This is a genomic window from Flavobacterium sp. GQ95, from assembly GCF_059758655.1.
Genome location: NZ_JCAXEB010000007.1, coordinates 1 through 57,671 on the forward strand (window position 1 = coordinate 1; position 57,671 = coordinate 57,671).

The window sequence follows — 57,671 nt, forward strand, 5'->3', positions numbered from 1 at the left end:
ACAGAGGACTAATGCGCAGCATAGTTCTTAACTACAAATGTCTAAAGTTCACCTCTGCTTTCCTTTGAATAAATTTAAAGTTTTTTATCAAATCCAAAGTAAAGGCAAATGTCTATGGTACACGTTGAAAAGTAAATAGTGAACAAGAGCTTAAAAAACTGCAATTTTCCCTGTTTGCATTTCTCCTAAGCTTGTAATTATTTTATAGATATAAATTCCTGAAGCAGTATTTTTTAGATTGATGTTATTGGTTTTAGAAAGTAACGGGGATGTAATTGTATTTTGCCCGCTAATATCATATAAATAGAAAATAGCGTTTTGCTCTTTTTTGGCTTCAATGTTTAAATCTTCATTTTTGCTTAATAGTGTGGGATGGACAGAAAACAAATCATTGCCTAAATAGTTGGTATCAAGAATTAGAGAACTTATTATGTTATTGTTTTTTAAAATTAGGTTTATTTTATATTTATTAATGCCTTTTATAGGGACAGTGTCCAAAAAAGAGAATGTTTTTGAATTGATATCATTTATTGTACTAATAACACTTTCGGCATTATTAATTATTTTTACTAACTCAATTCTTTTGATGTTGAACAAGCTAAAAAGATTGGCATCAATTTTCACTTTATTCTCTTCAAAAACTTCTGCCACAGTCAACTCGAAATAACAGTTTGAGTTTTGAGCATATTGTAAGGTTGACTCACTTTTTATTCCTTCGCTATTGTTAAGTACAGGAACTACAGTGTAGATTTTTCCGTCAGTATAGGTGTAATTTGTGCTTGTTGTTTGTTCTTTAAATTCTAAATGATCTCCTGTTAGTATATATATATTGAATGAAGCAACATCGGCAGGTTTGTCCCAATTAATTTCTGTTGTGCTATCACAAACTAAGCTCGTACTGATATTTAAATCATAGGAAATCGTAAAGTCATCAGAGAGATAATCGGTATTATCAATGGTCATTTTTAATTTTGCTTTCGAAAACTTTTTTTCTGTAGGGGTATAAGTAAATTGTTCATTATTCAGATTTATATCATTTGAGATAATTTCCCAGGTCTGTCCATAATTGTAACTAATAGACAATTGTCCCGGAATACCAGAAAATGAAGAATCCCATTTGAAAGGCGAAATAGTTTTACCGTCATAAGGGAAATTATCATTATGAGAAGGGTAATTCCATTCAAATCGATTCCCCAATTCATATTCGTAAGCGATGCTGTATTCCTGGGACGTATTGGAGATGTATGAACCGATAATATTGATAGTATAAGGTCCCGATACTGGGTTTTCACTAGTAACTTGCTCTATAGTATTAATTTTATCTTTACCTCTTACAGCTTGTTGTTGTGGAGTATCCGGATTAAGAATCCATGGTAAAAAAGTGGTATTGTCAGTCGAAATTACTTCCATATCTAAATCGTTTACCAAACTTATATTACTATTGATTGCAGCGGGCAAATCATTCCATACTAATGTGATTTTTAAGTTTTTTGCATTTGAAGGAACCGTAATGGTATGTGAATTTGTCTGCCCGGATGTCAAATTACCAGATATGATTCTATTTTCGCTGATGGTTTTTAAACTTTTATTAGCATTGATATTGCCATAACCATAGGTAAAATCAGGGCCTGTGTTGCCTAAATCTTTTGCACTATTAATTAAAATTGCTTTTGTGAGCGCATTCGTCAAAGAGGTATTGTTTATTGTTTTATATTGTTGCTTCATCAATGTAATAATTCCTGTAGCTAATGCTGTAGAATTTGAAGTTCCTTGTGTGCTAAAGGCCACTAACTCTGGTTTCACACGTCCGTCATAGGCTGGACCTTTTGATGAAAACGGCATAATTATTTCATTTTGGTCAATACAACCCAATACAATACTGTTTTTAGATTGCTTGAAATTGCCCGTAATAGATTTATAACCCTGGAGTCCACTATTACCCGAGGAAAAGCAATGCGTCAAATCTGCATTTGAGAATAATTGAAAATCATAGGCATTAGCGAGGGAGCCATAAAAATTCTCAATCAATGTGCCGTAGGAATGATTTTGAGTGGCTGCACCTTCTAAAGTTGCTACTTCATCGGGATAAATATTCAAAAAGTCAGACGATTGTATTTTAGCCTTTTGAATGACTCCTTTTCCTAATGCAGAACTATTTCCTAATCCGGAAACTATAGTCGCCATAGCCGTTGCATGGCTCGTTACATTAGCCGATTGTGTTTGAGAAGAAATGTGTTTATTTAACAGGTCTATATCATTTAGGTCAAAAAAATCATCTTTGATAGAAACAACCTGATTTTCGCCTGTTAAAAGAGGAAAATTAATATTGGCTTTATTTATAGAATTGATACTAAAATTTTGATCTATTATTTTAGATTCAGCTTTCGGCTGTAGGGATTCTTGCGAAATAGAAGATACACTGTTCAACTCTATAATCTCATCAATAATTTTTTTTGAATCACTGTTTATGATCACAAGATGATTGTCGAGTATTTTAATATCAGAAATACGAATTGCTTTCAGGTCAGTAATTAAACCGTCCATTTTATCGGTTGCAATTATATATTGCTTTTTTTCCTCATGATTTGAAAAATTTGAGGGTAATTTCCATAAACTATTAACGGGAAGATTTTTTTTTAAAGAGTGTTCAGGTTGTAAGCTTTCATTTTCAATTATACAAAAAATACTGTCCAGTTTTTTTATAACCTTGTATTTGTTTTGATGTGCATTTTCTAAAGATGTAAAATAGTATTTCTCAAATTTTCTTTCGTTTTCTTTCTTGATGTATCTTTTCCACTTTTCAGCACTTTGCGAGAAACTGATTGTCGTTATCATAAAAAAGAGGAAGGTAATTTGTTTCTTCATTTACTATATAGGTTAGAAATTATAAACATTCTTATCAATTGCAACAAAGATTAACTTTCAAATATATTTATCGCTTTTTAATTAGATAAGGCAAAGATGAAATTTTGTACCTAATGGTTTCTATTTGAATATTTATCCATGTAGGTAAAATCAAAGTTATTAAAAATTATTTGTAAAAATTTTATGATTTTTTATTTCACTGAAAATCTTCAAAATCTGTGAGAGTAAAATTCTTTAGTAATCGTCTTTTATAATTAAATGCTATTCTGAAAGAGGAAAAATAATTTTTTTAACACTGCTCTAAAAAAAATTCGGAAGTAGTATAATGATGCTTAACTAATTGATTTGTATTTAATTACTGATTTTACTGGGCTTGTCATAATAATCAGATAATTATTATTAAAAAATAGTAATAAAAATTAGTAAGAAAAAGTGTTAAAATTGTTAAATTTTAAATTTATAAGTATTTTAAGATTAAAAATTATATAAATTTGATGACAAATATTACAATATTTTGTAAAGACCCCCTTTTTATCAACTGAATTTAACAACCAAAAAAAACTACTTATGAAAAAAATTAAATCAATTTTAGCCGTGTCGCTTATAGTGTTACTAGTGTTGTCTTGTAATAAAGAAGACGAGACAGGTCAAACAAATCAGGAATCTCTTAAAGTAACACCAGAGGTGTTAAGTAAAATTAAATCTCTTTCACTTAATACTACAGATGTTCAGGTTATTCAAAATACTACTTTAGATGGTACAACCGAGGATGCCTTCCTTATAGAAGGTGATATTGTGATCACACAAGATCAATTAGATAAAATGGATCTTCACGGAGGTATTACTACAGAACAATACCGTACTACTAACTTAGTTTCTGCTCCAAGAACTATCAGAGTTGTTGGATTAACAGGAACTGGTACATCAGCCTTGAGTACAAATATGCGGAATGGGCTGCAAGCGGCTATAAATAGATACAATAATTTAGGTTTGTCTATTAATTTTACGCTAACCTTTAGTTCAAGTACTTCAGGTGCAAATATTGTTGTAAGAAGACAAACAGGATCTGCCGGTGGAGTAGCAGGTTTTCCTTCAGGAGGGAATCCTTATAATTCAGTTACATTATATTCTGGATTAGATTCTTATTCGACAAATGTAAATGCACACGTAGCTGCACACGAAATAGGACACTGTATTGGGTTACGTCATACAGACTGGTTTAGCCGTCAAAGCTGTGGACAGAATTCAAACGAAGGAACAGCTGGTGTTGGAGCAATTCTAATTCCGGGAACACCTTCGGGATATGATGCGACCTCGTATATGAGAGCATGTTTCAATTCAAGTGTAACAGGGGCTTTCAATGCTAACGATGTTACAGCTCTGAATTATTTATATTAAAAGTTGAATTAGAGTTGTCTTTACAAAATATAAGAGGCTGTTTCACCCAATTTGTGAAGCAGCCTCTCTTTTATTGGATGTCTGTCCTGAATCGATTGTTACTAATATATAGAATTAATTAAGAATATTTGGGAAGGTTGCTTTTCTTAATATGAGCAAGCATGTTTTTTAATTTAGAACTCCGCTCTCCGTTAAATTAAATTTTAAAAACGTGTGTTGTTTTAATACTAAGACAGGTTTTTTGGTAAATAAATGTAATACTGCAACACATCCTCCAAAATACCCTAAGCCAGGATATTAAGAGTTTGGTATATTTTGAAATTTATTTATTGTCTTCAGCAGGAACAAGTACAGCATCCATAAACTTTCCAGTTATGATTGTTCCCTGTTCGTCTTCCCATTGGGTAATAATATTTTCAATAAGTTCAGGCTCAAAATCGATTACTTTCATTATCGGGCCTCCGAATTCCTGTTTTACTTCCTGTCCTTTCTTAAATTTAGTATTCATTTTACAGTAAATTATTTAAGTTGTTTGTAATTTGTATTTTCAAATTTCGAACATTCTAAAAACTCCTGCTTATATAATATGATTTATAAATTGCAAAATTTACTTCTTAATTATTGCGGTTTTATTTGTTAGCTTTTTCATTAATTGGCAGATTTTAAATTGTCACCATCTTTAAAATGCAGCCTTCTAAAAACCAAACCAGACAAAATGGTTAATGAACCTACAACCAAAAAGGTGTATCGAAATGCATTATGAATTTCGTTGTGAATGAGCTTTATATCTCCCTGAAAAAATTTAAGCACTAATAATCCCAAAGCAATTCCGAAACCAATTGCGAGCTGCTGATTTACAGAAACCAGTGAATTGCCGCTGCTCGTATGATAAACTCTCAAATCGGCAATAGAAATAGAATTCATCGATGTAAACTGTATCGAGTTAAAGAAGCCCAAGACTGCAATAATCGGAATGTACCAATAAATGGAAGTATGAATTGAAGGAATTGCTAAAGCACAAATTAATATCCCAATAATAAAAGTGTTGATCATTAAAGTTTTTCGGTATCCGAAAGTATTTAAAATTTTAATTACAAAGGATTTTCCAAATATTGCCGTAAGCGCCATTGGTGCCACTATCCATCCAGATGTAACTGCCGACTGTCTGTAAGCAATCTGTATCATCATAGGCAATAATAGCGGAATAGAGCTGTAACCCAATCGAGTTGCCAGGTTACCTATTATGCCCACACGAAAAGTTCGTACCTGAAATAAATTCAGAGGAAAAAGAGGATTATTGTCTGTTACAGCATGACGGTAATACCAAAATAACATTAGAAACCCGGACATTAAAATGAGTAAAACCAGCGTTACGCGAACAGTATTTCCAAATAATTCTAAAGAAACAGACAAAAGTAGAGAAGCAACCGCAAAAATTAGGAAGCCTTTTAAATCAAAATCAATTATGGGAGATTTGTAATCAGGCATGTATTTCAAACTTAAAATAACGCCAATGATACCAAAAGGAATATTGATAAGAAAGATCCAGTGCCAGGAGAGATAATCGACCATATAGCCACCAACCAGAGGTCCTAAAACAGGACCGATTAAAGCGGGGATAATAGCAAAATTCATTGCCTTTAATAATTCGTTTTTAGGAAATGTTCTAATCAGGGCAAGTTTGCCCACAGGAGTCATTAAACTACCTCCAATACCCTGAATCACACGGGAAAAAATCAAATGATTTAAACTTTGTGAGAGCGCACAAAACAGAGATCCGATGCTGAATAGTAATAGTGCAAAAATAAATACTTTTCTTGTGCCAAACTTGTCCGATAAAAAACCGCTTACAGGCATGAAAAGTGCCAATGTTAATACATAACTTATAATGGCGTTTTGCATTTCCAGAGGCGACTCATTTAAATCTTTGGCAATCGCTGTTATAGATGTATTTAAAATAGTAGAATCCAGCATCTGCATAAAAATGGAAGTAGCCAGAATAATAGGTAATACTTTTTTAATTGTTTCAGTAGTTTGTGTTCCAGTATTTACGTTCATAGTTTTATTAGCAATAAATATTCTGTTACTATTTTTTTAATGCTCTTTCAAATTATAAGTGTATGCAAATTAAGTAAATTTGCTGAGTTTATAATAATAAAAACCGTGTAATCAGATGGTTTAAGTGTTTTGAAAAACAAATAAGGAATCGCTCCAAATAAAATATTTGGAGTCAATAAAATTTCAAAAATGCAATTAGAATTTCTTAGTTGTAGATAGGAGATATGCTAATGGTTACCACTTTTTCAAACCGGCCATGATGACTTACGGAAACATCCTGAATAGTATTTTGTAAAGGATTGGATAAATACGGAAGGCCATTTTGGTCTTTTGAGATAACTTCTTTTTCAATTTCTATCACTTTATTCAAATCGTCAAAATGACTAACCGCGATAGTATGAATATAATCCTGAGAGAGAATAGTGTTGGTGTGGAAAGTTTTGCCGGAACAAATGACGCTTCCTGTAATACTATTGTGGTTTTGTGATGTTATAGAGCAAGCCAGCTTTTTGGGAATATATTCCCTTATTTTTGTTTGTCTATTATACACTTTATATGCAGCTTCTTTCATGCTCCAAAGTATCCAAACCATGATTTCAGGATCTGCAGCGTTTGCAATAAGCAATTGTTCGTCAAGGGTATATATTTTTTCTATAAAACCCTTGCGTCGCCAATTGCTTTCTTTGCGGGATTGCAGAATGTCAATCACGTCATTTCCAATCATTTTTGGGCTAGTTTGGTTTCAATAATTTCAACAGCCGTTTTAACGTCAAGCATGCGTTCCATATCAGTATTATTAATTACAACATCAAAAGCTTCTTCAATATCAAGAACAATGTCTACAAGGTTGGCCGAATTAATACTTAGATCATTAATAAAATCAGTATCCTCGGTAAGGTTGTCATATGCTTCTGTATTAGTAGTGTAAGGCTTTATGATCAATTTTAATTTGGCGATAAGTTCTTCTTTGTTCATACTATTATTTTTGAAATTTTTTAAAAATTATACAGGCATTTACATCACCAAAACCAAAACTTGCTTTGGCAATAATATTGGGGTTACTATCAATTGTTTTTAAAAGTACTTTAGAAGGATCTATAAGAGCGCTAATTTCAGGATGAAGATCTTCACAATTTGTATTTCCAAATATAAAACCTTCATGAAGCTGCAATACCGCTGCTACGCTTTCGATACTTCCGGCAGCGCTTAAGCAATGTCCGGTCATGTTTTTTAAAGAATTAATTAATGGAAAATCATTTCCTTTTCGATTCAGTGCTTTTGTCCAGTTTTCAATTTCAAGGCTGTCTTTTGTAGTTGCCGTAAGGTGCCCGTTTATGGCATCTATTTCATCAGCTGAAATACCGGAATTAGAAATTGCATTTGTAATACAGCGTTGCACGGCCATGCTGTTTGGTGCTGTCATACTGCCATTGCCGCGTTGCCCGCCCGAGTTTATATTTCCACCTAAAATTTCAGCATAAATCATTGCACCACGTTCTAAAGCGCTTTCTAAATCTTCTACTACCAAAGCTCCGGCACCGCTTCCCGGAACAAATCCTGCAGCTGATGCACTCATAGGTCTTGAACCTTGCTCCGGATTATCGTTGTATTTTGAACTGCAGACACGAAGCGCATCAAATCCTGCCCAAATATAAGGGCCGCTGTCTCCGGTACTTCCTGTTAATATTCGTTTTGCCTGTCCCGCCTGTATGCGATCGTAAGCCATCATAATAGCTTCGGTTCCTGTTGTGCAGGCAGACGAATTGGTCGTAACCTGATTACCGAGGCCTAATTTTCCTCCCAGATAAGCGCTGACACCACTATTCATGGTTTGTGCCACAACAGTACTGCCTAATCTACGAGTTTGTAATTCGTCAATTTTATAAATGCTTTCTCGGAATTTATCAATCCCGGATGTTCCCGATCCAAAAATAGTTCCGCTGTCCCAATCTGGTTCGTCGTTTATTTGGATTGGTAATCCGGCATTTTTCCAGGCTTCTATTCCTGCAATAACACCATACAAAATACCGGTGCTATTAAAACCGCGAAGCTCCAGTTCGGTAAAATATTGTGCTTTAAGTTCTTCAGAAATTTGAGGTTTACCCGCTATCTGACAAGAAAATTGTAATTCCTGTAGTTGCTCATCATGCCGAATTCCGGATATTCCGTTTTTTATGGCGTGACTAAAGGATGCAATACCAACTCCGTTAGGAGCTGCGACGCCTAATCCTGTTATTACAACTCGCTTACTCATAATTTATTGGTCATCATGCCGGCCAAAATACCTTTGCAAACTTCTTGTCCGGCTTCGTTTTTCATAATTACATCACATTTCAATTTTCCAAACCTGAAAAATGTTTTTTGAGAAGTAACCGTTATTTTTTCGTTAGGATAAACGGGTTTTAAAAACTGCATATCAGCAGAGGTAAAAGCGATTACAGTATCTTTAGTAAAAGTATCGCCCAGAAGATAGATACCAAGACAGACCAAGCCAATCTGAGCCATAGTTTCTGTCAGGATTACGCCCGGAGTTACCGGATTATCTTTAAAATGGCCTTTATAAAAATCCAGATCTTCGCTATACGTATAAGTACCGCTAATACTATTTTCGTCTACGTGAAGTAATTCATCTACAAACAAAAAAGGTTTGCTGTAAGGCAGTTTTGCTAAAATATCAGTCAGTTCCATATTTTTTTTCTAAATAATTACCATTGTAATAAAACTCTTTGTGCCGAAAATCCCGGGCCAAAACTCAGCATCAAACCTTTTTCTCCCTGTTTTGGATTTCTATCCATAATTTGTTCTAAAACATACAATACAGTCGCACTCGACATATTGCCGTATTCTTTCAGGACTTCTTTGGTATCATCAATATTTTTTCCTAATCCTGAAAAAAGTGCTTCAACGGTTGTAATGATCTTTTTTCCGCCCGGATGAAAAATCATGTACTCAATGTCTTTGATTTCTAAATTGTTCTTTTGCAGAAACGGATGAATAATATCGCCAAAATGAGAGGCGATAGTGTCCGGAACTTCTATATCCAACACCATTTGCAGTCCGCTATTGGTGAGTTTAAAACCCATCATATGTTCTGCTTCATAAAAATGATACATTTCTTCATTCACTATTTCCGGGCCCTGATCTTCTTCATGGGAAGATAACAAACAACAGGCGGCTCCATCTCCAAAAATAGCGGCGCTTACAATATTGGGCATCGAAAAATCATCAAGCTGAAATGTTGCCGTTGGAGACTCTACAGCGATAACGGCTGCACGTTTTCCTGGATTTGCTTTCAGAAAGTTCTTGGCATATATAATACCGGATATCCCGGCCGCACAACCCATTTCGGTTACCGGAAGACGTACAATATCCTGTCTTAATTTCATTTTATTGATGAGGTAAGCGTCCAGGGACGGAATCATAATCCCGGTACAGCTTACCGTAATGATATAATCCAAAGTCTGCGGATCCCAATCTGCTTTTTCGAGTGCTTTCTGCAGCACCTGTTCACCTAAAATAATGACTTCACGTGTATAAATGTCGTTTTTCTCTTCAAATGATGTTGCGGTAAAAACTTCTTCCGGATCCATTATCGAATACCGTTTATCTACTGCAGCACCTTCAAAAATCTTTTTGACTTTTTTTATAAAACGATCATCTTGTTCATGCAGCCATCCATCCAGCATTGGAAGTATATCAGCCGTTGCACGCGAATATTGTGGAAGTTGCTTGGCAACCGTTACTATTTTTACACTCATTTTTTTGTAATTATCCACTGGTAGCGAAAAGCCCATTTCCAGTTTATGGTATAGTTTTTAAAATTTAGCTTTTTAGAGAATTCCACGAGTTCTTTTTTTCTAAATCCTCTCAGGATAGAGATCAGTCCATCTTCACGTGACATGCTGTTCAGATTAAAAACAACGCAGATCAGTTCAAAAAGCCTGTAGGCAGTTTTACTTCGATGTAAATCGTTAATAATAATGCCAGTTTCAGCATTATTATTAAAGATACTAATTATTTTTAATATTTGTTCGTTGGTGAAATGGTGAAGCGTAAGGGTACATAAAATAATATCGTACTTCATGGTTTTAAAATCTTCGCCAAAAATATCCACACATTTGTATTCAATATTGGCGTATTCTTGTGATAACTTTTTGGCGTAATTGATTGTATACTCATTGGCATCTATACCGGTAAGCTGAAAATTAAGTTTGTTTTTCTGGCCAAATTTGGCCAGCATACGAAGCATATCTCCGTTACCACAGCCTATATCGACAATAGAAATAGTTTTAGCATGGTGGGATTGTTTTAATAATTCTTTTACTCCCTGCAGAATAACTTTATTACCACCAAGCAATTGATTGATATGGGCTATTTGATCCAGTGCCTCCCTGAGTTCTTCTCCCTGCAGAGAGAAATCGTCCATTATTTCGGCTTCCTGTGTTCTGTATTTGGTGTTTACTGCCATTTAATTGATTGGTATAGGTTTACCGTGAGTTTGTTTAATTATCTCAGGTAGTATTTTAGGAAATGATGCCACTAATGAAACGAACATATTGGTTATTGTTTTGTTGGTTAAGATTCGAGCCAGAATTCTGCCCATAAATATTCTTTTTCCAAAATGTTTGTGCCATTCTTTTTTATAATTTCTTTCTAATTGATCTCTGGAAATACTGTTATCAGCATAAAACGCTAAGATTAATTCTGATGCTATTTTCGCACTATGTATTGCCATCGCCATTCCGTTGCCACAAAGCGGGTGGATAAGACCGGCCGTATCGCCAATCATTATCATATGATTTTCTACAGGTTGTTTTTTTTCAAACGAAATCTGACTTATCGTTAAAGGTTTATCAAAAAGAAAGGTGCTGTTTTCAAAAACAGATTTAAGATGTTTGTTTTTATAAAGAACATTCTGCTGATAATCCTCAATATTTTTATATTGCTTAAATGTTGCGTAATCGGCTAGATAACAAATGTTTATAATGTTATTTTCAACCTTGGAAACGCCGCAATAACCTCCGTTAAAATTGTGCAGTGCCACAAGATCATTATCTAAATCACCAGAATAATGGGCTTTAACTGCCAACCAGGGCGATTTTTTATGGAAGAAATTACGATCTAAAAGCTGATCAACATTGGAGCGTTTGCCAAAAGCACCTAATACTATTTTAGCCGTTACGATTTGATTTGCAGTTGTAACACTGAAAATATCATTGTTGAAAGACACATCCGTAACATTTCCTTTAATTATGGTACAGTTGACTGATGATATTGCTTTTTGATATAAAAAATCATCAAGCGCATATCTGCTGATACCAAATCCGCCGAGCGGAAGTTCGGCCTTTGCCGTTTTTCCGCTATTGGAGCTAAATTCAAATTTAGAGATTTTTGTAGGATTGAGTTCAGAAACATCGACGCCAAGCGATCTGAGATAAGGTAAAATCTCATTCGAAATGTATTCACCACAAACTTTATGTCGGGGATAAGCAGATTTTTCGATTAGGGTTACTTTCAAATTCTTTTGTGATAGATGAATAGCCGCTGTCAAACCAGCAAGTCCGCCACCAATAATCAAGACATCTGAATTTGTTTTCATATCACCAATTTAGAGATAAAATTCCAGCATTCCAATAATTACAATTCAATGTGCCATAATTTGTCATAAAAATGAAATGTTATTTAAATAGTCTATTTTACTCATAACTATTAGGTAACCTTTACTTGTGCTCTGTTCTGGATCCCAATGATTCTTGGCAGACTGATTGGCTCTGTTTAAAGCATAATTTACAACACTGAGTCCGTAGTGTTTAAGAGGTTTTCCTTTTCTGAATCCTGGAAACTTTCGATTTGCGATTTTATAAGGTCTTTGTATTTCGCAAGACCTATTCCCACGATAGGTATAGCTAATTTTCCAATTAGAGACGCAGCCTGAGTATTACCTTTTTTATTAAGATAAGAAGATAATAGCAGAGTGCCGATTGCTCCAATAAGTATTGCTTCTCCCGGAATATCAGCAATTTTACTTTCAATTAATTCTCTGATGTCCTCCAAATTTTCCTGATTGATAAAGTTTTCCATAATTACATTATTTTAATTTATTAACTAAAATAAAATTACTCCTTAAACCGTGGCATACTTTATAAAATTGAAAGCCTGAATTATATAATTATAAGTTTTTATAATCCTATAGAAGAGGAATTTTTTAATAAAGGCATTTCGTTAAAATTTGATAGTTAAGGTTTTGAATAGAATTTCCACTATAATTCGTATTTTCGTTTAGAAGAAAATAATCGAATTCATAAATGGACTAACAAAAAAACAAACTCAAGGAAAAATGGAAATAATTTACAAATTTGACGTGAAACCAACAGCAGATCAAATAATTGAACTTTATGACAAAGCAGAGCTTCCGAGACCAACAAATGACAAAGAAAGAATTAGGAAAATATATGAAAATTCAAATGTTATTTTTACTGCCTGGGACAATGAAAAATTAGTTGGCGTTAGTCGTTCTATTACTGATTGGGCCTGGAGTTGTTATCTTGCTGACCTTGCTGTAAATCCAGAATATAAAAAATCAGGAATTGGCAAAAAACTCATTGAACTTACAAAAGAAAAGGTTGGAGAACAGACAATGGTTTTATTACTTAGTGTTCCGACTGCAATGGAATATTATCCGAAAGTAGGCTTTTCAAAAGAAGACAGAAGTTTTATTATTCACAGAACAAAGTAAAATGAGAATAATAAAGGGAAACAGCTCAAGCATTACAAGGTTTTGTAACAGTTAAGTTTTAAACCTTTATTGGTGTTTACCAACCGCAGCACAACAAAAATTTTCTGATATTTGAGTATGAATGAGAACGATACAAAAAGACTTTCACGACTGACTTCAATATTGATACAACTGCAAACAAAGCGACTAATTACAGCCACTACTCTTGCAGACAAATTTAATGTTAGTGTAAGAACAATTTACCGGGATATTAGAGCATTAGAACAATCGGGTGTTCCAATCATCACAGAAGAAGGAAAAGGTTATTCTTTGATGGAGGGCTACAAAATTCCACCTGTAACATTTACAGAAAATGAAGCAAACGCGTTAATTACAGCAGAGCAATTCGTTCTAAAGAACAAAGACGCTTCATTTATTAAAGATTATTCAGATGCTATAAGTAAAGTTAAATCCGTATTGCGACAAACTACAAAAGACAATGCTAATTTGCTTTCTGACCGGATTGCAATTAGCCAAAATAATTCAAATAGTATAACAAGTAATTATTTATCAAGCTTACAATTAGCGCTCACAAATTTTAATTTAACAGCAATAGAATATCAAAAACTTGATACAGAAGAAATAACTAAAAGAACAATTGAACCTTTTGCATTATTAAGTACACAAGAGAATTGGCTTTTAGTGGCCTGGTGTCTTTCACGAAAAGCGTTTAGAATTTTCAGGGTTGACAGAATCAAAAATTTACAAATCCAAAACGAAAAATTTGAACCACATAAACTGACCCTGAAAGAATATTTTGCACTTTCTGAAAAAAAAATTGACCCCTGACATAAGGCTGTCATAACACCATTTTACCTTTGCTGTATAAATAATTAAAAAAATATAGAAATGGAAAAGAAACAAGTTTTAAGAGGTTTAGCAACAGTTAACTTTTATGCAACAGACCATGAAGGTGCTAAAAAATGGTACAGTGAATTTTTAGGTATTGAACCGTACTTTAATGTGCCTGGATACACCGAATTTCGTATTGGCGACTACCAACAAGAATTAGGAATAATTGATAGTAGCTATGCACCGGAAGGTTATTCAACAAAACCATCGGGAGCTATTGCCCATTGGCACGTTGACGATTTAAAAGCTACACTTGACAGATTAATTGAAATGGGGGCATCCCCGTATCAACCCATTACAGATCATAGCCAGGGAAAAGGAACATTTGTAACAGCTTCTGTAGTTGACCCATTTGGTAATATTCTCGGTATAATGACAAATGTTCATTATGTTGATATTTTAAACCAAAAGAACTCTTAAATAGCTATGGAAACAAAAAATGGAAACAAAAAGCCTGCAAAACGAATATTGTGCAGGCTTTTTTGTTTTCTTATGAACTGAAAAGATTCTAACATCAAACTATACTATTTGTGTTAGTTTTATTTGTTTGTTTTGGTCAGGTCAAAATTTAAATTGGTATTCAATATTACTCCATTATTGTTTTGAAAAACATTTTGTCCGTCTATTTGTCTTCCAAACTGTACGGTTTGATTTAGGTAACCCCCTTCAATTCTTAAATTTTTATTAAACCTGTAGCCTACTAAAATTCCAATTCTGTTTTGATCAAAAACGTTCATATTTACATTTTTTCCAAATCCAATAAAAATTTCGTCATAGAAAGCTAAATAGGGTGTTTTGTCTTTTATCTCATTTCCTTTTAAAGGCACCTGAACTCTTATCATATATCGAATTCGGTTTAATAACGGAAATTCGTCTTCTGTGGTCTCATTTATTGAACTGTAACGGCCTACAAATCTTTGTTCTAACATAAATCTATGCGAAAAGTCAACGATTCCTTCTTTATGATTCAGCTGTACCATTTCAAAAATTCTATGTTCTGTGAAATCTCTGCCCATGCCATTTAGGGGTATTTCTCCATAAGGATAGGTTTCAATCCAGCCATAACCAACCCGGAATAATACCCTTGAATTTAAGTTATAGTTTAATCCAACCCTTAATAAACTTTGCTGCCACTCGGTAATCATTTCATTTCTACGCCATTGGTATTCGGTATGTATTCCAAATTTTTCTGAGATTTTGAATGTTCCAAAAAAGTTATACCATCCAATACTGTTGTTTGTATTAATACGGTTATTTTGCCCGATTACTGATTGTAAACCGCCAATTAAAAAAATGAGGGTCAATACATAATTTTTCATGTTCATTATTTTAAAAATTCAAGTGTTCCGTCTGTTAAATTATAAAAGACACCTACAATTTTTATCTCACCTTTATCTTCCATCTCTTTAAGAATAGGACTCTTTTCACGGATTTGACTAATAGCATAGTGTACATTGTTTTCGGAAACGTATTTTACAAAGTCATCATTTTTCGAAAGTTTTTTACCTATAAAATCCTGGCTCATTGCTACAGCAGGTTTTATTTTTGAAAGCATGGCTGTAATATTGCCCAATTTTACATCATCAATTGCACCTTTTATAGCTCCGCAGTGCTGATGTCCCATTACTAAAACCAATTTTGCGCCTGACACCTTACAAGCAAATTCCATACTGCCTAATAAATCTTCGTTTACAAAATTTCCTGCTACTCGTCCCACAAAAATATCTCCAAGACCCTGGTCAAACACATCCTCGACTGGTACACGGCTGTCTACACAACTTAATACAACTGCTTTTGGAAACTGTCCCGGTGCTGATTTTCTGGCTTGTTTACTATGGTCGCGCACTGTAGTGGTACCACTTTGAAAACGTTTGTTTCCTTCTATAAATTCCTGTAAGATAGCATCAGGTGTAAGTCTGGTTTGCTCTTCTTTGGTCATTACATGAGAAACTACAGGCTTTAAATCTTCTCTTGGAGTAGAAATTGAATTTGATTTTTCTGTTTTTGTTCCGTTGTTACAAGAAACCAATAGTATTGCTGTGCACAGCATTACGACTGATTTAAGTTGATTGTCCATTTCTTTTATTTAATTAAATCTGCCTACTTTGTAAAACGGTGTTCGGCATTTCCGTTTATTATTCTTTGAATGGTTATATTAAACAAGAAAAGAGGTTGTTTCCCTACCCGGAAACAGCCTCTTGAATTTAAAAATTTATCTTAACTGTATTATTTGCTCCAAAATTCGTCTTCCTTTGTTTGCAACGTTCTTTTTTTGCCAAAAAAGAAGTATTATATAGCGAACAGTAATTGCATCAAAATTACTGGTTTTGTTTTTAGTTTCCTTTAATTTTATAGAAGATTTTCATTTGGTCAACGGTCTGTCTAAAGTGATCCAAAACTCTTCTATACCTTCATGAAACCTATTTAGGACTGACTTCATAATAATGTAGTTTATTTATCCATTCTTTCCATAAATATTGAGCCTTTTGCTGCAGGTATTCTGATGCCATTTCAAATTCCGTTCGTGTATCCGATATATTCGAGTTATAATCTGTATAGAAAGAAACATAAAAAGTACTGCGCTGCACTATTTTTTTTGATAAACCTAAAAATCCACTTTCTACATCTTCCCATTCTACAAGTTCATACCTTATACCCAAGTCTTCAGATTTTAAATGGATGTAAAAAAACGAATCGTAAATTTCCTCTGTTTCAGTTCGTTTTTCTCTAAACTCAAAACCAATATACATATCTTTCTCCACCCATGCAGACGACGAAGGCATTTCATGGTTGGTTACTAAATTTAAAATCTGCTTTAAATATTTAGCGTTTTCTTCTTTTGCTTTTAAAGGATAATCAAAAAGTCTCGCAGGTTCAGTTCTATAGAGCGAAACAATTATTTCATCGAAGTTTTGTCCTGCATTTATAATATTCAAATTACTTTTAGCATCGTTAACTACATCGCGTATATAACTTAACTGCGTGTTTGCAAATTTCCCGGTAATTAGTTTAAAATACTTTTGAGCTTCATTTTTATCATTTAGACCCAAGTGAGCATGAGCCATAAAATAGTAATTAAAAATCTCTGCTTTTTCGCTTTGTATTTTTTGATAAGTCGGATTACTAAATAAATTACTTACATAGCTTATGCTTTGATCGTGCAGACCTATAGCCATCAAAAAATTGAAGTATACAATAGCTGTATCCAGAACTATACTTACTATTGTTTTATGTTCATCTCTGCTTTCTTCAAATTTTTGGATGGTGCGCTCATAAATTTCTTTTGCCTGTTCATACTTTTCCAATTGACGATAAGCAGTTATAAGGTAAAACATCACCTGATACCATTTTTCAGCTTCCAGTATATTTTTGTAATAATCGAAATTGGAAAGTACTTCCAGAGAGAATTTCTCAAGATCCAGGGCATTTTCGTTTCTCCATGAAATTTCCATTCCATTTTCTAAGTTTTCCCAAAAAGGAGAAATCTGGTAACCTTGCCAATGTATTTCTGAAGCAAATTTGCACTCCTCATTAAGATAGCTTTTATGCTGATACCATGATACTTGTTTAATTACAATACCCAAATTATTGCAAAGCATTGCAAAAGTGTGTGGATCATTGTTAATCGATAACCCCTTATCACTATTAAAGTAAGTATCAAATGCCTGATAGCCGGCTAAGCCATATTTTTTTGCTGTTTCATAATACATCTGGGCCGAAAAATGATCGTTTATACCCTGTGCCTCATTGCCTTTTTCCAGATAAGTAGTTAGTATATGATAGCAAATTGCACCATCGGGATAAATTGGAAAATCGATACTTCGTAAATCAATATTTAAGTTTTCAGCAGTATCATAATATCTTTCAATCGCTGAATCTTTTACCTGCTGAACTATTTCATAATATTTGGTCAAGTTATCGAAACCTTTTTTTGCATTCTTATCATTAAAGTAATAGTTATTACTTAACATCCTCCAGGCTATAGCATTTGTTGGATTTTTTTCAGTTTCCTTAATAATAAAGGGCAAATATTTCTCCACAAATTCATTACGGTTTTTATATCCAAATTCTGTCGGCATATCAAATGCTGTGGGATAAAATAAATTAAACAAATTCCAATGTTTATTTAATTTTCCTTCGTTAAATAATATCTCTATCTTTTCTGCATAGTCTTTACATTCAATAGGTTCCGCTAATTCAAAATGCTCTGACAATAATTGTTCTGCCTCGTCAAATCTTTCTAATTCAAGCAAAAGCAACCCACCATCAAAATTTCTGGATGTCATTTTTGGTGCATGTTTAAACGATTTGAGATAATAATCTATCGCTTCGGTTTCATCTCCTTTTTCCTGATAGAGACAAGCCAATTGGTAATAAGTATCGCCAAAGGCATGGTCTTGTAAAGAGCAGTTATCTTTTATGCAGCCTATATCAATTAGTTTATCCTGCAGGGTTTCAATAGCAAGATCATTTAGCGATAATTTTTCCAGGTAAATAAAAATCAACCAATCATATGCCTGAAGTCTGCCGGTTATATCGCTACTCGTATTTAGTATAAGACTGCAATCATCTTGTATGGCAGATATATTATCAAAAACGGGGTTATTATTTATTCTGATACGCCATAATAATGCTTCAGAATGATTTGGCTCTTTATTTAATATTGATTGAATTATTGCCAGAATATTTTCGCAGGTGTTTTTGTTTTCAATAGAGGGCAACAAATCATCTTCATTTGAAAAATCAAGGGTGTTGTATAATTCTATGATATGGTTAAGTTCGTTTGAAAACTTTTTCATTGATATGTATTTTATTAGGTAGAAAAAATACAAATAAATAAGTAAAAAGGCAAAAACAAAATCTGGATTAAAATAAAATTAACGGATAGGTAAATAGATTCCTTAATTAGGCTCGATTAGTTTTGCGAGGTTTACACAGGAAATGATAATCACTTTCTATGCAAAGATTGTAGACTTACTCAATAATGATGCGTAAATTTGGAATTATAACTAATAATAATGCTATCTATGAAGAAAATAGGATTTTTATCGTTTGGGCATTGGGCCAATCATCCTTCCTATCAAACTCGTACGGCTGGCGATACACTACTTCAGTCCATCGATCTGGCTGTTGCTGCAGAGGAAATTGGTTTGGATGGCGCTTATTTCCGTGTCCATCATTTTGCAACACAGCTTGCATCACCTTTTCCTTTACTTTCTGCCATTGGTGCTAAAACGAGCAAAATAGAGATTGGGACAGGGGTAATCGATATGAGATATGAGAACCCTCTGTATATGGTAGAAGATGCCGGTGCTGCGGACTTAATTTCAGGAGGACGTTTACAGTTAGGAATCAGCAGGGGATCGCCGGAACAGGTCATCGACGGCTGGCGCGATTTCGGTTATGAACCTATGGAAGGTGAAACAGATGCCGATATGGGACGCAAAAAAGCTTTGGAATTTTTGGATAAGCTAAAAGGTGAGGGATTTGCGGAGCCAAACCCATATCCCATGTTTCCAAATCCGCCGGGCTTGTTGCGTCTGGAGCCACATTCAGAAGGATTGCGAGAAAGGATTTGGTGGGGTGCGGCATCAAATGCTACTGCTGTTTGGGCAGCTGAAAATGGAATGCATCTGCAAAGTTCTACCCTGAAGTATGACGAAAATGGTAAACCTTTCCATATCCAGCAAGCTGAACAGATAAGGTTATATAAGGAAGCCTGGAAAAAAGCTGGACATAAACACGAAGCACGGGTTTCAGTTAGCCGTTCTATTTTTGCACTGGTCAATGATCAGGACAAATACTACTTTGGAGATCAAGGTAGGGGAGCAGATAGTTTTGGTAATATAGAAAGAGATAAAAGGGCAATATTCGGAAAAAGTTATGCAGCTGAGCCGGATAAACTCATAAAAGAGCTGGCACAGGATGAAGCTATTCAGGAAGCCGACACACTACTGCTGACTATACCTAACACATTGGGAGTTGACTACAATGTACATATACTGTCAGCTATACTAAAATATATTGCTCCAGAGCTGGGCTGGCGTTAATTTTTTTCACAATAAAATGCAATGAAGCCCCTGTTTTTTTTAAAAAACAGGGGCTTTTTACATACGAAATTAGACTTTAAAAAAGAGTTAGCCCAAAACTCCACCCAACCCATCCAGTTAAGCCTTTGCTGTTATCTTTCATTACATTGTAGCGTTTGGTTCGATCCTGAACAAAAGTTGAGGTGTTATTATCCGGAGTGCTTTTATCTCTTGTTTCAGATGAATAGATATTGAAAGAAGGTCCGGCAGATACTGTAATACCTTTGAAAATGCGAAAGGTAAAAGGAGAATCGAATTTATATAAAAAGTTATAGCGGTCCCAATTTCCTAAATAAAGATATTGCGTACTGATTTCAGGGTTATAAGTAAAACGTTTTCCTAAAAGGATATTCTTGCCTAATCCGACACCAAAAGAAAATAGTTTTTCTTCGTTATTTCGTTCACTTCTTCCTGCCATCAAAATAGTATAGAGTTTATTATCTCCGGTTTTTACAGCAAGATTCAGATCGGAAATTTCATTACTTGTGATACTAATCTTTTGATATCCATTCTTTTTGAAATTTAATAATCCAAAGCTGTATCCAGATGGCGAATCGGTAATATTGATTAATCCAAACTGGATTCCATGTAGTTCTTTGGCATAATTTAAGATTCCTGTTATTTGGGCACCGTGCACGGTTTCGTTTCCTGCATTATAAATAGCTGAAATCTGCAATCCGTTTTGAGAACCCTTTACAGTATTAAGAATACTGGCCATTTGCATGCCTTTAGAATTTTTTTGTACACTGTTATAAATACCAGTGATCTGTAAACCATTTTGCGAGCCCTTCACACTATTATGAATACCGCTCATTTGCAGTCCATTCAGATCGCCAAATACATTGTTATAAATTCCGGCTAACTGAACCCCATTTACAGACCCTCCCACGATGTTGAATATACCGGCCATTTGTAATGCATTGACATTCATACGATTTATATTGTATAGACCAGCCATTTCTAAACCGCTAACTCCGCCGGTATATCCTCCTAATAAGTTTAAAGAGAAACTACTGTTTAGTTGTGAATTCATCATGCCGCGCGTGCTTAAACCCGGAATTAAAGAAGCTTGTACAGGAACTTCAGAAATAAATCCTCCAAGGTTGAGTGATTGTATTTTTTGTTTGGAGGAAATAAAGAAACGGCCAATTCCTGTTCGTTCAACGGCTGAGAAATCACCATCGACATAATCTGAGTTTGATTTTCTGGAACCCATTTGAATTTTAACTTCAGAAAGAAAAATTGTGGTAATGCTTTTGTAGTTTTCTTTTACAACAGTCAGTTCAATGGTTTCGGATACATTTTTAAGCCGAAGTTCAAAAAAACCTTCCTTATCTGTTAAAGTTGACTGCAAGGAATTCTTTTCGTAGACACTCGCGTTTTCAATCCGTTTATTGGTTTGTACATCCATAATGTAACCATTTACAACCTGATGTTCGCTCACAACGCTGTTTTTTTCAAGCACAAGTGCGAGTTCCAAAGGAGCATAACGCAGAATAATGAAACCCTTTGATTCTCTATACTCGTACTTATTGCCTAGTAACTGATCTAAAACATCTTTTATCGTAGATTGCTTAGAATGAATGGTAACGGCACTATCTTTTACGACTAGTTTACTGTAATAAGCAAATCTAAAGTTTCCTTTTTGCTCCATTAAATCTAAAATATGTCCCAATGGTTTTTTATCTGCATCTATTGATATTTCGGTATCTAAGACAGATTGGGCATGAGCGCTAAAAAAAGTACTTGAAATAAATAAAAATAAAACTTGAACAAAAGTAAATTTTGAATGGATGGGCATATAAAAAAGGGATTATTCTAATAGAATTTGGTTGTTTTTACGTTCAATTTCAATCCTGAAAGTTTCGTGAATTACTTCTAAAACCTGATCTAATGATTGCTCTTTAAATACAGTTGTTAATGGTTTTTCTTTTAAAGAAGGATTTTTAATGATGATATTGGCATTGTATATTTCGTTGAGTGCCGCAACTAATTCCTGTAACGGTGTCTCATCACAAACTAATTCCTTGTTACGATAATAATTATACAATCTGCCTTTGCTGATGCTTTTTAATAATTCCGATTTTTGATCGGCAATGATTACTTTTTCACCATGTCTTAATTCTACCTGATCTTTATTTTTACTCACTTTTACAATTCCGGTTTCAACATCTACGGTTGTTTTTCCATTTTTATTTTTCACATTAAAAGAAGTTCCTACGACTTGTATCGTAACATCATTAATTGTAATGATAAAAGGTTTTGTTTTGTCTGGAGAAACACTAAAAAAAGCTTCACCTTTTAAAGTAACTGGCCTGGTGCTGCCCTTAAACGTGCTGGTATAAGATAAAGATGATTTTTTATTTAAAGTAACTGTGGTACCATCTGGTAAAGTATCATTTAGTGTAGTGTTTGATGCGTATATATGAATTAATGTGTTAGCCGATTTGTTTTCGAAATAAGAATAACTAAGCCATCCTAAAGTGCTAATTAAGAGAATCGAGGCCGCAATACGCAGCCAATAGCCGGAAGATTTTTTAGGAGTTATTACCCGAACCTCTTTTTCATGAATGCGATTTTGCAGCCGTTTCCAGGCCGCATCTTCATTTATGGTTTTATTTTTGGCCACAATTAAAAGGCTGTCTTCCCATATTTTTTTAAAATCATTGTAGTAGTTTAGATTTTTTTCATCGGCTTTAAGCCAATTCTCTACTGCTGCATTTTCGTCTGCATCAGTTTCGCCAACCAGGTATTTCACTAGTAAATCATCGTTCATATTCATATTGTTTTGGCTCATGATCTTCGGATTAAATATAATAACTGCAATAGGAAAGGAAGATACTCAACCAGTCTTAATCGTAATACTTTAAGGGCTTTGCCCATTTGGTTTTCGACTGTTTTTATAGAAATATTCAATTGATCGGCAATTTGCTGATATTTGAGCTGTTCAAAACGACTCATCTGAAAAATGGTACGGCATTGCGGCGGCAATTCGCTGATTGCTTTTTGAATATCGTTTTCGAGTTCAGTTGCAATCATTTGGTTTGATGCATCTTGATTTGAGGATTCCATATTACCTGAATACTGCAGTTGAAAAGAGTTTTTTATTTTTAGGTGTTTGAGGTGATTGAGACTTTCATTATGAACCGACCTGTAGAGATAAGCTTTTAATGAATCATCAATTTGCAGCTGCTCTTTTTTTTCCCAGATCCTAAAAAATACATTTTGTACAATCTCTTCGGCAATGACATCATCTTTCATAAAAGTATAGGCAAAAGCATGAAGGTTTCTAAAATACGTTTTAAAAACCTTTTCAAAAGCAGCTTCGTTTCCGTTCTTTATAGAACTGACAGGGTCTATATTACTATACTCCACTAATACGTTTTGACATTCAATCAAAGATATATACTTTTTATATTCAATATTATTTTTTTGAGTAATTGTAAGAAGGACTTTGCTGATCGTGTACGATATTATGATTGGCCAATAACTGAATAAAAGGATCAATCGTAGTGTCGATATCGAGGTCAGTGTTCAGGCTAAATTCATAACAATGAATAATACAGCTCTGATCTGAGAGATAAGTAAAAGACAATCCTTTATCTGTTCCTTCGGTAATAATAATTTTATTTTCTATGGTTTTTACACAATTATCTTTTCGGGTAAAGTATTTGAAAAGCTGCTGTTGAAATTGTTGCTGTTTTTCTTGACTTGTTGGCATAATACAGGATATTTAATAGATTGAACAGTTTCTTTTTTTAATTTATTTTTATCAATAACATCCGGACTGGCAAAAATGTAATACATCTTTTTTCGAAAACCTTTTGCTTTTTTTACATCCTTAATAATATCCTGAAATTCATGTATGTTGAGGTATAGCGGATTGAGTTTGCTTTTAAGTGAATTGGTAATTCCATAACGCGGTTTTTCTTCTTCGTATTGGAAGGAACCAAATAAGTGGTCCCAAATCATGAAGGCCGCACCAAAATTTTTATCCAGGTATTTTTCCTGACTTCCGTGATGTACACGATGATTTGAAGGGGTTCCAAAATATTTTTCAATAAGGGGATGCAGTTTTCCAATAGCTTCGGTATGTACCCAAAATTGATACAAAACACTCAGCTGGTTTGCAATAAAAAATATCGCGGGATGAAAACCGGCAAAAATTAACGGAATAAAAAAGACAATTTTAGCATACTGAAACCAGCTTTGCCTAAAACTTACGGTAAGATTGTAATGTTCAGCAGAATGATGCACGACATGAGTTGCCCAGAAAAAACGGCAATAGTGAGAAATTCGGTGTGTCCAGTAAGAACTAAAATCATACAATATAAAACACGGAATTAAGCTCCACCAATTAAATTCCATGCGATAGGGCAGTATATTATAAATTTCGACTACGGCATAAAGTAATCCTGTTTTCATTACTAAGTTAACGGTTAAATTCCCTAAACCAATTAGTACAGATCCCAGAGTTTCTTTTCTATCATATTCTTTTCGTTCTAAGAAATGAAAAATCACAAATTCTAATACGGTAAAAAGTAATACAATGGGCAGTGCATAAACAATTAAGTTTGGAGCACTTTTCTCGACTTCATGAATTCTTTCGAGTGCAATGGGCTGTGCACCAAAGAGGGTCAGCTTAATAAATAAGTAATTGATGATTTTGATCATGATGATTTTTTTTGATTGAATTATGTAATTTGAATGTTGATTGTAAAGAAGGAATGATGTAATTCCACTTTGTTGTTTATAGTACTAATACAATTGAATTACATTTTACCCCTATGCCCTTTTACGATTTATTTGATAAATAGACTGAGTCTAAAAATGGCTTGGTGAGCTTGCGAATTTTTAGTAACATCATATTTACGTTTCGCAGGAAATTTTTATCTTTAATAGAAAATAATCGATTCTGAAGTTGAAAAGTCACCCAGCGCCGAAATGTTGACGCCAAATACCTTAAAATTGAAAGTATGGATAGACAGATTAATAATAAAACAGTAAAAGTCGATGGAGTAAATATTTTTTACAGGGAAGCCGGTAATAGGGAAAATCCAACAATTCTTTTGTTACATGGATTTCCGACCTCTTCAATAATGTTTAAAAACCTAATGACTGCACTTTCCGACAAATTTCATCTTGTCGCACCTGACTATCCAGGTTTTGGTTTCAGTGATTTTCCTTCTATTAAAGACTTTGAATATTCGTTTGAAAATATTGCTTTTCATATCGATAAATTCACGAAAGCAATCAATCTTAAATCCTTCACGATCTATCTTCATGATTATGGAAGTTATATCGGTATGCGAATCTGTTTGAAAAACCCTGATAAAATTGATGCAATAATTATTCAAAATGGCAATAACTATTATGAAGGTTTGGGGCCTCAGTGGGACGAAATGAAAGATTATTGGAAAAAGCCTTCCAAGGAAAAGAAAAAGAAGTTGTATGCGTTTTTGAGTGAAGAAGGAACTAAGGCACAATATTTTTTGGGCGTACCTGAAAGATTACACCAAAACATCAGTCCTGAATCCTGGATTATAGACTGGGAACGAATGAGCAGACCAGGAAACCTAAATATGCAGTATAAACTAAACTGCACTTATGAAACAAATTTTGAAATGTTCCCGGGTTTTCAGGAATATTTTCGCAAATATCAACCGCCCGCGCTTATTATTTGGGGTAAATATGATGTCTACTTTGATGTTGCGGAAGCATATTGCTATAAAAAAGATTTATATAAAGCTAAAACTCATATTTTAGAAGGTGGGCACATGGCATTAGAAACAAATTTTGATGAAGTGCTAAATCTTATTAGATCATTTATGACAAATAGATAAATGATACAAAAAAACCTGGCTTTGTACACAATGTAATTGTATTCAGCTGAATCTGTTAAGTTGAAAGGGCTATATTTTTTATTCAATACTTCCCGTTGGAACAAAATCTGATATGTCATCATATTTTGGTTCAATAACTACCTTGCCTTTTAAATTCATAAGCCCTTGTTTTATAGTACGGGAATCTTCGTAATTGCGGCTGAAATTATGAAAGTGGATAAGACCAAATTGATACGATGTGAATTTTCTATTTTTGTTTTGGCTAAAATCAAAAGGTATTTTTTCCTGAGAACCAATAAAAGCTATTGGCTCATCATTTATATTTGTTATGACATACAAATCATTACCCAAGGCGACAATTCCCTTATCTTCAAAAGACATAATCTTTTTTCCCTGAGTATTTATCATTATTGTTTCATATTTGTTTTTAATGCTTGCCAAAAGATAATTATTGTCCAAAAGGGTTAATTGCCACCAATTAAATCCGAGTACAAATACGCCTTTGGTGTTAATCAGAGCATGGTCCAGATTTCCATCTTCTTTGTCATCAAATCTCGCTATTACAGTCTTTCCATAACTAAAAGGCTCTGCCTTGGCATAAACAGGCTTTATGATTTCTTTTCCTGTAATGTCTATAAAACCAAAATTTGGATTATACTCATTGTAAACTTTATCGAGTTTGTAAACCATAACTCTGGCGAGACCGTCGCTAAAGTCTAAAATTTCTCTATAAATTGGCTGTGTCACAATTTGTCCCTTCGTATTTATAAGTCCAAGTATAAAGTTACCTTCATATTTTGTATCAGCTAACGAATAGGTTGCCAAGCCATTCGAAAAAACAAGATCTATGTCGTATTTAGCATCGGTAACAATTTCTCCTTTTAGATTTATGAGCCTGCCAATATTTGTTTTGTTATTGTTTTTGGAAGCATATTTTTCGAAGACCAGTGCATACCCGTTTGTAAAAGTATCAGCTCCGGTGTATTGAACTTTAATTACTTCTTCACCTTTTAAATCGACATAGCCATATAAATTATTTTTTGCTACTATGGCACGACCCTGCGAAAAAGATCCAATAGTATCATATATTGGCTGAACAACTATTTCTCCCTGAGTATTTATAAAACCCCATTTACCATTGATTTCTACCCCGGCCATTCCTTCGTCAAAGAAAGTTGTGTTTGTATATTGAAGTGGAATTACTATTTTACCCGAAATATCGCAATAGCCCCATTTACCTTTTTTATCTTTTATATCTATCAAAACAATCTTAGGTTCGGTAGTATTGTTAATTTCTACTCCGGCAGGACCCGGAGCTACGACAGGTAATCCAACTTCAGGTGTGTATTTTCCAATATTTACAGGTACAAGGTTATTACTCCATGAACCGACTGCATCATAAATAAGCGGAATCACCTCATGTCCTGAGGCATCAATAAACCCATGTTTGCCGTCAAGACTGACATGAGCTAAATATTTTTTCTCTTTTTGCCCAAAAGCGGCGGTATAAAATGCGAGTAATAGAAGTAGTACGGTATATTTCATATAGAGAAGCGTTACTAGAAAATTATCATATATTTCCCATAAATGTAGAAAAAAAATTGATGGTAATATTAGGTAATAGTAAACGGGTTTTTGCTGACACCCAAATCTGCCACGATTTTGCCACAAAACTTTTGAGTGTTTTTACAAATTTTGAAAACTGCTTTAAATGCAAAAAAACCTGCGAATCTTAGGATTTGCAGGTTTTACCACGTTTTTCATGGGTTTTTGAAAAGTTTGATAAATTTACCTTTTTCACTTCTTTTACCCTTTTGTAGGGAGAGCAGGATTCGAACCTTAAGCTTGAAACCCGCATATTTCCTGCATTTTATTTTTTTTCTACCTAGTGCGCCACGATGTTGCCACGAAATTAAAAACATCAATTTATAATTATGACAATTTGTTTTAAATGAGTACTATAGTTCTAGTTTGAAATCAAATTTAAATAATTCTTTTTGATAAAAACATAAAATAAACAGCCTTAACTTTTTGTGGCAAAGGTATCCCTTCCATTTATATTTATTTTGATAAATGCAATTCTGTGACTTCTATACTATTACTGGCTCCATTGATATATTCCGGAAATCTCAGGAATCATTTAGATTAGTTTTGTATAAGAAATAAGTTCCAATAGCTTGTTACAGGGAATAGGCTTGTAATGTTTTTTTTGCCCATTTTCCCCAGTCTTTCAAAGCATCCAAAAGTATTTTGTTTAGTCCTTTATTGTCAGTAGGTTTACCTTTAATTGGTGGAGCTAAATCTTTGTCAGAAACTGGAATTTCTGTAACTTTTGTAGCAAACCATGTCATATTTTCATGTGGCAGGGCCAAGCCTAAAATTGTTCCGGGTAATCCTGTAAAAGATTCAGGGCCACCGGCAAATGGAATTTGAATAGTGTAATAGGCAACAACATAAACAGAATCGAGAACTATAGCATTTGCTCTGCGGCATTCATAGCCGGCAATTTCTCTGGTTTCATCGGTAATTTTCCAGTCAATTTTACGTAAACTGTCTTTAACTAAATATAAATCGTCATAAACGTTTTTTTGGGTAATGCTGGTTTGGGTATCTAGATCTGTGGCGATAACATTTTTTAAATTAGCCATTGCATCGTCAGCAATCCAACTGTTGCTTGCTGATTGATTTGTTTCATCCCATTTGTATATACTCTTGTTTTTTGAAAAACTGAGAATGCTTTTTGTAGTTTTAAATTGTGGATTGGTTTTTTTATAACTTTCAAAAGCAGCTTGATAATAACTATTAGTTTCTCCTTTTATTTTTTTTGTAATCAAAGCATACATATTCGATTTTTTCTCAAATTCGATTACGCCATTTTGTACAAAGTGATCATTTTGTGCAAAAGTATTGCAGCTTGTCAATACAATTATTAAAATTAAGATGCGATTTATTATTGTTTTCATGGTTTTAGTTTTGTTTAATTTCTCCTCCGCCCATTTTGCTGAAATCCCAGCTTACAGAGAACATAAAATATCTTTGGATAGTCGTATAAGTACTTTGGTTGATATTTCCATTGAATGCAGAACGATTAAATCCTACATTTTGGTTCAAAAGATCTCTTCCCGTTATAGAAACTTTTAAATTATCTGATTTTAAGAATTTTTTGGTGATAGATGCATTCCAAATAAAACGTTCAAAAGTTTCCTGAATCACTTGCGTTTTTCCATTATATTGATAATTACCATCTGTGCTAATTTCTAGTTTGAAAGGTAGTTGTATACTGGTCCAGAAATCTCCATTAAAACCCCAACCATTACTATCACTATTTTCATTGATGCTTGCATTAGCAACGTTGTAAGTAGGTCCGAAGCTAGTATTAAAATTATATTTTTTTTCTTTATTCTTTGATAAGTTTAAATTAAAGGAATAAATTGAATTTTTAGTTTGATTCAGTTTTGTATTGATGTAATTATAGTTTAAATTTTTGTTGGCGCTTAAACCAATTCCTGCTCTCATGTCTATGGCTTTGATTGTTTTGCCAAAATTACTATTCAAATAATAACTTGTTGTAACTTTGTTTTTTAGGTTTACAAATTGAGAAATACTTTCCCCTCTATCATTTGTAACCACATTACTTATTATTGGATTTAGCGTAAAATTATACGATCCATTAACCGAAAAATATTGATTGCTAAGTACTTTATACGAATAATAACTTCCTCTAAAATTATTTCTAAAAGAAGGATCTAAATTTGGATTACCCAAAATCGTATTTAATTGGTTTTGATTATTTCGTATCGGTTGTATTTGTTCTAATGTTGGCTGATCGGTGTTTCCGTTATACGACAAACGCAGTGATTCTCTTTGTTTAAAATTATATTGATAGTTTATCTGAGGCATGTAGTTGACAAATTTTTGCTTAAAAGAACTATCTGTATAAACATCATATTGTTTAAAGTTTACACCACTAAATTTAGAACCAAAAGAAAAAACAGTTTTATTTTTTTTGTAATTAAAAATCGCTCCAAGTTGGTTTATCGTTTGGTCTAATTCATAATTATTACTAAAGATGGAATCCAAAACATTATAATCGCCATTTGGAGATTGATTAAAAGACTTACGATCAGCTTTTCCGTTACTTATATTGAAGCCATAATTAAGAATTACAGATAGACTTTTGGATAACGGTTCGGTATAGATTAAATTTGATTTAAAAGCTGTATTGCTAATATTATTGACTTTGTTTTGATCGACTACTTTGGTACTATCTGGACTAATTACGGATGTTGTAAAAAATTCAGCTCTGGAATTTAAATAACCATCACTTTTGCTATCTGTACTTGATTGGCTTAAATTAAGAGATAATGTTCGGCCCGTTTTTTTAAGTCTTTTGGTTAATAAAGTATTTATATTAAATATTTTATCATCAACATCGTTTGTAGTTGTCTGTTTCAAATTATTCAATTGGTTACCTTGTTCGTCAGTACCTTTTCGCATTTCTGCTTCACTTGAATTACTATTTTTAAATAATCCATCTACATTTAATTTTAAAGTTAAAGTAGTATCAATTTTAATTTCATAAGCCAGATCAAGTTTATTTTTAGTCATGTTTTTCTCAAAATTTTTGTCTGAAGTATTATAAATGCTGCTGGAACTTAAATTTTGCTGGTTAATATCATTGCGATTTCCTGAAAGTTTGATATCGCCAATTTTATAATTTACATTGATAGATTCTTTATCGTTGTTCCATTTATTGTCAAAATGTATTCCGCCAGTTTGAGCTACTGGAATTCCTTCACCATTAAATTGTCCATCCCAACTTTCAAATTCATCATTTCCATTGTTTGAAAAATTAATACCGCCGTCATCACTTACTTGATAACCGCTTTGGCCATATTTATCTTTATCTCCCCATCCTAATCCAACTTGTCCTGTGTTGCCTAAAATGCCATAAGCTGCTAATTTTTTCTTATCCCAAAACTTATTAAACATGGCTTGACCTTTGTAAAAATTATCAGTTCCTCCTCCGAGTTCTACTTTCCCGAAATGACCATTTTTTTTGTCTTCTTTAAGTTTAACATTTAGAGTTTTGGTTTTCTGACCATCATCAATTCCTGTAAAAGCGGCTTGATCACTTTTTTTGTCGTACAATTGTACTTTATCAACCATGTCCGCACGTAGATTTTTTGTAACTAAAGTGGGATCATCACCAAAAAATTCTTCACCATCAACCAAAACTTTGGTTACAGTTTCGCCTTGAGCGGTAATTTTTCCATCCTTATCAATTTGTATTCCTGGGAATTGTTTTATCAGATCTTCCACTTTTGCATTAGGTTCTATTTTAAATGCTTTTGGATCAAATTCTAACGTATCTCCTTTGATTTTCATGGCGGCTCTATTGCCTTTTATAATTATTTCGGATAGTAATCTTCCTTTATCAGCCAAATTAATTTTACCATAATCTTTGATTAACTTTGTGGAATCAACAGAAAATTGATCTACAAAATCAGCATATTTGGGATAAGAAACCAGTATAATAAATTTACCGGCTTTAATATTATTCAACTCAAAATAACCATTTTCTTTGGCTCGGGTAAATTTTAGTAAAATGGAATCTTGAGCTCTTAACAAAGAGACTGATGCATTTGTTAAAGTAGAATTGTTTATGGTATCTGTTAGATATCCTTTAACTGTGCCTGATTTTTGTGCCTGTAAAGTATTTGATAAAAAAAGAAAGCAACATAAGAATAGAATTGTTTGTCTCATTAATTGGGTGTGGTTTTTTGAAAAAAAGGCATTATAGTTCTATTCTATTTTTTGAGAAATAGAAATAAATTGCACTTGTTGTGTGATTTGTTTTTTGAGTAAGAAGATTGTAGATTCTATAATAGAAATTGAAATAGCACTTTTTTATACAGGTTTGCAGAAGTATAGTGACTTGGTTTTATGAAATTCATAATTTTTTTGCGAGGTTTTGGTTGTTAGCGGTGTAAATTTTAACGATTTTAATTAGTAATCGTTACTATAATAGTTAAATGTGAATATAGTTCAAATGTAAATAAAAATACTATAATATTAAAAAAGACTTTACTTTCACAAAACTTAGATTCATGAAATATTTTTAGAAAATCGCCTTAACTTTTTGGGTAGTGTTTCAGATTAGGTGTTTTTACAAAATAGAAATGTAACTAACTGAAATGAAACAAGATTTTCCGAATCACAAAAAAGCCTAAGAAATCTGGATTTCTCAGGCTTTTAATTTTTACTAGTAGCCCCGCCCGAACAAATGTCGAACTTTTTTACTCAAGATTTAGAGCTTTTATTGAGTATTCCTGCAAACGGCAATATTATATTAAAGGAAACTTTTATTATGGTTTGTGACAAGATTAGCTAAGTTCATAGAATAACCAAGTATTTTTAATTATTATTGAATTTGCTTGGTAATATAAATATTAGTCTTATTGTTCTGTTTAAAAGTCTTTTTTTTACTTGTTTAGTCTTTTTTATATTCAATTTTTGTAATAGACATCTGTTAAATAATAATGAGTAATAAAAAAAATAAAATAAGTATAATAGCTAATATAATTTATTCTTTATGACATTAAAAAAAACAAAGATTCATGTTTTTTTAACCTTTCTTTTTAATTACATTTTATTAATAATGAAGTTCCAAAATAAATACTCAAATTGCGTGTTTTTATCATGTAAATAATTATAAATAAATGAACTAGAAATAAACTAAGCACACGTGTATATCTACGTAGTAAACTTCTTTAAGGTACAAAAATATATGGCCATTTTTGCTGTATTTAATGCATCTACGATTGAAATTATAAATTTTTGAAATAGTTATCAAAAAATATAAGAAATATTACCAAGGAGCCGTCAAAATTGATTCGACGGTTTTTTTATGTGTATTATCCTTAAGGGATAAAAAAAATTATAGTCAAGAATTTAAGGATCTGTTACAGTAATAGATCTAGTCATACTGTTAAACAAGCTAAGGTGAAGGAAATAAAAAGAACTTTTATTATTGGTGAAGAATGGCTTTATCTTAAATTATATTGTGGTAATTATTCAGCTGACTATGTTTTAAGTACAGAAATACAATTAATTGTCAATAAGCTGTTTAGGAAAAAGCTAATTGATTATTGGTTTTATACAAGATATAATGATCCAGAGAATCATTTACGAATCCGTTTTCACTTAACTAATTGTAAAAACATTCAAAAAATACTACGTCTGACAAATTCTTATTTCATTAAATTGATTGAAAAACACATTGCATATGATGTTATTGTAGCAACATATAAAAGAGAAATAGAGCGGTATGGTGAAAGTACTATTATTGAAGTAGAAAAACTATTTCATTGCCATAGCAAGAAAACAGTTGCACTTATTGATGGTGCAAGAAATCAAGAATATGATGAAATAACTCGAATATTTGCATCACTTTTTATGATGGATGAATTATTTAAAACCTTTGAAATTACATTAGATCAATGTCAATCTTTTATCGAGGCTACCTATTTTCAATTTAAATCAGAATATAATATAGATAAAGATAATGCAAAAAGGATGTCGCAATTATATTTGAATTATAAAAATGATATTTCAGCCCTTCTTAAAGATGGGCAGGATCCTGCTTATTTAAATGGACTTGTTGGAATCGTTAAAATGGAACACGAAGAAATAGAAATAGTAAAAATAATTTTGGATAAAATAAGAAAACATAATAAAATAGAACTAATTAGATCCCTTATTCATATGAATATTAATAGAACATTTAGATCTAAACAGAGGCAGTATGAAATGTTGTGCTACTTTTTCATGAACCAGTATTATAAAAGAGCCATCTTCCAAAAATGAAAAATTCTTTTTTATTTTTTCTATTGATGATTACGACAAATCTTTTTTCTCAAAAAAAGACATTTTTTGCTATTCCTGATTCATTGAAGGAAATGAATTTTAAAACTTTACAAGCTGGTTTTGATAATTCATTATTGGATACTAAGAAACATTCTATTTATGCAAAAACATATTATAAAAAATCAAAGCTGCAAAATGATGAAATGATAAAGCTAAATGGGATGTACATGCTTGCATATATTTCTAGTGAAGATTCTTTATTTACTTTCACAGATTCAATTATTGCATTAACTAAACATAAAAATAATTTAGTTTATCCTGCGAGAGCCTATATATTAAGAAGTATAATCTTTTTTACAAATGGTCATTTCAATAAAGCATTAGATAATATTATTAATGCAGAGAAATACTCTAATAGGTCGGGAAATACCGAACAACAAATATTCATAAATCAACAGATAGGTTTAATAAAAATTGAATTGGATAAGCCTGAAGAAGCATTACCATTGATATTAGAGAATTATAATTATTATAAAAATAAAAAAAGCAATTCGCCATATTATATTTATTCCGCATGGATATTGTCGAATATTTATAATCGTTTAAATAAACCTGATAAAGCATTATATTATACTGACCTTTTTTTAAAAAGCATGCATAAAGATGATTATTATTATAAATATTTCATGCTTAATAAGGGAGTGTCATATCATTTAAAGAAGCAATACGTACTAAGTAACAATTTATTGGATAAATCAATAGATCTTTTAGAAGATGATAAAATAAATTTAGCAGTAGGATATTATTACAAAGGAGAAAATATCTTACGAGAGAAAAAAGATGATCTTAAATCAAAAGTGTACTTCGAAAAAGTTGATTCCATCTTATTAACTACAACAGAGTTTACTTCTTTGTTAAGAAAAAATTACTTGAACCTAATTGCAATCTCAAAGAGACAGCAAGATCATGATATGCAATTATACTTTTTAAATCGCCTGATTGAAATTGATGAAAAACTTAATAAGAATAATGTGATTTTATCTGAAAATATGCATCAGGTTTACAATATACCGCATTTACTGAAACAAAAAGAAGATGTTATTTCAAAAATAAAGAACGAAAAAAAGACCTATATGGCCATTGGAATTGTTATTTTTACTATGCTACTTTTGACATTGTTTTATTTATATAAAATGCGGAAACAGAAGGAATTTGCAGAAGCGCGTTTTAAAATTTTAATAAGTGATCGTCAAATAGAAAGTGACTATGATTTGAATATTAATTTTGTAAAAAATGACCATGTTAAATCTTTTGATTTGCCAGCATCGGTATCCAAAGAAATATTGCAAAAATTAATAACCTTTGAAAAAGAGCAAGGTTATCTAGAACTCAATTTAAAATTGAGTGATTTAAGTACAAGATTTGAAACCAATAACAGTTATCTGTCAAAAGTTATAAATCAACATAAGAACAAAAATTTTAGCCAATATATAAATGATCTACGGATTGCTTACGCGGTAAAAAGACTAAGGACTGAAAGGAAATTTTGCAAATATACAATTAAGGCAATAGCCCAAGAGGTTGGATTCAGTAATACTGAATCTTTTGCAAAGGCATTTTATAATAATACAGGACTTCAGCCCTCTTTTTTTATAAAAAAAATTATAGAAACCAAATAATTTCTTTTTGTAACTAATTGTAATGGCACTATTTGTATGTCATGTTGCTCTAGATTTATAAATCTAGAATAAGTCTTTTTTTCTTTAAATAAGCTCTGTTCTATATTTGTAATAATTAATTTTAAATCAATAAAGTCATGAAGAAAAAAAAAATCGAAACAAGTGAGAAATTGTCCCTTAGTAAATTTAGAGTAGCTGAATTAAAAAATCTAAAAAATGTTACTGGAGGGTATGCTCCTCCTGAGGATGGTGGAGTTATAACGGCTGACCCTGGTAAAAAAAGATAATCAACACTTTTTGTTTTTAACAATTATCATTAAATTATATATAATGTCAAAGGTTAGATTTTTTCAACTTATCAAATTTTTCTTTGTTGCAAATTTTTTAAATGCACAGAATGTTGCTCTTCCAGAGAAACAATTTGCTGAAAACATTTTTGGGAAAACAATTAAGGATCCATATCGTTATGTGGAAAAATTTAATGATTCCTTAGTTCAAAAATGGTTTAGAGAAAATAGTGTAGCAACACGCAATGTTTTAGACAATATATCTGGCAGAAGAGAGATAGTTGAAAAACTAGTTGAAATTGACAACAGGAAATCTTATAGCGTGACATTATTAAATATAACTAATGATAATTGTTATTTTTATTTAAAAACAACAGAGAAAGATGTTGGGAAATTATATTTTAAAAGATCTGAAAATGGCCCTGAAATAATGCTTTATGATCCGTCAGATTATAAATTTGGGCACAAAGACCAATATGTTATAAATTACATAAAGCCTTCATGGGATCATAAAGTAATTGCTTTGGGTTTGTCTAAGAATGGGGAAGAAATTGGAGAGATTGCATTTTTAAATATTGATACAAAATCAATCCTGCCGGAAATTATTCCAAATGCTTGGCCAGCTGAATTGAGAGGAATAAAATGGCTTCCAGATAATTCAGGAATTATTTACCAACATATTCCAGTTATTGATTCAAATGATGTAAATTATATATTGAATACAGAATCAGTAGTTTATAAGTTGGGTGATAACCCAATAAATCATAAAATTATATTTTCAAAAAATAGTAATCCTACAATCGATATAAAATCTGAAGATTTTCCAATTATTTGTGAATTCAATCAGCAAGATAAATATATATTAGGCTTTTTAGGAGGAGCTTCCAATTATTATGATTGTTATTATGCAAAAATTGAAGAATTAAGTAGTAATAAAATAGACTGGAAACCATTATTTAAGAAAGAAAATTATATAAAAGATCAAATCCTTATTAACCAAGAACTATTTTGCCTATCTTCTAAAAATGCATCAAATTTCAGTATCATTAAATCCAATATTACAAACTTTGATATTATAAATGCAACTGTAGTTGTACCCGAAAATAAAAAAGAAACAATTGATGATTTTGTTATTTCAAAGGATGGATTGTTTTACAGCACTACAAAAAATGGAGTTGAAGCGAATTTATATTTTATCTCTGATAATAAAACTAAAAAGATAGAGCTTCCCATCAAAGCAGGAAGAATAACTATGCAGGTCAAGAATAAATTTCAATCAGAATTGTGGATAAGTTGTAGTGGCTGGATTAATCCAAAACAAAGATATCGTTATGATGTTTTGAAAAATGAATTCATAGATGCTCCTTTATCTCCAGTAATTGCTTATCCAGAGTATAAAAATTTTGTTGTTGAAGAAATTGAAATTCCTTCAGAGGATGGAGTTTCGATTCCTGTATCTTTAATTTATAAAAAGGAACTCCAGAAGAATAGATTAAACAATATTCTCATTGAAGGGTATGGTGCGTATGGCACTTCTCTTACTCCAATATTTGAGCCGATAAATCTTTCTTGGGTACTAAATGATGGTGTTTATGTTGTGAGTCATGTCAGAGGAGGTGGAGAGAAAGGTGATAATTGGCACAAAGAAGGTTGTAAATCCACTAAGCCTAACTCTTGGAAAGATTTAATTACGACAGCTGAATATCTAATTGAAGAAAAAATTACCAGTAATGATCGAATTGCAATATCAGGAGGAAGTGCAGGAGGAATTCTAGTTGGTAGAGCAATAACCGAAAGACCTGACTTATTTAAAGTAATGTTGTGTGATAATGGTATGTTAAATACTTCAAGAATTAAAGAAATTGCAAACGGGCAAAACAGTATGAAGGAGTTTGGCAATCCAGATATAAAACAAGAATTTGATGCACTTTACGAAATGGATTCTTATCAGCACTTAAAGAAAGGAATTAAATATCCTGCCTGTTTAATTTCTGCAGGTATGAATGATGCCCGCGTTGCTCCATGGATTTCAGGAAAATTTGTAGCGAGACTAAAAGCATCGACTGGATCCAATAATCCTATTCTTTTTGCGGTAAATTATAATACAGGACACGGGATGGATAGTACTGATCTACAACTCTATAATGACTTTGCAGATGGATTTGCTTTTGCTTTATGGCAGATGGGACATCCAAAATTCAAGCTTTTAAAAAAGCCTGATTAGTTTTAAGTTTACAATATATAAAAGCACCCCCCCTGAATAAATTGATTTTTTCAATCCCATTTCAATCCAATAATAAATTGATTAGCAAAATAATCATTCTTATTAGTAACCAATGTTTTTGAAGGAAATAAGTGCTCTTCTAAAACAAATGCGGATTTATTTTTTACAGCTTTTACAAGTATTTCAACACAGGTATTGTTTGCCATATTTATAATTAAAGTATTATCTCCTTCTATCAACGAAATATATTGAGGCAAAGATTCATTGCAGAAAGTAAGATCATCTGAAACAAAGTTGAAAATTTCTTTGTCATATACTGAATGATTTTGATTTAACTTTTTAAAAAAATCAGGATGCCCCTCTTTTGTAAATATCCATTTTGCTTTAGATAAAATACAATTACCAATAGTAACTCTAGGTAGATAATCAAAAAGTTTTTCCAAATTACCCCAATTAAAATTTATTGAAGGTTTGCAGTTTTCAAACTGCATGTCACATAAAAAATGATAGATTGGCAGAGCATTATTTGAATAATTATGTGCATTTGTTAAACGCGGAATAATTTCTTTATCATATTTTTTACTCCATAAAATTAAACGGTCAGAATCCATTTTTAACAAAATATCATCAATAGAAATTTGTTTAGAAGGATTTAAACTGGATTTTCCTAAATATGGTATTTCATAAGATCTGAAACTTGGCCTTCGCAGTATATTTCCCGTCCTTGTTTCTGGTAAATGCACTATTTCAGCAACAATTTTATCTTTGTAATGATCCGATTCATATGTTGTGATTTCATCTGCAAAATTATTGATACCTTCATTTCCATAACAGAATCTTGCTGCTAAATTTGCTGCGCTAGATCCTCCAATACTTTGGATAGTAATCCACTCTTTTTCATTTTCCTGAACAATTTCAAAAACACATGAAAAAGTACATGGCAGATTTTCATGAGAAAAGTCAATAGATTCGAAGTCGTTATAAATGAGTTCTATTTCTTTTTTATTTTCTAAGCGAGCGTGCTGTAATTTATTATGGAGAATTTTTTCTATTTCACTTAAGTCCGTTGACTCACATTCATTTTTCCACTGTTTGATATTTAAAGTGTCTAACAATGGAGTGATGTCAAAATTTCTATTTTGCTGTCCATAACAAATTCCAGTTTCAAAATCAAGTGCTTTAACTAATGGTATAGCTTCTCGTTCATAACGTTTGATAAATGCATTTTTAAAATCTTCTAATAATGTTTTTTTAGGTTTTTCAAAGATCTTGTTTAAAAATTTAACCGTTTTAAGTATGTCATATGCATAAGTATTATCTAATTGAAAATCATTAGAATTATGAAACAAATCTGTTTGAAACAAATATTTTTCATCATAGGGTATCTTATTATCTTTTATAGCTTGGGTGATTTTATTATAAGCAAAAAAGGGATTTTCGATTCTATCGATTTCTAACAATTCTGTTATTATTTTTTTTAAATTCCTGAATTTGTCATTTTCATCGGTTTTGTAAGGCTGTAATTTTGCTTTTGTTGTTTTCTTCAAATAAAACTCTTTAGAATTAAGTGAATCATCCAATAGGTTAATTAACTTATTTAAAAAATCATCACCAGTCAATGTTAGTTCTATTTCACTAACTAATATCTGATGAGAAATTAATTCTTCTATAAATTGAATTGCTTTGTCTTTTTTTATTTGATCACAAATTAAGAGAGATGCCAAATCATTTTTAGTTAGACCAGAAGAAGCCTTGTTAATCACTAAATCTAAATAATGAGTCCTTTGTAATGCTTCAAGAGTATATTTACGTTGATTACTAGCCAAATGGTATTGAATGTATCTATAAAAATCACCAATTTTATAAATCGTAGAATTAGGATAAAAAAGCAGTTCATTTTTAATAATAGCGCTTAATTCCCCTTCCAAATTATTAAGGAATTGCATATCAAAACGTGTTTTTCGATAAAATATACTATTGCCACCATTTAACTTTTGACCATTATTAAAATTAAAGATGGAATTATTGCCAAATTTCCCAGAACCGCACGCAGAGAAAAGACCAAAAGGCGTGCATCTTGTTGACATTCTTATAAAATATTTTAATAGCGCAATTTTTAGTTTATTGATTTTATCATTAGGGTAATTATTCATCAATACCCATTTTTGGACTTCATCATATAATTCGGGAGATGCTAAAAATATCGCTTCTTTAACATAATTGTCGTTTAGTATTTGCGTAATAAGGGTATCTTGATTGTTTAATTCATTTGTCAGTTTATTATAAAAATTGATTGAAAATGATGGAGTTCGAACAATAAAATTTGAAAAAAAGCTAAAATTTATTTTGGTCTTATGCATATATTCATTTAATGGTAGTGTAAGAATAACGTGATAAATAAAAATAGATTTAATTTTCATTATTGAACTTGTTTTTTTTAAAAAAAAAGCGTCGAAATATACTAAATCATTTTTTTAGTACTTGCTTGTTAAACAGATCGTTATGTCGTTTTGAGTCGGTTTTTATAAATTAGAAGACTCGATATTTATGAATCTAGAATAGCATTGTTTGATTTTGATGCTTCACTCACTTAGTTTTGACAAAATAAAATCAATACATCAATAAAAAATGTCAGCGATTTATTTAATTTTTAAAAGTAAATCTAACTGAATGAAGTTAACAGCTAGAATAAAAATTAGATTTAATTACATACTATTTTGCAAGTGGCCAATTGTGAAAGATAATGTATCTAAATAAACTGCTTGCAAGCAAGCCGATGACACGGTTTATATGTCAAAAATTATATAAATTAAGGGACGGAAATGATGAAATAAGTTTTGATGCTTTAAAGGTTAATAAAATTGTTTCAAAAAGTTGTTAGGTTATAACGCTATAAAATTTCGATCGCTTATTAAAAATTAATCAATCATGGAATTAAAAGAAAAAATCATCAGCGAGTTGATGGAAATTAAAAAAGAGGAATTATCAGAAATTGTTGGAGGAAGAGCCTGTACAGCTGGAGGCAAAAAATTTGTAGGATGTGGACCAGGTTACTGTGTAGGAGATTGTCCTTCAAATTGTCTTAGCCATTGTATGGCTCAATATCAATAATTAAATCACAGAAGCTGCTTGAAATATTCAAGCAGCTTTTAAAAAAAATAGAAATGAGAAAAGAATGTACATTGACGAATGCTTTAGATTATACTAATAGTGATGTTGTTTTTAGGTTTACTAAAATTTTTGACATTTCAGAAGAGAAATCGCTTTTATTATTTGAAGAAACGAAGAAATGGTTATGGTTATGTTATAAAACAATGGAATCTGGATGTGAATCTTCGGTATTAATTGATAACTCTATGTTAATGATTGACGAAATGTGGCATAACTTTATTCTATTTACTAAAGATTATGAGAAATATTGCCTTGATAAATTTGGATATTTTATTCATCACAAGCCTACTACAAAATCTGAATCTGAAGAGTGGCAAAACAATATTGATAAAAATGTTAAATCATATTTAGAATTAATTGAGAAGCAATATTCTTTAATTTTCGATTTACTTGGAGAAGAAACACTTTCATTATGGTATAAAGATTTTGCAGTTAATTATTCAAAAGAAAAAATAAAAGGATTAATACGATGAAATATGTTTTTTCTGTTTTACTTTTATTAATTGCTCTATCTGTGAAGGGACAACTTGTTAAACAGACAGAAAATTATACAATTACAGATCGGTATCCACCTGAAAACTTTGATAAGATTCGAAAGATTCAAAAATATCTTCAAAAAATAGATGTATATGATTTAACTTATAAATCATTAGATGGAATAAAAATTAAAGGGTTTATAATATCTCCAAAAGGAATAGATAAAAAATATCCAGTGGTCATTTACAATCGTGGAGGGAATGGAAGTTTTGGAATGGTAAGTGATCATTTTATAATAAATTTTTTATCTAAAATTGCTAGTAATGGTTACATAATTATTGGATCACAATTAAGAGGTTCTTCGGGAAGTGATGGTATTGATGACTTTGGTGGAATGAGCAATGAAGATGTTATGTCGTTGTTCAAAATTATTAGTGATATTAAGGGTGCGGATACAACTAAAATTGCACAATTGGGCTGGAGTCGTGGTGGTATAACAAATTTTCAGCTTTTAAAAAAAACAAATAAAATTAAAACGACCATAAACATTGCTGGACCAAGTGATATTTTAAAAACTAGAAGAAAAGAAATGTTCACGGTCTATCGAAACAGAATCAAAAATTATTCTTTAGATTCAATTTATTATGCCAAGAAAGTTTCGCCTATTTTTCAGATCGATTCGATTTTATATAAGAAAGAAAGTTTTTTATTTCTTCATGGAGATATAGATGATAAAGTAGATATATCGAACAGTCAGGAACTTTACGAAAAGACAAAAAAAGAAGGCTATAAATCTAATTTTCTAATTTTCGAAAATTCTGATCATAGCCTATTTGACCAATGGGAAAAAGTAATTAAAGAAATTGTCAATTGGTTAAACAGTGAATTATTTATAAATACAAAATGTAATTAGCGTTAAAATCTAAAATAAATATGGTATAGATTATAACGTCTATAAAATGTCGTAAACACGAAATCTTAAAATAAAATATTTAATTGAAAACTATTTTCAAACGAAGAGTTTTCAAAAAACAATATTTAAATAAAATGCTTGCAAGCGACCGTTGGCACGGCTTATATGCCAAAAGTAATTGTATATTTTAAAATAAAATAAAATGAGTAAATTAAGTTTTGATGCTCTAAAAGAAAGAGCAAACGCAGTTGTGACAGAAGAATTAATGAATGAAATTAATGGTGGAAAAGCGGAATGTCATCCAGGTGAAGATGAACCAGAAGGATGTAGTGTACGTGGTTAATCATACATTCAGCTAAAAGCAGCTTATAAAACCTTGAGCTTTTTCAAGGTTTTATAAGTTTTATTTATAATGAATTCTGGCTGCATTGCAATTTAATATTTAACAACCTTTAAACCTTTTTGAGTTAATGAAAATTATTCAAGATGAAATTATAAATACAATAAAAATACTTCTTTACAAGAAAGATCCTTCTCTCTTAGAAAAAATAGATTTTGATGATGATCATGTATTTTTAGAACCTTTACTTTTTGCATATTTTAATCCTAAAAACAAAAATTATTCTGATGCAGATGTTTTAAATGAGATCATGCAGGGTTATTTTATGAATACACCTCAAGAAGTTAAATTGAATCACTCTTTTAATAGAAATGGTATCGCATACATTCCTAAATTAGGGTATTACAAAAAAAATGAAAAACAACCTTTCGAATCACTTGAATATATCAAAGGTACTACTATAGAAGTTTTAAAGCACTCTGCTAATTTTCTGGAACATATTTTTAGAAATCCTAAAGATGAGCAAATTGAACACGAGCTTATTGTTATTGAAAGTATATATATAAAAAAGATCTATTTCCTAGCAAATGCATTTCAGCTTATTCGAGAAAATGCAAAAGAACAATTCGATTTAATTCAACAATGTTGTAAATGCTGTGTTATATTCAAATCTAACCCGAAAAACACAAATTCTTTTGCTGCAATATCTGCTCATGGAATAGCATTTTTTAATGCTTACCAAGAGGATTACGAGGAAGTATATTTTATAGATGATATTGCCCACCAAACAGCACATATTATTTTAACCTCATTAATTTATATTAAGAAAGATTTTTTTAAAATTGACGAAAATCTAAGTGTCAAAATAATTTTAGACAATACAACTGAAAGTAGAACTTTTGAAACGGTTTATCATGCTCACTATACTTATTATGCAATTTTTACATGTTTAGACAATTGTTTAAAAAATAATGCTTTCAATTTAAAACAGGAAAGAGAGGCCATTGCTAGAATTGGTTTCTATTTAAAAAAATGCGAAACCGATTTAGAATATATCGACAAGATAATTAGTCGTTATAATGGTATTGAAAATGTATTTACAATTAAAGGAATCGAAATACACACTATGGTAAAAGAAAAATATTTTGATTCGTTAAAAAAATGGGCACTTATAACAAATGGACTTAACTACAACAATCAACCTTATAATTTTACATATTCGATATTTTTAACCAATAATAATGGTTGGCTAAACTAAAAAAAAAATAAATGACAAAAATAACATTTTTCTTATTGCTCATATCTTCTGCTTGCTTCTCCCAACAAAATGATGAAGTACTCGATGCAAAGAGAAAACTACAGGAAGTGATAATTGATGAATATTTAACTAATGGCGCTGAGAAATACAGTTATACTTATCAAATGGAAGAATGGCAGAATTGTCTAAATGAAGGATTAAAAAAAGACAGCACTGTTGCTTATTTATGGCAACAAAAAGCGATGCCTTACTTTAAAATTCGGAAGTATGAAGTTGGAATGAAGTATGTCGATAAAGCTGTACAATATGATCCACAAAGATGGCAATCATACAGAGCCTTTATTAAGTGTGTGTTTGCTAAAACTTATAAAGAATCTATTCAAGATTTTGAGGATTGTATAAAACATTTTGGGAATGGCTATGTTATGGATCACACTTATAAGTTTTACATTGGTTTGTGTTATTTGCAACTTAATGAGTATTCAAAAGCAGAAGATCTTTTTAAAGAATATATCGACGACATTTTTGAAAATAGACAAGGTTTAGAGCATCCAACTGCACTGTTTTATAATGGAATTGCAAAATATGAATTACGAAAGTGGGATGAAGCTATTGTTCAATTTGATAAAGCCCTAAGAATATATCCTAATTTTTCAGATGCAAAATATTATAAATCTATTTGTCTTGCAAGACTAGGAGCTAGTCAGGAAGAGATTAAAAAAATATATACAGAAGCTAAAGAAGATGCTAAATTAGGATATACAATAAATGAGGACAATACAATTTATGAAACTTATCCCTACCAGAAAAAATGGAGGAAGTAAATAGTAGTTTAAATCGTTTGTAAATAAATTTAAAAAAAACAATAAATTATGAGACTAAAGTCATTTTCATTAATAGGATTTTTTTTGGTGACAATTTTCAGCATTGCTCAAACAAAACAATTAATAATCCCCAGTAATGTTGATTTACCAAAAGATACGATTTTATCAAATCATTTGATAAAATCCTTAAATGGTTTTCTGAGTTTAAAGGAAAATTCAAATAAAGAAAATACTTTTATCCTTAAAGAAAACTTACTAGAGACTTCGCTATTACTCGATGAGATCAAAGGAATAGAAAAGAGCAAAAAATATAAAGATGAAAATTTTTATAAAGGATATTTGACCAATGTAGTGCAGCTTGACGATACTAATTTTTTAATTCAACTTTCTTATATGGGGGTAAATGAAAATACTCCTATTTTGGCTGCAAGTTTTGAGATTACAGCAAAACAAATAGATAATATATTTTATTTTTCTTCTCCATTAAAGCGTAACACAATTTCTTGGCAAACCAAAAAAATTGATAACTGCACGTTTCATTTTAAAAATAAATTAAATACGAAAGTAGCATCAGAATATGTGAAATCAGTGGCTTTTTTTGATAAAAAGCTAAACGCTCCAGTGGGACAAATAGAATGGTATGGCTGTATTGATCTTCCTGATATATTACAAAATATTGGAGTTAATTATAAATTGGATTATAACGGACGAACTTCAAGCACCTTTAATTCTAATGAGAACAGGCATTTACTCCTAGTTAGCGGTACTCAAAACTCTAGTTTTAATAGTTTTGACCCGCATGATTTATGGCATGAGAGACTACGTAATGTTTATTCTCCGGATGTTATAAATAAACCAGTTGATGAAGGCTGCGCTTATCTATACGGTGGCAGTTGGGGAATATCATGGCAGCAAATCCTTAAAACTTTTAAAGAGAAGGTAGCATCAAATCCTAAAACAGATTGGCTTGCACTTGCTTCCTACAATGGGGATAAAATAAATTTTGGAGAAAGTAATCAAAAACACTTAATGGCAGATTATGTAGTAAATGCTTTATTGGTTGAAAAGATTGAAAAAGAAAAAGGATTTCCTGCTGTTATTGAGTTTCTATGTTGTGGTAAAAATAAAAAAGGAGGGAATGAAAATTATTTCACTGTGCTGGAAAAATTAACGGGTATCAGTAAAAGTAATTTTAATGATAGCGTTTGGGCTTTGATAAAAGAAAGCAAATAAATGATTAAAAAAGATTTTACGTTTTTCAAACAATTAGATTCTAGAGACTGTGGTCCAACTTGTTTACGAATGATTGCCAAACACTATGGTAAAACGTTTTCAAGAGAATTTTTAAGGGAAAAAGCTAGCATTACAAAAACAGGTGTTACTATGGCAGGTATTTCCGAAGCTGCCGAAGCGATTGAAATGCGTACTTTAGGGATGCGCATCAGTCTGGAAAGTTTGCTCAATGAGGCGCCAGTTCCATTTATTACACCTTGGCGCCAAAAACATTTTGTAGTTGTGTATAAAACCTCAAAAGCAAAAATTTTTGTCGCTGATCCTGCAATTGGATTATTAAATTATTCACATCAAGAATTTAAAAAAGGCTGGACTGATGCTAATGATGGAAATGGTTTTGTGTTATTATTAGAACCCAATGCTCAATTTTATAATCTTAATAATGACAAAACTAAAAATACAGGATTTTCATTTTTAATTCCTTATTTCAGGCCATATAAAAAACTGATTTATCAATTATTTGTAGGTTTATTGGTAGGTACTATTATCCAATTTATATTACCTTTTTTAATGCAGTCAGTTGTAGATATTGGGGTAAATCACCGTGATGTGCCTTTTATTTATCTGATTCTTATTTCACAATTAGTTTTGATTTTGTCTCAAACGATTGTTACAATCTTCAGAGAATGGATATTAATCCATGTTACAAGTAGATTCAATATCAAAATGGTTTCTGATTTTTTATTTAAAATGTTAAAATTACCAATTTCCTTCTTTGACACTAGGAATACTGGAGAACATTTACAAAGAATCATGGATCATACACGTATTCAAAATTTTGCTTCATCTTCGACTTTGAATATGCTATTTTCGATGGTTACTTTTATCGTTTTCAATTTTATTTTAGCATACTATAACTGGAAAATATTTTTTGTTTTTATTGTTGCGTCTGTCTTTTATGTAATCTGGACTTTCTTTTTTTTAAAAAAGAGAGCTGAATTAGATTATAAACGTTTTGATGAAACGTCTCAAAATCAAACCAATTTGATAGAAATGATTAATGGTGTCAAAGAAATAAAGATTAACAATTCACAAAGGAAGAATCGTTGGAAGTGGGAGTATACACAAATCAGTCTTTTCAAAACATCGTTAAGTACTTTGAAATTAGCACAGTATCAATCCATTGGGGCCACATTAATAAATGAATTAAAAAATGTTACAATTACTTTTCTTTCCGCAAAAGCAGTAGTTGATGGGGAATTAACAATTGGAGTGATGGTGACAATTCAATACATTGTGGGGCAATTAAATTTACCGTTAGGAAATTTTGTGACTTTTATTCAAACTTGGCAAGATGCTAAAATAAGTTTGGAACGATTGTCACAAGTGCATTGCAAAAAAGATGAGGATGACTTAAGTATTCATAAAGTAACTGAATTATCGAAAAATAAAACTATTGAAATAAAAGATTTATCGTATAGATATGGTGGAAAATCGACTCCCTTCGTTCTGAAAAATCTAAATTGCAGTATTCCTGAAGGGAAAACAACAGCAATTGTAGGGGCAAGTGGAAGCGGTAAAACAACTTTAATGAAGTTGTTATTAAAATTTTATGAGCCTACTAAAGGGAATATAACCGTCGGCTCAATAGATTTAATGGACATTAATAATGATTATTGGCGTTCAAATTGTGGAGCAGTAATGCAGGATACTTTCATGTTTAATGATTCTATTGCAGGCAATATCTCAGAATCTGAACAAAACGAAATTATTAATAAAGATAAATTATATAATGCAGCATTTGTTGCAAATATTGAAGACTTTGTTCAAAAATTACCAAACAAATACAATACTGAATTAGGAAGATTAGGAATTAGATTAAGCGGAGGTCAGGAACAAAGAATAATGATAGCAAGAGCAGTTTATAAAAATCCTCTTTATGTTTTCTTTGATGAGGCAACAAGTGCTCTTGATGCTAATAATGAAAAGGTTATTATGGGAAATTTGGATTCCTTTTTGAAGGGGAAAACTGCCATTGTTGTTGCCCATCGTTTAAGTACAGTAAAAAATGCCGATAATATTATTGTTCTTGAAAATGGAACAGTTGTGGAACAAGGAACTCACGAAGATTTAACATTGTTAAAAGGGAAATATTACGAATTGGTTAAAAATCAATTAGAACTTGGGAGTTAATATTCCATAAATTAGAGTTAATGATTCTAGTTATTAAAAGTGAAAAATTGAGATTAAACAAAAAATAAAATATTGTGGAAGAGAATGATGGATTAAAAATATATAGTGAAGAAGTAAGGGATGTACTTTCTGATCCTCCCGATTCAATATTAAAATGGGGAAATACAATCTTATTGGGTTTTGTAATTATTCTATTAATTCTATCATGGATTATCAAGTATCCTGATATTGTTTCAACTCAAATTGTTCTTACGACTAATATTCCGCCGGAAAAAATAGTAGCAAAATCTTCCGGTAAAATAGAGACTATTTTGGTAAAGGATAAGGCTATCGTTAAACAGAATACACCTTTAGCTATTGTGCAAAATGCTGCTAATTATAAGGATGTATTTTTATTGCAAAATCAAATAGATAAAAATTCTAATGGTAGTAATTTCAACTTTGCAAAATTAGAAAATGCACAGCTAGGTGATATAGAAAGTGCCTTTTCTCTTTTTCATTCTGCTTATGTTGCCGAAGAATTAAATACAGACTTAAAACCTTTTCAAATTGAGGGAAATGCACAAAATGTGGAAGCTGTTCAAATCATGGCAAGGATAAATCTTTTGCAGCAACAGAAAAAGTTAAATGAAAGTGAATTGCAATTGCAAAAAAGTGATCTCAATCGATACGAAAGTCTGTTTAATAAAGGAATTATTTCAACTCAGGATTTTGAAAATAAGAAACTTGGATATATTCAAGCCGAGAAAAGTTATCGGAATCTGTTGAGTAGTATCTCTCAATTAAAATCTACTTTAAATGATAATTTTAAGAATAATAAAAACACAAAAATTAGCGGAACTAAGGAGGAAATAAATTTAAAAAGTGCGAAAACACAGGCTTTTTATCAATTGAAAAAGGTTATAAAAGATTGGGAATTAGCGTACGTATTGAAATCATCCGTTAATGGCAAGGTATCTTTTTTACAAATTTGGACCGCCAATCAAACCATTACAAGTGGTGAAACTATTTTTTCAATAATTCCAATTTTAGAAAAAGGCTATATTGGGAAATTAAAAGCACCGGCTTTAAATTCTGGTAAGATTAGAGTTGGTCAAGAAGTTAATATTAGATTAACAAATTTTCCTGACAGCCAATTTGGCTTGTTAACAGGGGAAATAAGTAATATTTCGTTAACACCAGACAAGGATGGTAATTTATTGATAGATGTTTCTTTGCCTAAAAAACTGGAAACGTCCTATCATAAAACAATTCTCTTTCAGCAGGAAATGTCAGGAACTGCCGAAATTATTACTGAAGATTTAAGATTGAATGAAAGATTATTATATCAGTTTAGAGATATTTTTAGCAGGTAAATTTATATTTTACTGAATTTATAAAAAATAATGTTACTATAATTCAGAGCTACTTAAAGTATTCGGAATTGGAAATAATGTTAGTAATAGTGATGACTTTGCTATCGACACGAAAATGTTACGACATATTGTGAAAAGGCTTTAAATTATTATATTGCTTTCTCATTAATATATTTTATAAGTTTATGAGGAGTGAATATCATACTTGTCCCAACTGTAATGCAAGCATAAAAATTAAACTCAGTAGATGGGCTGGGAAAACTATTTGTCCTAAACGTACAGAGAAGTTATATGTATTTTATGAGTTAATTGATTATAAAAATATTAAAATTGATTTGCATGAACTTCTCGAAAATGACAACAATATTTTTGATAGTAGTTTTCTGGATTATTTTGAAAGTGAGTTGTAAATAATTCATATGAATCAAGGAGTAATAAATAATAAAAAAAGCGATCTAAATATGATCGCTTTTCCTTTTGTGGCATTTCAATGTGAAATTGTTGCCAGAGAGTTCTCTAAACTTATACAAAAGTATAATGTTTTGTTTCAGTACGCAAATGCATTTTGAGGTGTTTCAAATCTGCAATTTGTGATATGTTTCTCCAATTATATAATAGGTCAATATTTTTCTGCCGTTGCTTTTTGGAAAGTAGTAAAATGGATCGTTTTTTATAAATTTTGGATCGTTTTTTATAACAATGCTGTGGCGGTATTGTTCTAATTTGGCTCTTTTAAAATGCTTATAAAGTGATGGTAGTTAATGAATAAAACATTGATGGTAAATCTATTTGATTTGTTTGAATGTGATTTTTAATTATGGCCCACTAAAAGATAAAAGAGAAAAATATGAAAACATCAGTATCTTTTAAAAACATTGTAGTTGATATAATTTGCCTGCTTTTTGTTTTGCTGTTTTTATATGCTGCGACCAGTAAATTATTTGATTTTGAAAATTTTAAAATACAATTAGGTCAATCCCCATTATTGAGCGCTGTAGCCAACTGGATTTCCATAACTGTGCCTATTTTAGAAATTATTATAGCAGCTTCATTACTTCTAAGACATTTTAGGTTATTGGGTCTTTACGCTTGCTATCTGCTCATGATAATGTTTACAGCCTACATTTATATCATTTTGAATTATAGCGCTTTTGTCCCATGTTCATGTGGTGGAATACTCGAGAAAATGACATGGAAAGAACATTTGATTTTTAATATGTGTTTTATCATATTAGCTATAATAGGTATTTTATTTATCCCCATAAAAAGCAATGTAATAAGCAACAAATCTGGAAATCATGAAATATAAATTAAAAATTATCCTGCTGTTGATTTGCACTGTCCTGGGGGTTGGGATTATGATTTTGTTCTTTACTCTCTCGGAGCATATGATTCATTATAAAAATAAGTTTATAAGAAGATTTCCACAGCATGTTGCGCAGGAAATACATCAGGCAGACTTGAGGTTTAATTCCTACTATTTTGCAGGGAGCAATAATGGTAAAATATATCTTGGCAATTACACGGCACCATTGCAGATAATGGAGCTTGATTCCACATTAAAGATCAGAAAAATTCATCATATAAAATTAAAGCAGCAACGCCTTGAATTTCGCTCACCGCAAATAAGAATACTTGAACAGAACTTTTATGTTTTTGAAGGTATCGTGCCTTATATATTCAAAGGCAATACTAAAACCTGGACGGCTTCTTTACGAATAAATAGCGGTTATTATTTTTCGCACTTAGAACCGATAGACTCCGTGAACATGGCTATTCGCTATATGAAACCAAAAAGAGGGGAAAGCCTAATGGGAACTTTAAATTTATCTGATACCACAAAAGTAAAATATGCGCCATTACTCTTGCAAAAACAGTTTGACGGAATATTCGACACAGACGGCAGTTTCCATTTTAACAGCCAGCTCAATAAAATAGTTTATGTCTATCTCTATCGGAACCAGTACATTGTTTCTAGTCCGGATCTTACTTTAGATTACAGAGGCAATACGATTGATACTGTAAGCCGTGCTCAGATTGAATTAGCAAAGCTTAAAAACAGTAACATGAAAACTTTTTCCAGACCACCGCTCATAGTCAATAAAATGAGCGCCGTTGAAGGTAATTTATTGTTTGTGAACTCCCTTTTACCGGGTTTGTATGAACCAGAAGAAATTTGGAAAACAGCAAGCATTATAGATGTATATGATCTGACCAATAAAACCTATCGTTCGAGTTTTCCAATTTACAATATTGGTGAGAAAAAATTAAGAAGCATGCAGGTGTCCAATAATTACTTGTATGCACTTATTGGAGAAAAAATAGTATGCTATAAACTCAGGGAGCACCTTACACAAAGCAACCCTGTGGATAAATAAAGAGAAATCAAAATGATTAAAAATGATTAAAAATGATTAAAAATGTATCGCGCGATTCCAGGGGTAAGATCGAAAACCTGTAAAAAAGAGTAGGTCATAATGATTTAATATTTTTTATTATGAATAGAAATTTTTTAAAAAGAATCATGATGCCGGCGGCAGTTGTGGTTTTAGGTGTGGGTGGCGCTTTTACGACCACCTCAATGAGCAGTACAAAAGCGCTCGCTAATGTACAAGGCTACAGATACGTTTCACAAGCTGATCCGTGTCACGCTCAACAGCAGTGTAGTACAGTTTTTAATGCTAACATTTGTACATCAGGCGGTACTCAATTGTACGGTAAAGCAAATCCAAATGTCAACGTTTGTGATGTGCCTTTGTACAAAATCCCCTGACTAAATCAAGTTAGTTGTTAAAAAAATTAATCTTAAAATGCAATGCAGTTCTGGCTATATGCCCGAACTGCATTGTTCTTTATTAATACTTTATTACGCTGTTAATGAGCTTCAAACCAATCCGGTTTTTTTTCTCCTTTTAAATAATATCCAAACCACTCCGAAATTTTGTGCGTTAGATCAATTTGATTCGCGCGTCCTTGTATAGTGTGATTTTCTTTTGGATAAAGCAGCATAATATGCTCTTTTTTTAGCCGTCTGAGTGCGAGATAAAATTCTATAGTCTGAGCCGGATTTACAGTTGTATCTTCCGCTCCTGTATAGGAAAATAATGGAGTATTCACATTTGATACAAAATAGATAGGTGAGTTTCTACGATATCCTTCAGAATCATCAAAAAGTGTTTTTTTCATGCGAAACTGCTGGTATTCATAACGCCAGCTGTTCATGTTTTTATATCCCCAATTTACTGACAAATAACCGCTAGTCAAATCCGATATGCCCGAACCGGCTACGGCAGCTGCAAACAAATTTGTTTGAGTGATGATGAAAAAGGCTTCATATGCGCCAAAAGAATGTCCGATCAATCCAATTTTAACTTTATCAATTGACGCCGTTTGTAAGGCTCTTTGAGTAGCGGAAATCACGCAATCTGCAGCAGAAAGTCCCGGACTTCCTATTTCATATACAATATCAGGCAATAAGATAAAATAATCCTTACTTGTATAATAGGTCACATTAAATGCAGAACCATTCAGTAGGCTTGGATTGACATAAGTATGAAGTGCTTTTGTCTGCTTTTGATATATGTTTACAATCATTGGATATTTCCGATGAGGATTATAGTCAAAAGGATAAAACAATACGCCTTTTAATATTGCTCCTTTAGAATTTCTATACTCTATAAGCTCAGATTTGCCCCAGCTATAATAATCGTGTTGCGGATTGCTTTTATGAACGGCTTTTGCCGGGGCATTCCCTTTTTTTACGATGAGTGCCGGTGGCTTATTATAATCTTCCTGCACATACAAATAAGAATTTGCATCTCTTGCTTTATATATAGAAGTGATTAATTTTGTTTCATATATTATGGATTGTAGGTGTTGCTTATTATCTAAGTTAAAATATCCAGATTTGCTATTGTCTATCGCCTGTACTTTCAGTATCAAATCAGAATAAATATCGATCACTTTACCTTTAAATACAACTTGATCTATATTCCCTTTGTCAGTATCGGCTAACCTGAAAACCTGCTTATTTTCCCTTCCAAAAGTTAGTTTTTTAGCCAATGTTCCATTAGATTTAAATTGCCAGATATCAAACTGGTCATAAAGCAATATGGATTCATCATTTGCAGTGAAGCCAATATAACCATATGGATTAGGTTCTTCGGGTTCATCATTGGAATCATCATAAAAAGAAACAGCCGTGTTTAAGGTCATATTGGTATGGGTTCCTGTCGCAATAGAATATATCCACCAATTACGTTCTTTAAAATAAAGAATGTATTTGCCGAAAGGAGAAAAATATAATTTTCCAAAGGTGCCGGACTGCTGTTGTAAAAACATTGTTTTTACATCCGTTTTTAAATCCAAAAGATAGTAATCCCTGTCGGCTTCCTGTTTAAAGGTGGGCTTATTAGTGTCTGGATTATATACAAGGGCAAATTGTTGGTTTCCCCCCAGTATCGCGACCGAATGCTCGTCATTTTCAATTTCTGAAAAATGATTGTTTTCAGGTCTCCAGCAGATAAGTCTGGGATTATCTTGGGTGCTTCCATAGTTGTCTCGTGATACAAGTAGTTCTTTGTCAGCAGCATTCCAAACCTGTAGATCTAAATTATTCTTGATTTGATTTTGATTCGGTTTTTTCTTAATCCTGAAAAACACCTGCTCTCCATCATCTGAAATTCCAAGCGCGGAAGTATAATTGGCATCCAGTATCATGTCTTTTTTCCAGGCTTTTTCAATTGTTGTATCAAATTGAAAAAGCTGTTTGTCTTCAATTTTGTAAAACAAAACGGTATCGGCTGTAAATGGTTTTGCGGTAACTAAACGACTAACAAAGGCAATATAGTTTCCTTCTGCCTGCCAGATTATATTCTCATATTGCCTCTCGCTATTTTGTAGTACAGCAGTTTTGGTTATTTCTTTTCCAAATTTAAGAAGCCCCACTGTGTTTTTATTTGATTGCGAAGTGCAATATCCCAGCATGTTTTCTTTGGGATTCATGCTGTAGGAAGTAACATTGTCAATGTTCTCGATTATATTTCCATCAAGATTTCTAATTACAATTTTCGTTTTGCCTTCCGCTTCGTTGCAAGACAGGATTATATACTTACCATTATTTGAAAACGAAAATGCTTCTACATTCTCTGTGTACTGAATTTTATCTGTTTTTAAATTAATAATTTGAAACAGATTATCAGCTGTTATACATCCAAACCATGTATCACTTATAAACTTTCCATCGCGCCCTTTTGCGAAAGCAACAGTCTTTTCATTATCCGTATTTTTAATAAAAAGGGTATCGAGTCCCGATTCGTACATTAGTGAATAACTTACCCAAGTCCCCTGATCTGAAATACTCTCAGCTTTAAGAGTACTCCATAAATGATAGTCTGCCTCAGTCAGTTGTCTTGTTTTTTTAACCTGCCCATTTACCGGACAGGTCATCAAAAACAAAATAATACTAATCCAAATTATTCTGCTGTTGTAAATAATTGTGCACATCAGTAACCTGCATTTTGAGGTTTTAAATTCCCATTGAGATTCAATTCTACTTCCGGAATCGGAAATAAAGCGTCATGGGTATCCCAGCCGGTTTTGACAGCTGTTAAAACAGACTGAATTTTATTAAAGCGTTTTAAATCAAAAAAGCGGTGCCCGAATTCGGTAAATAATTCCAATTGTCTTTCCCGAAGAATGGCGTCGAGAATTTCTGTTTGTGAATTGGCCTCTGTATCCAGAAGTCCGGCAGTACTTCTTATTTTGTTCAGGTCTTCTTTAGCCCCAATTAAATCACCCGTATGCGCGCGCGCTTCAGCTCTGATGAGATACATTTCGGCAAGACGAAAGATGATCGAATACTCCCTTGATGAGTCAGTATCGGAATATTTGTACTTAAAAGGATGATACCAAATACTAGAACCGTCTGAAATGGCTTTTGTCCAATGTGTTTTTCGCAGGTCATTGCCCGTAAATGCCGAGACAAAATCATCGGTAAGCGCCGATAAAGGAGGAGGACCGCTGGTAAAATTAAACGTAACACTTTCTAAAGTGTTCCCTCCGCTAAAGCCGGGAGCTAACTGCCAAATAGTTCCTGTACTTTCTTTAAGGAAAATTTTATCAAGATCCTCCGCGTCCATATACACCCCTGTGTTGTTCAATACTGCCGATGCTTCATTAGAAGCTTCATCCCAAAGTCCTGCATAGAGATCCACTCTTGCCAGTAATGCATGAGCAGCATATTTATTAGGCCGAATACGGTCTTGTGAAATATAATTTTCAGGTAAGAGCAGTACTGCCTGTTCTAAATCAATCTTAGCGGTTGCATAGACGGTATTGACTGACACTTTCTGTGCATGTCGGTTTTGCTCATAATTTGTGGTGGTGATATAAGGAATTGCCCCAAATAAATTGGTGAGATAAAAATGCAGCAATGCTCTTGTGAAAAGGGCTTCTCCTTTTAATTGATTTTTGTCAGAAGTGCTTAAAGAGACCGATGCCTGCACGCCTTCTATAACTGCATTGGCAGCATAAATCTGATTGTAACTGCTGTCCCATAGTCCTTTCACATCGACATTGGATGCAATTAAGGAATTGTTGTAAAAGGGAACGGTGCCATTTTGCGGATCTCCATAAAATTTGAGCTCATCAGTATAATTTCCCAGTAAAAAGGATAATCCCGATGCTGAACCTGTGAGCAGTCCGGCATCTCTGATTTTTGAATAGATATCGGTCATGGCCGCATTGGCTGTCGCCTTTTCTTCAAAAACAGCATTGACTGTAAGTTGTGAGCTCGGCAGATCAACTTCTACAAAATCATCACAGGCATTTATCATTAGAACAAACAGCAATAACGGGAATTTCCAAAAAGCTAAATTCCAGTTCCCAGTGCTGAAATTCCCCGTGTGCAAATTATTTATGTTAAAATTTTTCATGTTTTCTATTTTTAAATTAAAAACTAAACTGGATTCCTGCAGAAAGGACACGCAGCGGTGGCAGATAACCTGAAGATTTAAATTCAGGATCGGCTCCTTTGTATTTGGTGAAAGTCAGTACATTCTGCCCTTCAAAAAATACCCTGCATTGCAAGTCCTTTAGAGGTAATTCATATGAAATTGAAATGTTTTTCAGCCTAACGTAAGAAGCATCGCTGATTGCCCCATCACTTTCAAAATATTTGTAGTAGGCATCCACTGCGGCGCTGTTGGTGCCGTCGGTGTAGATTGGATAAGGTTTGCTGTCACCTGCCTTTTGCCAACGCTCGAATGCGGCTACAGTCTGATTGCTACCCGAACCAGGAACTCCAAAATAAATAGACTGGTTGTAATTGATTTGTTTTACAAACTGGAATAAAAAATCTAATTGCCAGCGTTTGTATTTGAACGTGTTTTGCAATCCACCATAATACTCGGGACTAAAATCCTTTATCGTTTTTTTATCTTCTGTAGTCGTTAGCTGTCCATCGCCATTGACATCCTCAAAAGTGTAAACTCCTGTCTGTTTATCAACTCCTGTAAAATGATACACTTTCTGAATGTTGAGCGATTCACCAATTACATATTGATTTGCATAGGTAGAACTCTCTAAATTGGGAAATTCCAAGAGTTTATTTTTGGCTATGGTCAAATTGAAATTGGTACTCCAATTAAAATCTTTTCTTTGAATGTTGACCGTACGCAGGGTCAGCTCTGTTCCCTTGTTCTGCACTGTAGCATCTAAATTGGCTTGTAAAATAGGGAAGCCCGTTGTACCGGGCAGCGGTATTCCTGTCAGCTGATTGGAAGATTCATTATTGTACCAGGCAGCGGTTAGAAATATGCGGTCATTAAAAAAACCGGTTTCAAGCGCCACTTCAAATTTCCTGTTGGTTTCCCATCCAAAATCAGGGTTGAACAATCTTGTAGGCTGTAGTCCGATTGCGCCACCATAATTAATTCCGGTGGAAGCATAGGTGTCCATATACTGGTA

Annotated in this window: 48 protein-coding genes (1 of these 48 running past the window's edge); 22 read left to right on the forward strand and 26 right to left on the reverse strand. The window is 32.2% G+C overall.

Annotated elements, in window-relative coordinates; all coding sequences use genetic code 11:
• Positions 1-150: 150 nt before the first annotated feature.
• A complete protein-coding gene (locus AC6CH4_RS14220; RefSeq protein ID WP_498103994.1) occupies positions 151-2,865 on the reverse strand; it encodes a S8 family serine peptidase in 2,715 nt (904 codons plus the stop codon).
• A gap of 567 nt (positions 2,866-3,432) precedes the next feature.
• On the opposite strand from AC6CH4_RS14220, the gene AC6CH4_RS14225 reads away from it, so the two are divergent.
• The gene (locus AC6CH4_RS14225) at positions 3,433-4,263 is read left to right on the forward strand and encodes a M57 family metalloprotease (protein ID WP_498103996.1); all 831 of its coding nucleotides are present in this window, start codon (positions 3,433-3,435) and stop codon (positions 4,261-4,263) included.
• Between the two features lie 322 nt (positions 4,264-4,585).
• On the opposite strand, the gene AC6CH4_RS14230 is transcribed toward AC6CH4_RS14225, so the two are convergent.
• The 10 genes from AC6CH4_RS14230 to AC6CH4_RS14275 all read right to left on the reverse strand — a co-directional run bounded on the left by AC6CH4_RS14230 (position 4,586) and on the right by AC6CH4_RS14275 (position 12,402).
• Positions 4,586-4,771: a hypothetical protein gene (locus tag AC6CH4_RS14230; RefSeq protein ID WP_498103998.1), complete on the reverse strand. Its 186-nt coding sequence runs from the start codon at positions 4,769-4,771 to the stop codon at positions 4,586-4,588.
• A 140-nt stretch (positions 4,772-4,911) separates the two neighbouring features.
• Positions 4,912-6,321, reverse strand: coding sequence for an MFS transporter (locus AC6CH4_RS14235; protein ID WP_498104000.1), 1,410 nt, complete (start codon positions 6,319-6,321; stop codon positions 4,912-4,914).
• A gap of 205 nt (positions 6,322-6,526) precedes the next feature.
• Complete coding sequence (locus AC6CH4_RS14240; RefSeq protein WP_498104002.1) at positions 6,527-7,045, reverse strand: 4'-phosphopantetheinyl transferase family protein; 519 nt, start codon at positions 7,043-7,045, stop codon at positions 6,527-6,529.
• Entirely contained in the window at positions 7,042-7,296 is a 255-nt protein-coding gene (locus AC6CH4_RS14245; protein WP_498104004.1) for an acyl carrier protein, read from the reverse strand. The genes AC6CH4_RS14240 and AC6CH4_RS14245 overlap by 4 nt, the downstream gene beginning before the upstream one ends.
• A 4-nt stretch (positions 7,297-7,300) precedes the next feature.
• Positions 7,301-8,575, reverse strand: coding sequence for a beta-ketoacyl-[acyl-carrier-protein] synthase family protein (locus tag AC6CH4_RS14250; RefSeq protein ID WP_498104006.1), 1,275 nt, complete (start codon positions 8,573-8,575; stop codon positions 7,301-7,303).
• Positions 8,572-9,009 carry a 3-hydroxyacyl-ACP dehydratase FabZ family protein gene (locus AC6CH4_RS14255; RefSeq protein WP_498104008.1) on the reverse strand — a complete coding sequence of 146 codons (438 nt, stop codon included), beginning with the start codon at positions 9,007-9,009 and terminating at the stop codon, positions 8,572-8,574. Before AC6CH4_RS14255 ends, AC6CH4_RS14250 begins: the two co-directional genes overlap by 4 nt.
• Positions 9,010-9,026: 17 nt before the next feature.
• A complete protein-coding gene (locus AC6CH4_RS14260) occupies positions 9,027-10,079 on the reverse strand; it encodes a type III polyketide synthase (RefSeq protein WP_498104010.1) in 1,053 nt (350 codons plus the stop codon).
• A complete protein-coding gene (locus AC6CH4_RS14265) occupies positions 10,076-10,789 on the reverse strand; it encodes a methyltransferase domain-containing protein (protein WP_498104012.1) in 714 nt (237 codons plus the stop codon). Before AC6CH4_RS14265 ends, AC6CH4_RS14260 begins: the two co-directional genes overlap by 4 nt.
• Positions 10,790-11,920: an NAD(P)/FAD-dependent oxidoreductase gene (locus AC6CH4_RS14270; protein ID WP_498104014.1), complete on the reverse strand. Its 1,131-nt coding sequence runs from the start codon at positions 11,918-11,920 to the stop codon at positions 10,790-10,792.
• 188 nt (positions 11,921-12,108) lie between these two features.
• Entirely contained in the window at positions 12,109-12,402 is a 294-nt protein-coding gene (locus tag AC6CH4_RS14275; RefSeq protein WP_498104016.1) for a hypothetical protein, read from the reverse strand.
• A gap of 256 nt (positions 12,403-12,658) precedes the next feature.
• Between AC6CH4_RS14275 and AC6CH4_RS14280 the strand changes: the two genes are divergently transcribed.
• The 3 genes from AC6CH4_RS14280 (at position 12,659) to AC6CH4_RS14290 (ending at position 14,368) form a co-directional block, all read left to right on the forward strand.
• On the forward strand, positions 12,659-13,057 hold the full coding sequence (locus AC6CH4_RS14280; protein WP_498104018.1) for a GNAT family N-acetyltransferase: 399 nt from the start codon (positions 12,659-12,661) through the stop codon (positions 13,055-13,057).
• Between the two features lie 117 nt (positions 13,058-13,174).
• Entirely contained in the window at positions 13,175-13,885 is a 711-nt protein-coding gene (locus AC6CH4_RS14285; protein ID WP_498104020.1) for a helix-turn-helix transcriptional regulator, read from the forward strand.
• Positions 13,886-13,945: 60 nt separating this feature from the next.
• A complete protein-coding gene (locus tag AC6CH4_RS14290) occupies positions 13,946-14,368 on the forward strand; it encodes a VOC family protein (RefSeq protein WP_498104022.1) in 423 nt (140 codons plus the stop codon).
• 119 nt (positions 14,369-14,487) lie between these two features.
• Here the strand turns inward: AC6CH4_RS14290 and AC6CH4_RS14295 are convergent, their stop codons facing one another.
• From AC6CH4_RS14295 to AC6CH4_RS14305, 3 genes are all read right to left on the reverse strand, one after another.
• A complete protein-coding gene (locus AC6CH4_RS14295) occupies positions 14,488-15,267 on the reverse strand; it encodes a DUF2490 domain-containing protein (protein ID WP_498104024.1) in 780 nt (259 codons plus the stop codon).
• A 5-nt stretch (positions 15,268-15,272) separates the two neighbouring features.
• Complete coding sequence (locus AC6CH4_RS14300; RefSeq protein WP_498104026.1) at positions 15,273-16,025, reverse strand: carbonic anhydrase family protein; 753 nt, start codon at positions 16,023-16,025, stop codon at positions 15,273-15,275.
• Positions 16,026-16,368: 343 nt separating this feature from the next.
• Complete coding sequence (locus tag AC6CH4_RS14305; RefSeq protein WP_498104028.1) at positions 16,369-18,747, reverse strand: tetratricopeptide repeat protein; 2,379 nt, start codon at positions 18,745-18,747, stop codon at positions 16,369-16,371.
• A gap of 228 nt (positions 18,748-18,975) precedes the next feature.
• Between AC6CH4_RS14305 and AC6CH4_RS14310 the strand changes: the two genes are divergently transcribed.
• The gene (locus AC6CH4_RS14310) at positions 18,976-19,998 is read left to right on the forward strand and encodes an LLM class flavin-dependent oxidoreductase (protein WP_498104030.1); all 1,023 of its coding nucleotides are present in this window, start codon (positions 18,976-18,978) and stop codon (positions 19,996-19,998) included.
• Positions 19,999-20,074: 76 nt separating this feature from the next.
• Here AC6CH4_RS14310 and AC6CH4_RS14315 read toward each other — a convergent pair whose 3' ends face one another.
• From AC6CH4_RS14315 to AC6CH4_RS14335, 5 genes are read right to left on the reverse strand one after another with little or no spacing between them, the layout of a single operon-like run.
• Positions 20,075-21,838 (reverse strand): STN and carboxypeptidase regulatory-like domain-containing protein, encoded by a 1,764-nt coding sequence (locus tag AC6CH4_RS14315; protein WP_498104032.1) that lies wholly within the window; start codon positions 21,836-21,838, stop codon positions 20,075-20,077.
• Positions 21,839-21,850: 12 nt separating this feature from the next.
• Positions 21,851-22,834, reverse strand: a complete 984-nt coding sequence (locus AC6CH4_RS14320; protein ID WP_498104034.1) for a FecR family protein — start codon at positions 22,832-22,834, stop codon at positions 21,851-21,853.
• Positions 22,831-23,436 carry an RNA polymerase sigma-70 factor gene (locus tag AC6CH4_RS14325; protein ID WP_498104036.1) on the reverse strand — a complete coding sequence of 202 codons (606 nt, stop codon included), beginning with the start codon at positions 23,434-23,436 and terminating at the stop codon, positions 22,831-22,833. The genes AC6CH4_RS14320 and AC6CH4_RS14325 overlap by 4 nt, the downstream gene beginning before the upstream one ends.
• A 25-nt stretch (positions 23,437-23,461) precedes the next feature.
• A complete protein-coding gene (locus AC6CH4_RS14330; protein ID WP_498104038.1) occupies positions 23,462-23,758 on the reverse strand; it encodes a hypothetical protein in 297 nt (98 codons plus the stop codon).
• On the reverse strand, positions 23,680-24,711 hold the full coding sequence (locus AC6CH4_RS14335) for a sterol desaturase family protein (RefSeq protein WP_498104040.1): 1,032 nt from the start codon (positions 24,709-24,711) through the stop codon (positions 23,680-23,682). The genes AC6CH4_RS14330 and AC6CH4_RS14335 overlap by 79 nt, the downstream gene beginning before the upstream one ends.
• A 302-nt stretch (positions 24,712-25,013) precedes the next feature.
• Between AC6CH4_RS14335 and AC6CH4_RS14340 the strand changes: the two genes are divergently transcribed.
• Complete coding sequence (locus tag AC6CH4_RS14340; protein WP_498104042.1) at positions 25,014-25,880, forward strand: alpha/beta fold hydrolase; 867 nt, start codon at positions 25,014-25,016, stop codon at positions 25,878-25,880.
• Positions 25,881-25,958: 78 nt separating this feature from the next.
• Here the strand turns inward: AC6CH4_RS14340 and AC6CH4_RS14345 are convergent, their stop codons facing one another.
• From AC6CH4_RS14345 to AC6CH4_RS14355, 3 genes are all read right to left on the reverse strand, one after another.
• Positions 25,959-27,425 carry a WG repeat-containing protein gene (locus tag AC6CH4_RS14345; protein WP_498104044.1) on the reverse strand — a complete coding sequence of 489 codons (1,467 nt, stop codon included), beginning with the start codon at positions 27,423-27,425 and terminating at the stop codon, positions 25,959-25,961.
• A 635-nt stretch (positions 27,426-28,060) separates the two neighbouring features.
• The gene (locus AC6CH4_RS14350; protein WP_498104046.1) at positions 28,061-28,843 is read right to left on the reverse strand and encodes a GLPGLI family protein; all 783 of its coding nucleotides are present in this window, start codon (positions 28,841-28,843) and stop codon (positions 28,061-28,063) included.
• Positions 28,844-28,847: 4 nt separating this feature from the next.
• Complete coding sequence (locus tag AC6CH4_RS14355) at positions 28,848-31,646, reverse strand: outer membrane beta-barrel family protein (protein ID WP_498104048.1); 2,799 nt, start codon at positions 31,644-31,646, stop codon at positions 28,848-28,850.
• Positions 31,647-32,885: 1,239 nt separating this feature from the next.
• Between AC6CH4_RS14355 and AC6CH4_RS14360 the strand changes: the two genes are divergently transcribed.
• The 4 genes from AC6CH4_RS14360 to AC6CH4_RS14375 all read left to right on the forward strand — a co-directional run bounded on the left by AC6CH4_RS14360 (position 32,886) and on the right by AC6CH4_RS14375 (position 37,939).
• Positions 32,886-33,749 carry a thiopeptide-type bacteriocin biosynthesis protein gene (locus tag AC6CH4_RS14360; protein WP_498104050.1) on the forward strand — a complete coding sequence of 288 codons (864 nt, stop codon included), beginning with the start codon at positions 32,886-32,888 and terminating at the stop codon, positions 33,747-33,749.
• Entirely contained in the window at positions 33,746-35,428 is a 1,683-nt protein-coding gene (locus AC6CH4_RS14365) for a helix-turn-helix domain-containing protein (protein ID WP_498104052.1), read from the forward strand. Before AC6CH4_RS14360 ends, AC6CH4_RS14365 begins: the two co-directional genes overlap by 4 nt.
• Before the next feature lie 137 nt (positions 35,429-35,565).
• Positions 35,566-35,715 carry a hypothetical protein gene (locus AC6CH4_RS14370; protein ID WP_498104054.1) on the forward strand — a complete coding sequence of 50 codons (150 nt, stop codon included), beginning with the start codon at positions 35,566-35,568 and terminating at the stop codon, positions 35,713-35,715.
• 43 nt (positions 35,716-35,758) lie between these two features.
• Positions 35,759-37,939: a prolyl oligopeptidase family serine peptidase gene (locus AC6CH4_RS14375; RefSeq protein ID WP_498104056.1), complete on the forward strand. Its 2,181-nt coding sequence runs from the start codon at positions 35,759-35,761 to the stop codon at positions 37,937-37,939.
• 50 nt (positions 37,940-37,989) lie between these two features.
• On the opposite strand, the gene AC6CH4_RS14380 is transcribed toward AC6CH4_RS14375, so the two are convergent.
• Positions 37,990-40,359: a lantibiotic dehydratase family protein gene (locus tag AC6CH4_RS14380; protein WP_498104058.1), complete on the reverse strand. Its 2,370-nt coding sequence runs from the start codon at positions 40,357-40,359 to the stop codon at positions 37,990-37,992.
• Positions 40,360-40,867: 508 nt separating this feature from the next.
• Between AC6CH4_RS14380 and AC6CH4_RS14385 the strand changes: the two genes are divergently transcribed.
• The 12 genes from AC6CH4_RS14385 (at position 40,868) to AC6CH4_RS14440 (ending at position 52,476) form a co-directional block, all read left to right on the forward strand.
• Positions 40,868-41,050, forward strand: coding sequence for a hypothetical protein (locus AC6CH4_RS14385; RefSeq protein ID WP_498104060.1), 183 nt, complete (start codon positions 40,868-40,870; stop codon positions 41,048-41,050).
• A gap of 53 nt (positions 41,051-41,103) precedes the next feature.
• Entirely contained in the window at positions 41,104-41,583 is a 480-nt protein-coding gene (locus AC6CH4_RS14390; protein WP_498104062.1) for a UCP032817 domain-containing protein, read from the forward strand.
• Positions 41,580-42,500, forward strand: a complete 921-nt coding sequence (locus AC6CH4_RS14395) for an alpha/beta hydrolase family protein (RefSeq protein ID WP_498104064.1) — start codon at positions 41,580-41,582, stop codon at positions 42,498-42,500. Before AC6CH4_RS14390 ends, AC6CH4_RS14395 begins: the two co-directional genes overlap by 4 nt.
• Positions 42,501-42,702: 202 nt before the next feature.
• Complete coding sequence (locus tag AC6CH4_RS14400) at positions 42,703-42,843, forward strand: hypothetical protein (RefSeq protein ID WP_498104066.1); 141 nt, start codon at positions 42,703-42,705, stop codon at positions 42,841-42,843.
• 127 nt (positions 42,844-42,970) lie between these two features.
• Positions 42,971-44,098, forward strand: a complete 1,128-nt coding sequence (locus AC6CH4_RS14405; RefSeq protein WP_498104068.1) for a hypothetical protein — start codon at positions 42,971-42,973, stop codon at positions 44,096-44,098.
• An 11-nt stretch (positions 44,099-44,109) separates the two neighbouring features.
• Complete coding sequence (locus tag AC6CH4_RS14410; RefSeq protein WP_498104070.1) at positions 44,110-44,922, forward strand: tetratricopeptide repeat protein; 813 nt, start codon at positions 44,110-44,112, stop codon at positions 44,920-44,922.
• Between the two features lie 84 nt (positions 44,923-45,006).
• Positions 45,007-46,155: a hypothetical protein gene (locus AC6CH4_RS14415; protein ID WP_498104072.1), complete on the forward strand. Its 1,149-nt coding sequence runs from the start codon at positions 45,007-45,009 to the stop codon at positions 46,153-46,155.
• Positions 46,156-48,348 carry a peptidase domain-containing ABC transporter gene (locus AC6CH4_RS14420; protein ID WP_498104074.1) on the forward strand — a complete coding sequence of 731 codons (2,193 nt, stop codon included), beginning with the start codon at positions 46,156-46,158 and terminating at the stop codon, positions 48,346-48,348. It abuts the gene before it with no gap.
• A 74-nt stretch (positions 48,349-48,422) separates the two neighbouring features.
• On the forward strand, positions 48,423-49,703 hold the full coding sequence (locus AC6CH4_RS14425; RefSeq protein WP_498104076.1) for an HlyD family secretion protein: 1,281 nt from the start codon (positions 48,423-48,425) through the stop codon (positions 49,701-49,703).
• 847 nt (positions 49,704-50,550) lie between these two features.
• Positions 50,551-51,012, forward strand: a complete 462-nt coding sequence (locus AC6CH4_RS14430) for a MauE/DoxX family redox-associated membrane protein (RefSeq protein ID WP_498104078.1) — start codon at positions 50,551-50,553, stop codon at positions 51,010-51,012.
• Positions 51,002-52,081, forward strand: coding sequence for a hypothetical protein (locus AC6CH4_RS14435; RefSeq protein WP_498104080.1), 1,080 nt, complete (start codon positions 51,002-51,004; stop codon positions 52,079-52,081). Before AC6CH4_RS14430 ends, AC6CH4_RS14435 begins: the two co-directional genes overlap by 11 nt.
• Positions 52,082-52,200: 119 nt before the next feature.
• Positions 52,201-52,476: a DUF6520 family protein gene (locus AC6CH4_RS14440; RefSeq protein WP_498104082.1), complete on the forward strand. Its 276-nt coding sequence runs from the start codon at positions 52,201-52,203 to the stop codon at positions 52,474-52,476.
• Between the two features lie 101 nt (positions 52,477-52,577).
• Here the strand turns inward: AC6CH4_RS14440 and AC6CH4_RS14445 are convergent, their stop codons facing one another.
• The 3 genes in view from AC6CH4_RS14445 to AC6CH4_RS14455 are tightly spaced (at most 16 nt apart) and all read right to left on the reverse strand, a layout consistent with a single transcriptional unit that may run on beyond the window.
• On the reverse strand, positions 52,578-55,208 hold the full coding sequence (locus AC6CH4_RS14445) for an alpha/beta hydrolase family protein (protein WP_498104084.1): 2,631 nt from the start codon (positions 55,206-55,208) through the stop codon (positions 52,578-52,580).
• Entirely contained in the window at positions 55,208-56,638 is a 1,431-nt protein-coding gene (locus tag AC6CH4_RS14450) for a RagB/SusD family nutrient uptake outer membrane protein (protein WP_498104086.1), read from the reverse strand. Before AC6CH4_RS14450 ends, AC6CH4_RS14445 begins: the two co-directional genes overlap by 1 nt.
• A gap of 16 nt (positions 56,639-56,654) precedes the next feature.
• Positions 56,655-57,671, reverse strand: the final stretch of a protein-coding gene (locus AC6CH4_RS14455; protein ID WP_498104088.1) for a SusC/RagA family TonB-linked outer membrane protein. Its footprint extends 2,007 nt past the window's final position; 1,017 of the gene's 3,024 nt are visible here — the last part of the coding sequence; its start codon lies off the right edge, out of view — the gene reads right to left on this strand; it ends in the stop codon at positions 56,655-56,657.

Bases quoted from the DNA above. Each gene is read 5' to 3' on its own strand.
- AC6CH4_RS14370 (WP_498104054.1), top strand. From the start codon at position 35,566: ATGAAGAAAAAAAAAATCGAAACAAGTGAGAAATTGTCCCTTAGTAAA.
- AC6CH4_RS14355 (WP_498104048.1), bottom strand. From the start codon at position 31,646: ATGAGACAAACAATTCTATTCTTATGTTGCTTTCTTTTTTTATCAAAT.
- AC6CH4_RS14380 (WP_498104058.1), bottom strand. From the start codon at position 40,359: ATGAAAATTAAATCTATTTTTATTTATCACGTTATTCTTACACTACCA.
- AC6CH4_RS14405 (WP_498104068.1), top strand. From the start codon at position 42,971: ATGAAAATTATTCAAGATGAAATTATAAATACAATAAAAATACTTCTT.
- AC6CH4_RS14345 (WP_498104044.1), bottom strand. From the start codon at position 27,425: ATGAAATATACCGTACTACTTCTATTACTCGCATTTTATACCGCCGCT.
- AC6CH4_RS14330 (WP_498104038.1), bottom strand. From the start codon at position 23,758: ATGCCAACAAGTCAAGAAAAACAGCAACAATTTCAACAGCAGCTTTTC.
- AC6CH4_RS14255 (WP_498104008.1), bottom strand. From the start codon at position 9,009: ATGGAACTGACTGATATTTTAGCAAAACTGCCTTACAGCAAACCTTTT.
- AC6CH4_RS14445 (WP_498104084.1), bottom strand. From the start codon at position 55,208: ATGTGCACAATTATTTACAACAGCAGAATAATTTGGATTAGTATTATT.
- AC6CH4_RS14420 (WP_498104074.1), top strand. From the start codon at position 46,156: ATGATTAAAAAAGATTTTACGTTTTTCAAACAATTAGATTCTAGAGAC.
- AC6CH4_RS14395 (WP_498104064.1), top strand. From the start codon at position 41,580: ATGAAATATGTTTTTTCTGTTTTACTTTTATTAATTGCTCTATCTGTG.
- AC6CH4_RS14335 (WP_498104040.1), bottom strand. From the start codon at position 24,711: ATGATCAAAATCATCAATTACTTATTTATTAAGCTGACCCTCTTTGGT.
- AC6CH4_RS14375 (WP_498104056.1), top strand. From the start codon at position 35,759: ATGTCAAAGGTTAGATTTTTTCAACTTATCAAATTTTTCTTTGTTGCA.
- AC6CH4_RS14340 (WP_498104042.1), top strand. From the start codon at position 25,014: ATGGATAGACAGATTAATAATAAAACAGTAAAAGTCGATGGAGTAAAT.
- AC6CH4_RS14265 (WP_498104012.1), bottom strand. From the start codon at position 10,789: ATGGCAGTAAACACCAAATACAGAACACAGGAAGCCGAAATAATGGAC.
- AC6CH4_RS14270 (WP_498104014.1), bottom strand. From the start codon at position 11,920: ATGAAAACAAATTCAGATGTCTTGATTATTGGTGGCGGACTTGCTGGT.
- AC6CH4_RS14285 (WP_498104020.1), top strand. From the start codon at position 13,175: ATGAATGAGAACGATACAAAAAGACTTTCACGACTGACTTCAATATTG.
- AC6CH4_RS14275 (WP_498104016.1), bottom strand. From the start codon at position 12,402: ATGGAAAACTTTATCAATCAGGAAAATTTGGAGGACATCAGAGAATTA.
- AC6CH4_RS14315 (WP_498104032.1), bottom strand. From the start codon at position 21,838: ATGCCCATCCATTCAAAATTTACTTTTGTTCAAGTTTTATTTTTATTT.
- AC6CH4_RS14430 (WP_498104078.1), top strand. From the start codon at position 50,551: ATGAAAACATCAGTATCTTTTAAAAACATTGTAGTTGATATAATTTGC.
- AC6CH4_RS14295 (WP_498104024.1), bottom strand. From the start codon at position 15,267: ATGAAAAATTATGTATTGACCCTCATTTTTTTAATTGGCGGTTTACAA.
- AC6CH4_RS14305 (WP_498104028.1), bottom strand. From the start codon at position 18,747: ATGAAAAAGTTTTCAAACGAACTTAACCATATCATAGAATTATACAAC.
- AC6CH4_RS14450 (WP_498104086.1), bottom strand. From the start codon at position 56,638: ATGAAAAATTTTAACATAAATAATTTGCACACGGGGAATTTCAGCACT.
- AC6CH4_RS14410 (WP_498104070.1), top strand. From the start codon at position 44,110: ATGACAAAAATAACATTTTTCTTATTGCTCATATCTTCTGCTTGCTTC.
- AC6CH4_RS14250 (WP_498104006.1), bottom strand. From the start codon at position 8,575: ATGAGTAAGCGAGTTGTAATAACAGGATTAGGCGTCGCAGCTCCTAAC.
- AC6CH4_RS14290 (WP_498104022.1), top strand. From the start codon at position 13,946: ATGGAAAAGAAACAAGTTTTAAGAGGTTTAGCAACAGTTAACTTTTAT.
- AC6CH4_RS14435 (WP_498104080.1), top strand. From the start codon at position 51,002: ATGAAATATAAATTAAAAATTATCCTGCTGTTGATTTGCACTGTCCTG.
- AC6CH4_RS14280 (WP_498104018.1), top strand. From the start codon at position 12,659: ATGGAAATAATTTACAAATTTGACGTGAAACCAACAGCAGATCAAATA.
- AC6CH4_RS14310 (WP_498104030.1), top strand. From the start codon at position 18,976: ATGAAGAAAATAGGATTTTTATCGTTTGGGCATTGGGCCAATCATCCT.
- AC6CH4_RS14235 (WP_498104000.1), bottom strand. From the start codon at position 6,321: ATGAACGTAAATACTGGAACACAAACTACTGAAACAATTAAAAAAGTA.
- AC6CH4_RS14350 (WP_498104046.1), bottom strand. From the start codon at position 28,843: ATGAAAACAATAATAAATCGCATCTTAATTTTAATAATTGTATTGACA.
- AC6CH4_RS14440 (WP_498104082.1), top strand. From the start codon at position 52,201: ATGAATAGAAATTTTTTAAAAAGAATCATGATGCCGGCGGCAGTTGTG.
- AC6CH4_RS14385 (WP_498104060.1), top strand. From the start codon at position 40,868: ATGGAATTAAAAGAAAAAATCATCAGCGAGTTGATGGAAATTAAAAAA.
- AC6CH4_RS14300 (WP_498104026.1), bottom strand. From the start codon at position 16,025: ATGGACAATCAACTTAAATCAGTCGTAATGCTGTGCACAGCAATACTA.
- AC6CH4_RS14225 (WP_498103996.1), top strand. From the start codon at position 3,433: ATGAAAAAAATTAAATCAATTTTAGCCGTGTCGCTTATAGTGTTACTA.
- AC6CH4_RS14245 (WP_498104004.1), bottom strand. From the start codon at position 7,296: ATGAACAAAGAAGAACTTATCGCCAAATTAAAATTGATCATAAAGCCT.
- AC6CH4_RS14220 (WP_498103994.1), bottom strand. From the start codon at position 2,865: ATGAAGAAACAAATTACCTTCCTCTTTTTTATGATAACGACAATCAGT.
- AC6CH4_RS14400 (WP_498104066.1), top strand. From the start codon at position 42,703: ATGAGTAAATTAAGTTTTGATGCTCTAAAAGAAAGAGCAAACGCAGTT.
- AC6CH4_RS14365 (WP_498104052.1), top strand. From the start codon at position 33,746: ATGAAAAATTCTTTTTTATTTTTTCTATTGATGATTACGACAAATCTT.
- AC6CH4_RS14390 (WP_498104062.1), top strand. From the start codon at position 41,104: ATGAGAAAAGAATGTACATTGACGAATGCTTTAGATTATACTAATAGT.
- AC6CH4_RS14240 (WP_498104002.1), bottom strand. From the start codon at position 7,045: ATGATTGGAAATGACGTGATTGACATTCTGCAATCCCGCAAAGAAAGC.
- AC6CH4_RS14260 (WP_498104010.1), bottom strand. From the start codon at position 10,079: ATGAGTGTAAAAATAGTAACGGTTGCCAAGCAACTTCCACAATATTCG.
- AC6CH4_RS14230 (WP_498103998.1), bottom strand. From the start codon at position 4,771: ATGAATACTAAATTTAAGAAAGGACAGGAAGTAAAACAGGAATTCGGA.
- AC6CH4_RS14320 (WP_498104034.1), bottom strand. From the start codon at position 22,834: ATGAGCCAAAACAATATGAATATGAACGATGATTTACTAGTGAAATAC.